The sequence below is a fragment of the Streptomyces sp. NPDC054834 genome, assembly GCF_053611185.1.
In genome coordinates this window covers 1-54634 of record NZ_JBSGZV010000042.1, presented here as the reverse complement: position 1 = coordinate 54634, position 54634 = coordinate 1, and the positions used below count along the sequence as shown (strand labels likewise).

59 protein-coding genes and 1 pseudogene (1 of these 60 cut by a window edge) are annotated in these 54634 nt (G+C 72.6%); 29 read left to right on the top strand and 31 right to left on the bottom strand.

Annotated features, from left to right (window positions below; genetic code table 11):
• On the top strand, positions 1–583 hold the 3' portion of the coding sequence (locus ACWGJM_RS37800; protein WP_453416284.1) for a fructosamine kinase family protein. The gene continues 284 nt to the left of window position 1, outside the view; the window shows 583 of its 867 coding nt (coding positions 285–867); its start codon lies off the left edge, out of view; it ends in the stop codon at positions 581–583.
• A gap of 30 nt (positions 584–613) precedes the next feature.
• Here the strand turns inward: ACWGJM_RS37800 and tap are convergent, their stop codons facing one another.
• On the bottom strand, positions 614–2953 hold the full coding sequence (gene tap, locus ACWGJM_RS37795) for a telomere-associated protein Tap (RefSeq protein WP_453416283.1): 2340 nt from the start codon (positions 2951–2953) through the stop codon (positions 614–616).
• A gap of 165 nt (positions 2954–3118) precedes the next feature.
• Between tap and tgmA the strand changes: the two genes are divergently transcribed.
• Entirely contained in the window at positions 3119–3310 is a 192-nt protein-coding gene (gene tgmA, locus ACWGJM_RS37790) for a putative ATP-grasp-modified RiPP (protein WP_453416282.1), read from the top strand.
• Between the two features lie 15 nt (positions 3311–3325).
• Entirely contained in the window at positions 3326–4309 is a 984-nt protein-coding gene (gene tgmB, locus ACWGJM_RS37785) for an ATP-grasp ribosomal peptide maturase (protein WP_453416281.1), read from the top strand.
• 69 nt (positions 4310–4378) lie between these two features.
• On the opposite strand, the gene ACWGJM_RS37780 is transcribed toward tgmB, so the two are convergent.
• Entirely contained in the window at positions 4379–4600 is a 222-nt protein-coding gene (locus ACWGJM_RS37780; RefSeq protein ID WP_390740016.1) for a hypothetical protein, read from the bottom strand.
• Between the two features lie 91 nt (positions 4601–4691).
• Positions 4692–4943, bottom strand: a complete 252-nt coding sequence (locus ACWGJM_RS37775) for a DUF5133 domain-containing protein (RefSeq protein WP_453416280.1) — start codon at positions 4941–4943, stop codon at positions 4692–4694.
• A gap of 234 nt (positions 4944–5177) precedes the next feature.
• Here ACWGJM_RS37775 and ACWGJM_RS37770 point away from each other — a divergent pair, with 234 nt between their 5' ends.
• Both ACWGJM_RS37770 and ACWGJM_RS37765 read left to right on the top strand, forming a co-directional pair.
• Positions 5178–5402, top strand: coding sequence for a hypothetical protein (locus ACWGJM_RS37770; RefSeq protein WP_453416279.1), 225 nt, complete (start codon positions 5178–5180; stop codon positions 5400–5402).
• Positions 5403–5468: 66 nt separating this feature from the next.
• The gene (locus tag ACWGJM_RS37765; RefSeq protein ID WP_453416278.1) at positions 5469–6356 is read left to right on the top strand and encodes a Gfo/Idh/MocA family protein; all 888 of its coding nucleotides are present in this window, start codon (positions 5469–5471) and stop codon (positions 6354–6356) included.
• A gap of 63 nt (positions 6357–6419) precedes the next feature.
• Here the strand turns inward: ACWGJM_RS37765 and ACWGJM_RS37760 are convergent, their stop codons facing one another.
• Entirely contained in the window at positions 6420–6698 is a 279-nt protein-coding gene (locus tag ACWGJM_RS37760; protein ID WP_453416277.1) for a GlsB/YeaQ/YmgE family stress response membrane protein, read from the bottom strand.
• Between the two features lie 161 nt (positions 6699–6859).
• On the opposite strand from ACWGJM_RS37760, the gene ACWGJM_RS37755 reads away from it, so the two are divergent.
• Together ACWGJM_RS37755 and ACWGJM_RS37750 are read left to right on the top strand one after the other, a co-directional pair.
• Positions 6860–8011 (top strand): PP2C family protein-serine/threonine phosphatase, encoded by a 1152-nt coding sequence (locus ACWGJM_RS37755; protein WP_453416276.1) that lies wholly within the window; start codon positions 6860–6862, stop codon positions 8009–8011.
• A 144-nt stretch (positions 8012–8155) separates the two neighbouring features.
• Positions 8156–8611 carry a hypothetical protein gene (locus tag ACWGJM_RS37750; RefSeq protein ID WP_453416311.1) on the top strand — a complete coding sequence of 152 codons (456 nt, stop codon included), beginning with the start codon at positions 8156–8158 and terminating at the stop codon, positions 8609–8611.
• 4 nt (positions 8612–8615) lie between these two features.
• Here the strand turns inward: ACWGJM_RS37750 and ACWGJM_RS37745 are convergent, their stop codons facing one another.
• The 7 genes from ACWGJM_RS37745 to ACWGJM_RS37715 all read right to left on the bottom strand — a co-directional run bounded on the left by ACWGJM_RS37745 (position 8616) and on the right by ACWGJM_RS37715 (position 15014).
• Entirely contained in the window at positions 8616–8792 is a 177-nt protein-coding gene (locus ACWGJM_RS37745; protein WP_453416275.1) for a hypothetical protein, read from the bottom strand.
• A gap of 184 nt (positions 8793–8976) precedes the next feature.
• Positions 8977–10044, bottom strand: coding sequence for a hydrogenase expression/formation protein HypE (hypE, locus tag ACWGJM_RS37740; protein WP_453416274.1), 1068 nt, complete (start codon positions 10042–10044; stop codon positions 8977–8979).
• Entirely contained in the window at positions 10037–11161 is a 1125-nt protein-coding gene (gene hypD / locus ACWGJM_RS37735) for a hydrogenase formation protein HypD (RefSeq protein ID WP_453416273.1), read from the bottom strand. The genes hypE and hypD overlap by 8 nt, the downstream gene beginning before the upstream one ends.
• The gene (locus tag ACWGJM_RS37730; RefSeq protein WP_453416272.1) at positions 11158–11439 is read right to left on the bottom strand and encodes a HypC/HybG/HupF family hydrogenase formation chaperone; all 282 of its coding nucleotides are present in this window, start codon (positions 11437–11439) and stop codon (positions 11158–11160) included. Before ACWGJM_RS37730 ends, hypD begins: the two co-directional genes overlap by 4 nt.
• A 33-nt stretch (positions 11440–11472) precedes the next feature.
• Positions 11473–13875 carry a carbamoyltransferase HypF gene (gene hypF, locus ACWGJM_RS37725; RefSeq protein WP_453416271.1) on the bottom strand — a complete coding sequence of 801 codons (2403 nt, stop codon included), beginning with the start codon at positions 13873–13875 and terminating at the stop codon, positions 11473–11475.
• A complete protein-coding gene (gene hypB / locus ACWGJM_RS37720; RefSeq protein ID WP_453416270.1) occupies positions 13872–14615 on the bottom strand; it encodes a hydrogenase nickel incorporation protein HypB in 744 nt (247 codons plus the stop codon). Before hypB ends, hypF begins: the two co-directional genes overlap by 4 nt.
• Positions 14616–14618: 3 nt before the next feature.
• The gene (locus tag ACWGJM_RS37715) at positions 14619–15014 is read right to left on the bottom strand and encodes a hydrogenase maturation nickel metallochaperone HypA/HybF (RefSeq protein ID WP_453416269.1); all 396 of its coding nucleotides are present in this window, start codon (positions 15012–15014) and stop codon (positions 14619–14621) included.
• Positions 15015–15268: 254 nt separating this feature from the next.
• Here ACWGJM_RS37715 and ACWGJM_RS37710 point away from each other — a divergent pair, with 254 nt between their 5' ends.
• Positions 15269–16510, top strand: coding sequence for a cytochrome P450 family protein (locus ACWGJM_RS37710; RefSeq protein ID WP_453416268.1), 1242 nt, complete (start codon positions 15269–15271; stop codon positions 16508–16510).
• A gap of 118 nt (positions 16511–16628) precedes the next feature.
• Here the strand turns inward: ACWGJM_RS37710 and ACWGJM_RS37705 are convergent, their stop codons facing one another.
• The gene (locus tag ACWGJM_RS37705; protein WP_453416267.1) at positions 16629–18170 is read right to left on the bottom strand and encodes a helix-turn-helix domain-containing protein; all 1542 of its coding nucleotides are present in this window, start codon (positions 18168–18170) and stop codon (positions 16629–16631) included.
• Positions 18171–18641: 471 nt separating this feature from the next.
• Between ACWGJM_RS37705 and ACWGJM_RS37700 the strand changes: the two genes are divergently transcribed.
• From ACWGJM_RS37700 to ACWGJM_RS37690, 3 genes are all read left to right on the top strand, one after another.
• A complete protein-coding gene (locus ACWGJM_RS37700; RefSeq protein ID WP_453416266.1) occupies positions 18642–19262 on the top strand; it encodes an L-threonylcarbamoyladenylate synthase in 621 nt (206 codons plus the stop codon).
• 375 nt (positions 19263–19637) lie between these two features.
• Positions 19638–20393, top strand: a complete 756-nt coding sequence (locus tag ACWGJM_RS37695) for a dienelactone hydrolase family protein (RefSeq protein ID WP_453416265.1) — start codon at positions 19638–19640, stop codon at positions 20391–20393.
• A gap of 172 nt (positions 20394–20565) precedes the next feature.
• Complete coding sequence (locus ACWGJM_RS37690; RefSeq protein WP_453416264.1) at positions 20566–21765, top strand: glycoside hydrolase family 64 protein; 1200 nt, start codon at positions 20566–20568, stop codon at positions 21763–21765.
• 59 nt (positions 21766–21824) lie between these two features.
• Here the strand turns inward: ACWGJM_RS37690 and ACWGJM_RS37685 are convergent, their stop codons facing one another.
• On the bottom strand, positions 21825–24224 hold the full coding sequence (locus tag ACWGJM_RS37685; protein WP_453416263.1) for a M4 family metallopeptidase: 2400 nt from the start codon (positions 24222–24224) through the stop codon (positions 21825–21827).
• 268 nt (positions 24225–24492) lie between these two features.
• Here ACWGJM_RS37685 and ACWGJM_RS37680 point away from each other — a divergent pair, with 268 nt between their 5' ends.
• Both ACWGJM_RS37680 and ACWGJM_RS37675 read left to right on the top strand, forming a co-directional pair.
• Positions 24493–25995, top strand: coding sequence for a metallophosphoesterase family protein (locus tag ACWGJM_RS37680; RefSeq protein ID WP_453416262.1), 1503 nt, complete (start codon positions 24493–24495; stop codon positions 25993–25995).
• A 76-nt stretch (positions 25996–26071) separates the two neighbouring features.
• Positions 26072–27097 carry an LLM class flavin-dependent oxidoreductase gene (locus ACWGJM_RS37675; protein ID WP_453416261.1) on the top strand — a complete coding sequence of 342 codons (1026 nt, stop codon included), beginning with the start codon at positions 26072–26074 and terminating at the stop codon, positions 27095–27097.
• Between the two features lies 1 nt (position 27098).
• On the opposite strand, the gene ACWGJM_RS37670 is transcribed toward ACWGJM_RS37675, so the two are convergent.
• Positions 27099–28079, bottom strand: coding sequence for a TauD/TfdA dioxygenase family protein (locus tag ACWGJM_RS37670; protein WP_453416260.1), 981 nt, complete (start codon positions 28077–28079; stop codon positions 27099–27101).
• A gap of 105 nt (positions 28080–28184) precedes the next feature.
• Here ACWGJM_RS37670 and ACWGJM_RS37665 point away from each other — a divergent pair, with 105 nt between their 5' ends.
• Positions 28185–29015, top strand: a complete 831-nt coding sequence (locus ACWGJM_RS37665) for an aldo/keto reductase (protein WP_453416259.1) — start codon at positions 28185–28187, stop codon at positions 29013–29015.
• 22 nt (positions 29016–29037) lie between these two features.
• Here the strand turns inward: ACWGJM_RS37665 and ACWGJM_RS37660 are convergent, their stop codons facing one another.
• Positions 29038–29928 (bottom strand): helix-turn-helix domain-containing protein, encoded by an 891-nt coding sequence (locus ACWGJM_RS37660; RefSeq protein ID WP_453416258.1) that lies wholly within the window; start codon positions 29926–29928, stop codon positions 29038–29040.
• A 140-nt stretch (positions 29929–30068) separates the two neighbouring features.
• On the opposite strand from ACWGJM_RS37660, the gene ACWGJM_RS37655 reads away from it, so the two are divergent.
• From ACWGJM_RS37655 to ACWGJM_RS37645, 3 genes are all read left to right on the top strand, one after another.
• Complete coding sequence (locus tag ACWGJM_RS37655; protein WP_453416257.1) at positions 30069–30683, top strand: DNA polymerase ligase N-terminal domain-containing protein; 615 nt, start codon at positions 30069–30071, stop codon at positions 30681–30683.
• Positions 30684–30689: 6 nt separating this feature from the next.
• Positions 30690–31709 (top strand): non-homologous end-joining DNA ligase, encoded by a 1020-nt coding sequence (gene ligD, locus ACWGJM_RS37650; protein WP_453416256.1) that lies wholly within the window; start codon positions 30690–30692, stop codon positions 31707–31709.
• Between the two features lie 87 nt (positions 31710–31796).
• Positions 31797–32231 carry a cupin domain-containing protein gene (locus ACWGJM_RS37645; RefSeq protein ID WP_453416255.1) on the top strand — a complete coding sequence of 145 codons (435 nt, stop codon included), beginning with the start codon at positions 31797–31799 and terminating at the stop codon, positions 32229–32231.
• Here ACWGJM_RS37645 and ACWGJM_RS37640 read toward each other — a convergent pair.
• The 3 genes and pseudogenes from ACWGJM_RS37640 to ACWGJM_RS37630 all read right to left on the bottom strand — a co-directional run.
• Positions 32232–32612 (bottom strand): annotated as a pseudogene (locus ACWGJM_RS37640) (ATP-binding protein); the annotation flags it as partial.
• Between the two features lie 134 nt (positions 32613–32746).
• Positions 32747–33214, bottom strand: a complete 468-nt coding sequence (locus tag ACWGJM_RS37635) for a peroxiredoxin (RefSeq protein WP_453416254.1) — start codon at positions 33212–33214, stop codon at positions 32747–32749.
• Positions 33211–33591, bottom strand: coding sequence for a DoxX family protein (locus tag ACWGJM_RS37630; RefSeq protein ID WP_453416253.1), 381 nt, complete (start codon positions 33589–33591; stop codon positions 33211–33213). Before ACWGJM_RS37630 ends, ACWGJM_RS37635 begins: the two co-directional genes overlap by 4 nt.
• Positions 33592–33643: 52 nt before the next feature.
• Here ACWGJM_RS37630 and ACWGJM_RS37625 point away from each other — a divergent pair, with 52 nt between their 5' ends.
• From ACWGJM_RS37625 to ACWGJM_RS37615, 3 genes are all read left to right on the top strand, one after another.
• Positions 33644–33868: an alpha/beta hydrolase fold domain-containing protein gene (locus ACWGJM_RS37625; protein WP_453416310.1), complete on the top strand. Its 225-nt coding sequence runs from the start codon at positions 33644–33646 to the stop codon at positions 33866–33868.
• A gap of 129 nt (positions 33869–33997) precedes the next feature.
• Positions 33998–34438, top strand: coding sequence for an SH3 domain-containing protein (locus ACWGJM_RS37620; RefSeq protein WP_453416252.1), 441 nt, complete (start codon positions 33998–34000; stop codon positions 34436–34438).
• 206 nt (positions 34439–34644) lie between these two features.
• Complete coding sequence (locus ACWGJM_RS37615; RefSeq protein WP_453416251.1) at positions 34645–35412, top strand: DUF2690 domain-containing protein; 768 nt, start codon at positions 34645–34647, stop codon at positions 35410–35412.
• A 52-nt stretch (positions 35413–35464) separates the two neighbouring features.
• Here ACWGJM_RS37615 and ACWGJM_RS37610 read toward each other — a convergent pair whose 3' ends face one another.
• From ACWGJM_RS37610 to ACWGJM_RS37585, 6 genes are all read right to left on the bottom strand, one after another.
• On the bottom strand, positions 35465–36790 hold the full coding sequence (locus ACWGJM_RS37610; RefSeq protein ID WP_453416250.1) for an MFS transporter: 1326 nt from the start codon (positions 36788–36790) through the stop codon (positions 35465–35467).
• A gap of 222 nt (positions 36791–37012) precedes the next feature.
• Entirely contained in the window at positions 37013–37963 is a 951-nt protein-coding gene (locus tag ACWGJM_RS37605) for a catechol 2,3-dioxygenase (RefSeq protein ID WP_453416249.1), read from the bottom strand.
• Complete coding sequence (locus ACWGJM_RS37600; protein ID WP_453416248.1) at positions 37944–39071, bottom strand: 4-oxalomesaconate tautomerase; 1128 nt, start codon at positions 39069–39071, stop codon at positions 37944–37946. The genes ACWGJM_RS37605 and ACWGJM_RS37600 overlap by 20 nt, the downstream gene beginning before the upstream one ends.
• Positions 39068–39778, bottom strand: a complete 711-nt coding sequence (locus tag ACWGJM_RS37595; RefSeq protein ID WP_453416247.1) for a 4-carboxy-4-hydroxy-2-oxoadipate aldolase/oxaloacetate decarboxylase — start codon at positions 39776–39778, stop codon at positions 39068–39070. The genes ACWGJM_RS37600 and ACWGJM_RS37595 overlap by 4 nt, the downstream gene beginning before the upstream one ends.
• Positions 39775–40527 (bottom strand): PIG-L deacetylase family protein, encoded by a 753-nt coding sequence (locus ACWGJM_RS37590; protein WP_453416246.1) that lies wholly within the window; start codon positions 40525–40527, stop codon positions 39775–39777. The genes ACWGJM_RS37595 and ACWGJM_RS37590 overlap by 4 nt, the downstream gene beginning before the upstream one ends.
• Positions 40528–40586: 59 nt before the next feature.
• Positions 40587–41237 carry a GntR family transcriptional regulator gene (locus tag ACWGJM_RS37585; protein ID WP_453416245.1) on the bottom strand — a complete coding sequence of 217 codons (651 nt, stop codon included), beginning with the start codon at positions 41235–41237 and terminating at the stop codon, positions 40587–40589.
• A gap of 406 nt (positions 41238–41643) precedes the next feature.
• On the opposite strand from ACWGJM_RS37585, the gene ACWGJM_RS37580 reads away from it, so the two are divergent.
• The 5 genes from ACWGJM_RS37580 (at position 41644) to hemC (ending at position 45543) form a co-directional block, all read left to right on the top strand.
• The gene (locus ACWGJM_RS37580) at positions 41644–42624 is read left to right on the top strand and encodes an ATP-dependent DNA ligase (protein ID WP_453416309.1); all 981 of its coding nucleotides are present in this window, start codon (positions 41644–41646) and stop codon (positions 42622–42624) included.
• A gap of 124 nt (positions 42625–42748) precedes the next feature.
• Positions 42749–43525 carry an NPP1 family protein gene (locus tag ACWGJM_RS37575; protein ID WP_453416244.1) on the top strand — a complete coding sequence of 259 codons (777 nt, stop codon included), beginning with the start codon at positions 42749–42751 and terminating at the stop codon, positions 43523–43525.
• A gap of 56 nt (positions 43526–43581) precedes the next feature.
• Positions 43582–44100, top strand: a complete 519-nt coding sequence (locus ACWGJM_RS37570) for a hypothetical protein (protein WP_453416243.1) — start codon at positions 43582–43584, stop codon at positions 44098–44100.
• On the top strand, positions 44097–44564 hold the full coding sequence (locus tag ACWGJM_RS37565; protein WP_453416242.1) for an N-acetyltransferase family protein: 468 nt from the start codon (positions 44097–44099) through the stop codon (positions 44562–44564). Before ACWGJM_RS37570 ends, ACWGJM_RS37565 begins: the two co-directional genes overlap by 4 nt.
• Positions 44565–44607: 43 nt before the next feature.
• A complete protein-coding gene (gene hemC / locus ACWGJM_RS37560) occupies positions 44608–45543 on the top strand; it encodes a hydroxymethylbilane synthase (RefSeq protein WP_453416241.1) in 936 nt (311 codons plus the stop codon).
• Positions 45544–45565: 22 nt separating this feature from the next.
• Here hemC and ACWGJM_RS37555 read toward each other — a convergent pair whose 3' ends face one another.
• The 4 genes from ACWGJM_RS37555 to ACWGJM_RS37540 form a co-directional block, all read right to left on the bottom strand.
• Positions 45566–46099, bottom strand: a complete 534-nt coding sequence (locus tag ACWGJM_RS37555; RefSeq protein WP_453416240.1) for a hypothetical protein — start codon at positions 46097–46099, stop codon at positions 45566–45568.
• Between the two features lie 189 nt (positions 46100–46288).
• Positions 46289–47134 (bottom strand): ABC transporter permease, encoded by an 846-nt coding sequence (locus ACWGJM_RS37550; protein WP_453416239.1) that lies wholly within the window; start codon positions 47132–47134, stop codon positions 46289–46291.
• Complete coding sequence (locus ACWGJM_RS37545) at positions 47094–47930, bottom strand: ABC transporter ATP-binding protein (protein ID WP_453416238.1); 837 nt, start codon at positions 47928–47930, stop codon at positions 47094–47096. The genes ACWGJM_RS37550 and ACWGJM_RS37545 overlap by 41 nt, the downstream gene beginning before the upstream one ends.
• Complete coding sequence (locus tag ACWGJM_RS37540) at positions 47927–48382, bottom strand: MarR family winged helix-turn-helix transcriptional regulator (RefSeq protein ID WP_453416237.1); 456 nt, start codon at positions 48380–48382, stop codon at positions 47927–47929. The genes ACWGJM_RS37545 and ACWGJM_RS37540 overlap by 4 nt, the downstream gene beginning before the upstream one ends.
• A gap of 165 nt (positions 48383–48547) precedes the next feature.
• Here ACWGJM_RS37540 and ACWGJM_RS37535 point away from each other — a divergent pair, with 165 nt between their 5' ends.
• The gene (locus ACWGJM_RS37535) at positions 48548–49345 is read left to right on the top strand and encodes an RNA polymerase sigma factor SigF (RefSeq protein ID WP_453416236.1); all 798 of its coding nucleotides are present in this window, start codon (positions 48548–48550) and stop codon (positions 49343–49345) included.
• Positions 49346–49358: 13 nt separating this feature from the next.
• Here ACWGJM_RS37535 and ACWGJM_RS37530 read toward each other — a convergent pair whose 3' ends face one another.
• A complete protein-coding gene (locus ACWGJM_RS37530; RefSeq protein ID WP_453416235.1) occupies positions 49359–49691 on the bottom strand; it encodes an ANTAR domain-containing protein in 333 nt (110 codons plus the stop codon).
• 199 nt (positions 49692–49890) lie between these two features.
• Between ACWGJM_RS37530 and ACWGJM_RS37525 the strand changes: the two genes are divergently transcribed.
• Positions 49891–50715 carry a VOC family protein gene (locus ACWGJM_RS37525; protein ID WP_453416234.1) on the top strand — a complete coding sequence of 275 codons (825 nt, stop codon included), beginning with the start codon at positions 49891–49893 and terminating at the stop codon, positions 50713–50715.
• A gap of 21 nt (positions 50716–50736) precedes the next feature.
• Here the strand turns inward: ACWGJM_RS37525 and glgX are convergent, their stop codons facing one another.
• Both glgX and ACWGJM_RS37515 read right to left on the bottom strand, forming a co-directional pair.
• On the bottom strand, positions 50737–52884 hold the full coding sequence (gene glgX / locus ACWGJM_RS37520) for a glycogen debranching protein GlgX (RefSeq protein WP_453416233.1): 2148 nt from the start codon (positions 52882–52884) through the stop codon (positions 50737–50739).
• Positions 52881–53384, bottom strand: a complete 504-nt coding sequence (locus tag ACWGJM_RS37515) for a pep a2 (protein WP_453416232.1) — start codon at positions 53382–53384, stop codon at positions 52881–52883. The genes glgX and ACWGJM_RS37515 overlap by 4 nt, the downstream gene beginning before the upstream one ends.
• Positions 53385–53685: 301 nt before the next feature.
• Between ACWGJM_RS37515 and ACWGJM_RS37510 the strand changes: the two genes are divergently transcribed.
• Complete coding sequence (locus ACWGJM_RS37510) at positions 53686–53985, top strand: DUF5133 domain-containing protein (RefSeq protein WP_453416231.1); 300 nt, start codon at positions 53686–53688, stop codon at positions 53983–53985.
• Between the two features lie 74 nt (positions 53986–54059).
• On the top strand, positions 54060–54634 hold a 575-nt coding region (locus ACWGJM_RS37505; protein WP_453416230.1), incomplete at its 3' end, for a maltotransferase domain-containing protein.

The following is a 54634-nucleotide window of genomic DNA, read 5'->3' as shown; positions in this document are numbered from 1 at the left end:
CGCGGCGCGTTTCGGCCATGCGCTGGCCGCCCTGCACTCCGCCGGCGCGCCCGCGTTCGGAGCACCGCCGCCCGACGGCCCGGAGGACGCCTACATCGGGCTCGCCCCGATGCGCAACAGCGCCGGCGCCGACTGGCCGCGCTGGTACGCCGAGCACCGCGTGCTGCCGTACCTGCGGCGTGCCGTCGACGACGGGACCCTGCGCTCCGCCGAGGCGGCCGTCGTCGAGCGGGTCTGCGAGCGGCTGCCCGGGCTGGCCGGGCCCGCCGAGCCGCCCGCCCGGCTGCACGGCGACCTGTGGAACGGCAATGTGCTGTGGGGCGCCGACGGGCACGGCCACCTCATCGACCCGGCCGCGCACGGCGGACACCGGGAGACCGACCTGGCCATGCTCCACCTCTTCGGCTGCCCCCACCTGGACCGGATCCTGGCCGGCTACCAGGAGGCGGCGCCCCTCGCCGACGGCTGGGCGGACCGCGTCGGCCTGCACCAGCTCTTCCCGCTGCTGGTGCACGCCGTGCTGTTCGGCCGCGGGTACGCGGAGCAGGCCCTCAGGGTGGCCCGGCGGGCCCTCGCCGGCTGACCGGGCCACGGGCGCCCCGCCGGTGTCCGCCTACTCCCCCTCGTCCGGCGCGCCGATCCGGCCTGACTTGATGTAGCGGGCCAGGTTGAGGTGGTCGCCGTGCTCCTCGCGCAGCCCCTCCGCCCACAGCACGCTCTGGGTCCCCTCGTGCTTGACCATGCCCGGGCTGACGCCGATGCGGAAGCCGCCGGGCAGGGGCTTGCCGTCCCGGTACGGCAGGACGTCGAGCGGGGTGGGGCCGTCGGAGGCGTACACCGCGCAGTCGGAGAGGACCGCCACGGGGTACCGGCCGGTCGCTCGGGCCACCGCGAGCATCTTGCGGTGCATGTTCGTCCGCGCCTTGGAGATGACGGCGGCGCGGATGTCGGGGCGCCAGGTGGGCCGGTCCAGCGCGGGCCAGCGCTCGCCCGGCCGCCAGCCGCTGCGGGCGCGCTCGCGCAGCTTGCCGATGCCGCCCTTGACCGTGGCCTTGACCGCCGCCAGTACCAGGGCCAGCTCCGGGTCCCGGTCCTTGTGGACCTCCATCGCGGCCAGGAACTCCTGGGGCGCCATGCCGGTGGTGACGCCGAGGTCGGCCATGGTGGCGATGTAGGCGTCGCGCAGCCTGGTGTACCAGGCGTCCAGGTACGGGCCGTGCTCGGGCCGGACGTAGGCCTCCAACGGGCCGACCTCGTGGCCGAGTTCGAGCGCGTACGCCACGGTCGGCGTCGCGTACCAGGCCGGGCCCTCGGGCGGCTCGCCGTCCGGGGTGAACGGGCTCGGCAGGCGTGGGTCGAGCCGGACATGGGACAGGTCGACCAGCCAGGAGCCCGGCAGCGACGGGTCGAAGGCGGGGTTGTGGAGGTGGACCGGCGCGCCGAGACCCACGACCGTGCGGTTGGCCGCCGCCGCGAACGCCATGTTGACGTCCATGCCGACGAGGTACGGCTTCATGCACTCCTCGTCGGTCAGCGGCCGGGCCCAGTCGTAGGCCTCCTCACGCAGCACCTCGGCGGGGGTGCGCTGGTGGAAGCGCGGAAGGTGGGCGAGGAGCGGGTGGCCGTCGGGGGCTTCGCACGGGGCGCAGTCCACGGCCTCGGTCAGGGCGCCCGGGTTGGGTGCGGACACCCACTGGCCGTCGTCCTGCTTGACCGCGCGGGTCGGGGGATGCAGCGCCGTCATCAGCTCCAGGCCGGTGACCGCGGTGGAGCCGCGCGGGGTCAGGACGCGTGCGGCGTACGCGCCGAGGACGCGGGCCAGGTCGGCGGGCGGCAGTTCGGCGGCCTCCCCCCAGTGCCGGGTGTCCAGCGCGTGCCAGGAAGGGACGCACAGCTGGACGCAGGCGCGCCGGCCGCCCTGTGCGGGGCGGTAGATCCGGGCCCACGGGCCGAGGCCGCGCCTGGTCAGCAGCCAGTCGGCCTTCTTCAGCTGCCGGACCGCCTTGTGGGACTCCGGGAGACGGCCGGCGAGGCGCTCCTCGTCGGTGAGCCGGGCGGGCAGCCCGTACCGCTCGCAGGCCGCCGCCGTCAGCACCACCAGCGGGTCGGCGTCCTTCCCCGACCGGTGCAGCCGTGCCTGCCCGAGCCGCGCCTCGCCGAGCGCCCACTCCACCAGCGCCGGGAGCGACCGCGCGGGCACGTCCAGCACCAGCCCGCCGACGCAGTACGCGGTCACCTCACCGTCGGCGGCGTCGACCACGGCGAGCGGGCCATGGGCGAAGCGGGGATCGACGGGCTCGGCCGGGGCGGGCTCGGCGGGGGTACGGGGCCGGGAGGGCGGTGTCTTCCCGGCGGCTGGGCGCCTGGGCGACGCGGGACGGGCCGGGACGGGCGCGGGGGACCACGCCGGGGACGTCCCGGCGGCTGACGCCGCGTCTCCGGCCGGTGCCGAGGCGGCGGCCGGTGCCGGGGACGCGGCGAGCGACGAGCCGGGGTGACCGGCCGAGGGCCGGGGGCCGGTGGAGCCCGGGGCCTGCCGTGCGGCGGGCGGCCAGGTGCCGGCCTCGGCGTCGTGCCCCGTGGGTGGCTGCCCCGCAGCGGGGGTTCCGTCGCCCGGGGCGGCGTCCGGGGCTTCGGCCCGGCGCCCGGTGGACGGCTGGGCGGCGAGATCGCGCGCGGCCGGCGGCTGTGGGGCCGGGTAGCGGTCGGCGAGGCCGGCGAGGAGCCGTCGGTAGGCCTCGAGGCGCTCTCCCCTGGGCTCGGCGCGGCCCGCCTCCCAGGCCTCGATGCTGGGCACGCGTACGCCGAGGGCCTGGGCCACGGCGGCCCGGGTCAGCCCGGCCGCCTCACGCAGCCGGGTCCGCTCCGCCGGGACGGGCAGCACGGTGCCGCCGTCGACGGCGGCGAGCAGCGAGTCGACCGCCGCGAACAGCTCATCGGGCTGGTCCGTCATTTCCACATCCGTCTTTCTACCTGGCGCCCTGCCGGATGCTATCTCAGCACTCGCGCAACAACGCTCCGCTGTTTTCCCAGCTTCTGGGCGTGATCACGGAGAGTAAGGAAACCAACCACCCGTTCGACTCGTATAAGGAGATGGAAGCCGAAACAGGGAGAGACCATGCAACCGTTCACGCTCAACTACGCGCGCCCCGCTGTGCAGTTGGACGTCACCACTCCGTACGCGTACGACTCCGGACTGCAGTTGAACGTCTTCCCCGACGGGCGGATCGCCGCAACCGACCTCGCGACACTCAGAGCACTGGGGACCACGACCTCCACCGCCGGCTCCAAGACGCACTTCGACGACTGAGCCGGGCCCCGCAAGATGACCGTGCTCATTCTGACCACCGAAGAGGACGTGACCGCCGACATGGTGGTCCTCCGGCTCAACGAGTCGGGTGTCCCGGTGGTCCGGTTCGACCCCGCCGACCTGACCCGTGGCGTCGCCCTGTCGGGCGAGTACGTGCACGGCGGCTGCCGCGGACACCTGTCCGTCGGGGGCCGGCTGGTCAGCATGAACGGCCTGCGCTCCATCTGGGTGCGCAGGCCGGGAGCAGCCGCCGCCCGTGCCGACCAGCCGTCGGACTGGCTGACGGAGGAGTCCTCCCAGGCGCTGTACGGCATGCTCCGCTCGACCGACGCCCGCTGGATGAACCATCCGGACGCCGCCCGCCGGGGCCGCCACAAGCCGTGGCAGCTCCGGGCCGCCCAGCGCAGCGGGCTAGCAGTGCCGGCCACCCTGATCACCACATTTCCGCAGGCCGCCCGGGAGTTCGCCGAGCGCTTCCCGGATCTGGTGGTCAAGCCGGTCTCCGGCGCACATCCGCAGGAGCCGCCGCGCGCGGTGCCCACCAGCCGGGTCGCCCCGGACACCGACTTCGCGGCCGTCGCCTTCGGCCCGACGCTGCTCCAGCGCCGGGTCGCCAAGCGGGCGGACATCCGTCTCACCGCCGTCGGGGAGCGGCTGTTGGCCGCCCGCAAGCCGGTGGCACCGGACGCGCACCCCGACGACGTGGACGTCCGTTTCGCCCCGTCGGCCGGCCCCTGGGCACCCGTGGATGTGCCCCCGCGGGTCGCGGAGGCCGTGCACAGATATCTGAAGGACGCCGAACTGGCTTACGGGGCTTTCGACTTCGCCGAGGACGCCGACGGGATCTGGTGGTTCCTGGAGTGCAACCAGTCGGGTCAGTTCGGCTTCGTGGAGATGGACACCGGACAGCCGATCGCCCGCAGCATCGCCGACTGGCTGGCGTGCGGCTCGGCCGAACCGTGCCCACCGGCGAACGGAACGAGGAGGTCCGCCCGCTGATCACGTCCGTACCGGCCCGTCCGTACCGGCCGCGGCGCCGCGGCCGGACCACACGCGGTGTCCGGTGCCTCAGGGCGATCCGGGACCCGGCAACTGCGGCATCCGTTCCCACGCCGGAGCCGGTGCCGCGGCCGGCGGCAGGCCGGCGCCGGGCGCGAGTCCCTGCGACCGCAGTGGCAGCATGACGACCTCCAGCTCCCTGCGCAGGCGGTCGGCCTCTCTGCGTACCCCCGCGGGTATGTCGCCGCGTTCCGCGACAAGCCGGTCGTAAATGGGAGAATCCTGGAACACCCGTCAACATGCCTTTCCGACAACGGCCCATGGACATGGGCACGGTTGACGAGTGTAAGGATCAGGACGGGTCCACGTACGGGTTCCCCCGTCACACGGCCAAGGAGAGCCCGCTGTCCCCTTCCGTGTCCGTTCCGGTCCACCGTCCCTTCGCCGGCAGCAGGGCGTCCGCCCGGGCGACCGCCTCACCGATGTCCGTCGTCGCCATCATCACGCACAGCGTGTAACTCACGTCCTCGAGTTCCCGTGTCACCGCCGGTGTGCTCTGCTCGGCCTGAGCGATCCGCAGCGATGCGTAGCGGGTCAGCAGCTTCCTGACGGCCTTCGGGTCCGGGACCAGCACGAGGTGCCCCTCTCTAGAGTTTTGTGCACCGTATGCCCGTAAGGCCGTGGATCATGCCCATCTCGCGCGCCACGCCGTGGAGATGACGCGATCGTGTCGCACGCGAGCCGGGGCGGGGATCTTCGTGCGGCCGCCGGGCCGACCTGGGATCGTCACCATTCCTTCACCCGCACCGCACGCATCCGTGACCCCGTTCCGAGCACTCGAAGTGCGTTGTCCGGACAAGGGGATGTCGTGGTCATCGTCGCCGTACTGCTGCTGCCGCTGCTGGCCGCCCTGCTGGTGGTCATGGACCGGGTGGAGGAGCACCTGTTCACCTCCACCCCGGCCGGGCCACGGCATGCCGGCCGACGGAGGCATCTGCGCCTGGTCCGGGGCGGCCGGCGGAGCGGGCCGGCGGAGCACGCGCGGACGGCGATCGCGGGCGGGCGGGCCACCGCGGAGCGGCCGGCCGCCTGACGCACCTCGTTCCCCGGTGGGTGCCCTGCCCTCCCCGACGAGCCCGGAGTGTGCGACGCTGGCGCGATGCGCATCGGACTGCTCGGCACCGGCCCCTGGGCCCGCATGGTGCACGCCCCGGCCCTGAGCGGACACGAGAAGGCGGAACTCGTGGGCGTGTGGGGGCGGCGCGCGGAGGCCGCCGCCGAGCTGGCGGAACGTCACGGCACGCGTGCCTACGACGACGTGGACGCCCTGTTCGCCGAGGTGGACGCCGTCGCCGTCGCCCTGCCGCCGGACGTCCAGGCCCCGCTCGCCGAGCGTGCGGCCCGCGCCGGATGCCATCTGCTGCTGGACAAGCCGCTGGCCGCGACGGTGCCGCAGGGCCGGGCGGTCGTCGACGCGGTACGGGATGCCGGGGTCGCCTCGGTGGTCTTCCTCACCACCCGGTTCCAGCCCGAGACCGAGGCGTGGATCACCGAACAGGCGGACCGGGGGGACTGGTTCACCGCTCGGGCGGACTGGCTCGGCGCGGTGTTCACGACGGACAGCCCGTTCTCGGCCTCACCGTGGCGCCGGGAGAAGGGCGGCCTGTGGGACGTCGGACCGCACGCCCTGTCCGTGCTGCTGCCCGTCCTGGGCGACGTAAGGCACGTGGCGGCCGCGGCGCACGGCCCCGGGGACACCGCCCATCTGATCCTGGAGCACGCCGGGGGTGCCTCCAGCACCTTGACCCTGAGCCTCACCGCCCCGCCCGGGGCGGCCGGAGCCACCGTCGAACTGCGGGGGGCGGACGGGGTGACCGCGCTTCCGGCGAGTTCCGAGGGCGCCCTCGCCGCCTTCGGCCGGGCCGTGGACGCGCTGATCGGCGCCGCACGCACGGGTCGGCCCCATGCGTGCGACGCCGTTTTCGGTCTGCGCCTGACCGAGATCCTCGCCGCGGCCCATGCCCTGCTGCCCGACCGGGCCCACTGAGCGCCGCCGCTGTCAGGGGCGGGTCCGCAGGGCCCGCGTCCTGAGCCCTGCCCCCGCCGTGGGTTACGCGTGCCGGTGTGAGTGCCGGTCGCCGCTGACGAGCCGGTACAGCACCAGCAGGATCAGCGAACCGACGATCGCGGCGATCCACGTCGACAGGTCGAAGAAGCCGTCGATGGAGTCGACTCCGAAGATCACCTTGCCCAGCCAGCCGCCGAGCAGGCCACCGACGATACCGATCAGCATGGTGATGATGATGCCCCCGGGGTCCTTGCCCGGCAGCAGCAACTTGGCGATGGCACCGGCCAGCAGACCGATCAGGATCCAGGCGATGATGCCCACTTGTCCTCCACAATCCGTCGGAAATCCGTGCTCCTTACGGATGTGCCGAGACGGTGTCGGCAAACCTGGAAATCGTGGAAACGTGAAACATGCGGGACTGCTTGGTACGGCGTTCAATGATTCGCCGGGCCCGGGCGGACGGCCGGGCGTAGCGTGGGCATGTGGGCAGGGTGGGCGTCCGGCCGTCGAGCCGGTATGCGGACCGCTCCGGCTGGCTGCGGGGAGCGCCGCCGCCGCGCTGGGTGCGGGTGCTGCCCGTGGCGCTGCTCGCGGGCGTGACGGCGGCCACGGTGGCCAGTCCGCACCCGCTCGACATCGGTTTCGTGCTGGGCGCCATCCCCCCGCTGGCCGTGCTGTCGTACGGGCCGCTGGCGACGGCCGTGCTGGGCGGCGCGGCCATCGGACTGCTGAACGTCCCGGCCGCGAATCTGGACCGTCCGGGCAACACCGACCTGCTCACCATCTGTTTCGTCTCCATGCTGAGCGTGTTCGTCTCCTACGTTCGCAGCCACCGCGACGCCCAGCTGGTCACCGAGCGGACGGTCGCCGAGGCCGTGCAGCGGTCCGTGGTGCCCCCGCTGCCGGAGCGGGTGGGGCCGGTGGGGTGCGCGGGCCTGTACCGGGCGGCGCAGCAGGGCACGTTGGTCGGCGGGGACTTCATCGACGTACGGAGGAGTCCGTACGGCGTGCGGGCGGTGATGGTGGACGTGCAGGGGCACGGGCTGGCGTCGGTCCCGAGCGTGGTGTCCCTGCTGGGGGCGTTCCGGGAGGCGGTGCTGGACGAGCCCGATCTGGAGTCCGTCGCCGCGCGCCTGGACCGCAGGCTCAGGGTGGACTCGGCGACCGTCCGGCACGCCGAGCTGTTCGCCACCGCGGTGTTCCTGGAGTTCTCCTGCGACGCCCGCTTGGTGCGCATGGTGGCCTGCGGTCATCCGGCGCCGCTGCTGCTGCACGCGGGGCGGGCCCGCGAGGTCGAGGTCGTGCCGGGGCCTCCGCTCGGGCTGGGGCTGACCGATCTGGACCCGCCGAAGGAGGCCACGGTGGAACTGCGGCCGGGCAACAGTCTGTTCCTGGCCTCGGACGGTGTCTGGGAGGCCAGGGACTCCGCCGGCGCGTTCTATCCACTGGGCGAACGACTCGGCGCGCTCGCCGAGGGCGATCCGGCCGGGCTGCCCGGCCGGGTGTGGGCGGACCTCGTACAGCACTGCGGCATCGTCCTGGACGACGCGACCATGCTGCTGCTGACGCCGGAGCCGGAGTCGGAGTCGGAGTCGGAGTCGGTGCCGCCGGAGATCGCCACTCCGTCCTCCTGAGTCCCTCCTGGCACGGTGGTCACAGAAACGCCATGCCGCGCCACCCCTTCCGCCACATAGAAATATCTACCAGCATGCATACGCCGACTTGGGGCGCAGTCGCCCCGTAGTGCCAGATATCAGCCGGAGCAGCGCATGAACACGATGTGGACGCAGGGCGTGGAGTGGCTCGCCGCCGCCGCGCCGGACCCCCGGGCCTGCAAACGGGAGTGGGATCACGGCGACGGGATTTCGCTGCTGGAGGCCGGCCGCTTCTGGGACCTGCTCAGCGTGCCCGAGCGGCTGGGTCTGCTCACCCTCGATCTGCTCTGGCAGCCCGCGCTGCCCGTTCCCGGGCCCACCCTGGTGGACTCCGTGGCCCACCGGGTCGGCTTCTTCCTGCCGCCCGATCCGTCCGGCCGGTGGATCGGCTCCGGGCTGCGGTACACAACCAAGGGCGCCTGGGTGGCGGTGCCCCCGCCGTACCGGCCCACCCGGTCCCTGGAGTGGCTGATCCCGCCCGACGGCACCGGCGCGCTGCACTCCCCCGCCACCCTGGAGCTGGCGCTGCGCCAGGCCAACGGCACCCTCGCCGTCCTGGCGCCGGCGCACGACGGCTGACCCGTCAGCGGTGCCCCGCCTCCGGCCGGGTCCGGGGCGCCCGCACGGTCGGCGAGGGCCCCGGCGCCTCGGATCCGGCGGGGACGGTACGGCCCTCGGCGCGCCACTCCGAGACCAACTGGGCATAGATCGGCTCGCGCGTGGGCAGCGCGCCGACCGCCGCGGCGGGCCGCAGGGGCACGGGCTCCGGGCACCGTGAGCGCCGGAGCGCGAAGGGAAGTCGGTCCATGCCGGTGCCAACGCGCACCGCGCGCCGGTGGTACGCGGGCACCCCGGGCGCTCACCGGCCCGGGTGAGCCCATCGCCCGAACGGGGGCATGCGCCGGTCCGACAAGCACACGATGCACGGGGCCCGGTACGGCGCGTCAGCAGATCCGGGGCAGCTGCTCCCCGATCGGCATGTCGACCACCCGGGTGCCGCCCAGCCCGGTGCGGGCCACCACCATTCCGGGGTGGTCGGCCACCGCCTCGCCGATGATCCGGGCCTCGGCGCCCAGCGGATGGGCCCGCATGGCGGCCAGGACGGCGTCGGCGTGCTCGCGCGGCACGAACGCCACCAGTTTGCCCTCGTTGGCGACGTAGAAGGGGTCGAGGCCCAGCACCGCGCAGGCGTTGGCGACGGCGGGCGGGACCGGGACCTCGCGTTCGGTGAGGACGACGCCCGCGCCGGAGGCGGCCGCGATCTCGTTGAGGGAGGCCGCGAGACCGCCGCGGGTGGGGTCGCGCAGCACGTGCAGGTCCGGGGTGACGGCGAGCATGGCCTCGACCAGAGAGCCCAGCGGCGCGCAGTCGCTGACGATCTCCACCCCGAACTCCAGGCCCTCGCGTACGCTCATGATGGCCACGCCGTGCACCCCGACCGGGCCGCTGACGATCACCACGTCACCGGGCACGACCCGCTGCGGGCGCAGGTCGACCCCGGCGGGTACGAGACCGATGCCGGCGGTGTTGACGTAGATCCCGTCGCCGTGGCCGGCCTCGACCACCTTGGTGTCGCCGGTGGCCACCTCGACGCCCGCCGCCCGCGCGGCCGCGCCGAGCGCCCCGGCCACCCGGGAGACGGTCTCCAGCTCCACGCCCTCCTCCAGGATGAACCCGCAGGACAGGTAGGCGGCCCGGGCGCCGCTCATGGCGAGGTCGTTGACGGTGCCGTTGACGGCGAGGTCGCCGATGCTGCCGCCGGGGAAGAACAGCGGCCGTACGACGAAGGAGTCGGTGGAGAACGCCAGCCGGGCCCCGCCCAGGGACACGGTGGCGGCGTCGCCCAGCTGGGCCAGGGTGGCGCCGCCGAAGGCCGGGGCGAAGACGTGCTCGACCAGTTCGGCGGAGAGGGTGCCGCCCCCGCCGTGGCCCATGACGATCCGGGGCTGGTCGCGCAGCGGGGCCGGGCAGGTCCAGCCGGTCAGGTCCAGGGTGTCGGTGGTGTCAGGCAACGGGGCTCGCCTCCCGGGCGGCGGGGGTGGTCTCCAGGCGCCGGTAGAGGTAGTACGCGGCGCAGGCGCCCTCGCTGGAGACCATGGTGGCCCCGAGCGGGGTGCGTGGGGTGCAGCGGGTGCCGAACGCCTCGCACTCGTACGGCTTGATGAGGCCCTGGAGGACCTCGCCGCTGCGGCAGTCGGCGGGTTCGCGGGTCTGGATGTCCTCGACGGAGAAGCGGGACTCGGCGTCGTACTCCCGGTATTTGGCGGACAGCCGCCAGCCGCTGCCGGGGATCACGCCGATGCCTCGCCAGGCCCGGTCGGTGACCTCGAAGACGTCCTGGAGCATGGCGCGGGCGGCCGGGTTGCCCCCGGCCTGGACGGCCCGGGCGTAGGCGTTGTCGACGCGGTGCTCGCCGCGTTCCAGCTGGGCCACGGTGCGGCGGACGCCTTCGAGGATGTCCAGGGGTTCGAAGCCGGTCACCACGATCGGGACGCGGTGCCGCTCGGCCAGCCCCGGGTACTCGTCGACGCCCATGACCGTGCACACGTGCCCGGCGGCCAGGAAGCCCTGCACCCGGCAGTCCGGGGAGCTCATGATGGCCTCGATGGCGGGCGGGACGCGGACGTGCGAGACCAGCAGGCTGAAGTTGCGGATGCCCAGCCTGCGGGCCTGGTGGACGGTCATCGCGTTCGGGGGCGCGGTCGTCTCGAAGCCGATGCCGAAGAACACCACCTGACGGTCCGGGTGCTCCCGCGCGATCCGCAGGGCGTCCAGCGGCGAGTAGACCACCCGGACGTCCCCGCCCTCCCCGCGCACCTGGAACAGGTCGCGTCCGGTGCCCGGCACGCGCAGCATGTCGCCGAAGGAGCAGAAGATCACCCCGGGGCGGGAGGCGATCTCCAGGGCCTTGTCGATGACCTCCAACGGGGTCACGCACACCGGGCAGCCCGGGCCGTGGATCAGCTCGACCTGCTCGGGGAGGAGCTGGTCGATGCCGTGGCGGATGATGGAGTGCGTCTGCCCGCCGCAGACCTCCATGAGGGCCCAGGGCCGGGTCACCGTGGCGTGGATCTCGTCCAGCAGCCGGCGGGCCAGCTTCGGGTCCTGGAACTCGTCGATGTACTTCACTTGTGCGCCTCCTCGCCCGCGGCCGCTTTCCAGGGGTCTCCGAACTCCTCCTCGAGCATGCCGAGTTCGGCGAAGAGTTCGAGCGTCTGCCGCGCCGACTCCTCGTCGAGGCGCTGGAGCGCGAATCCGACGTGCACGATGGCGTACTCACCGACCTGGAGGTCGGGCAGGTACTCCAGGCACACGTCCTTCACGACGCCTCCGAAGTCGACGGCGGCCATCCGGGTGCCGTCGCGTTCCTGGATGTCCAGCACTCTGCCGGGTACGGCAAGGCACATGGGCCTCTCCTCGCTGTGGGGTCAGCTTTGCGGTCAGCTGGGGGGTCGGTCGGGAGTTCCGGGGACGGCGCGGGCGGCCACCACGAGCTGGCCGAGGGCCAGGCCGCCGTCGCCCGGCGGGACCAGGTGGTGGCGCAGCACCGTGAAGCCGTCACCGTCCAGGGCTTCGGCGCAGGCCGACGAGAGCACGGAGTTGAGGAACACGCCCCCGGTGAGGGCGACCGTGTCCACCCCGTGCCGCTCCCGCGCGCGTACGCAGAGCCGGTGGACCAGGTCGGCTGTGCCCCGGTGGAAACGGGCCGCGACCGTCGCCGTCGGCACGCCGGCCCTCAGGTCGTCCACGATCGCCGCGAGGACGGGTGCCGGATCGGCCCGCAGGGGACCGTCACCGGGGCGTTCCGGCAGGGCGAAGGCGTAGGCGTCGCCGTCCCCGCGGGCGGCGCCCAGTGCGGCGGCCTCCAGTTCGACGGCCGCCTGTGCTTCGTATCCCGCCCTGTGGCAGACCCCTGCGAGGGACGACACGGCGTCGAAGAGCCGTCCCATGCTGGAGGTGGGCACGCAGTTGAGGTTCCGCTCCAGCTGCCGCGCGAGTACGGCCATCTCGTCGCGCGGGCAGGTGGCCACGCAGGGCAGGTCCGCGGACCAGTCGAGCCCGGCCGCGCGCAGATGGGCCAGGGCCATGCGGTAGGGGCGGTGCACCGCGGCGTCGCCGCCGGGCAGGGGCACGTAGGCGAGGTGGGCGAAGCGGGTGTAGCCGTCGTAGTCCGCGAGCAGGAACTCCCCGCCCCACACCGCCCCGTCGTCACCGTAACCCGTGCCGTCGAAGGCGACGCCGAGCACCGGGCGGGTGCCGTCCAGGCCGTTCTCGGCCATCGCGGCGGCGATGTGGGCGTGGTGGTGCTGGACGCGGACGACGGTCCGGCCCGCCGCGTTCCGCTCGGCCCATCCGGCGGAGCGGTAGCCGGGGTGCCCGTCGGCCGCCAGCAGCTCGGGCCGGACCGGGGTGATGGACTCCAGCTGGGTCACGGCCCGGGCGAAGGCCCGTTGGGTGGCGAGGTCGTCCATGTCACCGATGTGCGCCGACAGCCAGGCGCGGCGGCCCTCGCCCAGGCAGAAGGTGTTCTTGAGGTCGCCGCCGACGGCGAGCGCCGGGCGGACGGGGACCGGCAGGTCCAGCGGCATGGGCGCGTAGCCGCGGGCCCGGCGCACGACGAGGGGCCTTCCGTCGCACACGCGGACCACGGAGTCGTCGCACGGCACGTGGATCGGCCGGTCGTGGGTGAGCCAGGCGTCCGCCAGGTGCGCCAGCCGCTGAAGCGCCTCCGCGTCATCGGTGACGATCGGCTCGCCGGAGACGTTGCCGCTGGTCATGACCAGCAGCCGGGGCCCCTCGGCGTCCCCCGGCAGGCCGAGCAGGAGGTGGTGCAGGGGGGTGTACGGCAGCATGACGCCGAGGTCGGGACTGCCGGGGGCGACGGCCGGGGCCGGGCGGAGGGTCGCGGCGTCCGCGCCGGTACCGCGGCGGCGCAGCAGCACGATGGGCCGGGCGGGGCCGCTGAGCAGGGCGTGTTCCTCGGGGCCGAGCCGGACGAGGTGCTCGATGTCGGCGGCGCTCCTGGCCATGAGGGCGAACGGCTTGTCCCCGCGGGCCTTGCGGCGGCGGAGCCGGGCGACCGCGTCCGGGTCGGTGGCGTCGCAGGCCAGGTGGTAGCCGCCGAGTCCCTTCACAGCGACGATCGCGCCGCCGGCCAGCAGCGCCCGGGCGGCGGCGACCAGGTCCGCCGTGCCGCTCTCCTGGAGTGCCCCACCGGGCTCCGCCGCGGCGGCGAGCAGGCGCAGGCGCGGGCCGCAGGCCGGACAGGCGACCGGCTGGGCGTGGAAGCGCCGGTCGGTGGGGTCGGTGTACTCGCGGGCGCAGTCGGGGCACATCGGGAACCCGGCCATCGTGGTGGACGCCCGGTCGTAGGGCAGGCCGGTGACGATCGTGAACCGCGGTCCGCAGTGGGTGCAGTTCACGAACGGATGGCGATGGCGTCGGTCGGCGGGATCCGCCAGTTCCCGCAGGCACGCGGCGCAGGTCGCGGTGTCCGGCGGGACCAGGGTCCGGGCCCGGCCGGCGGCGCGGGAGGCCAGGATGGTGAAGGCGGCGGAGCCGGTGGCGGGCACCTCCTGGAGGTCGACCGCGTCGACGCGGGCCAACGGCGGCGCGTCCCGCGCGATGCGGGCGCAGAACCGGGCGACGGCCTCCGGCGCGCCCTCGACCTCCGCGACGACGCCCTCGGGCGTGTTGGTCACGTGCCCGGTCAGCTCTAGGGAGGTGGCGAGGGAGTGCACGTACGGCCGGAAGCCGACGCCCTGCACGACGCCCCGCACGGTGATCCGGCGGCGCAGCGCGGTGCGGTGGTCGGTCCCGGCCGGCGGGGGCAGGATGCTCACGAGCCGGACGGGACGGTGACGGTGACGTCGGCGGGGGCGGCGTGTTCGTGCCGGGGACGGCCCATCACGGGGCTGTGCAGCAGCGCACCGTCCGCCGCCGCCAGCGCCCGGTCGAGCAGAGCGCCGGCCCCCTCCGCGCGGCGCACCGAGGTGAGCAGCACCTCGACCCCGGGGTTGACCCGCTCGACGTTGGCACGGAACTCCGCCTCGTCGAAGCCGACGGCCTCGGCGATGTCGGTCTTGGTGACGACCACCAGATGGGCGAGCCCGAACGCCGTGGGGTACTTCAGCGGCTTGTCCTCGCCCTCCGTCACCGAGGCGAGGACGACCCGCAGGGTCTCCCCGAGGTCGTAGGAGGCCGGGCAGACGAGGTTGCCGACGTTCTCCACGAACAGCAGCCGGGTGGGATCGGGAAGCCAGCCCTGGAGGTGCCGGGCGAGCATCGCCGCCTCCAGATGACACAGCCCGTCGGTGAGGATCTGCTTGACCGGTACGCCCGAACGGGCCAGTCGGGCCGCGTCGTTCTCGGTGGCGAGGTCGGCGGTCAGCGCCGCGACCGGCACGGACCTCTCCCGTGCCAGGGTGAGTTCGTGTTCGAGCAGCGCGGTCTTGCCACTGCCCGGGCTGGAGAGCAGATTGACGACGGTGGTGCCCAGGGCCGCGAGTTCCTCGCGCAGGGTGCGCGCGGCCTCGTCGTTGCGGGCGAGCACGGCCTGTTGCAGATCGACCACACGGCACATGGTTCAGCGCTCCTCGAGGATCGGTTCGCGGGTGGCCCCGGGCGTCGGGCCGGTCTCCCAGCGCACGTCGGCGATGCGCAGCTCACGGCCGGACAGCAGCTCGGTGGTCCCGCCGTCGCATCGCGGGCAGCTCAGCAGGGGTGGCATCCCGACGGCCCACTCGTGCGCGCACGGCCCGCAGCGGGCCCGGCCCGGCACCGTGCCGACGACGAGTTCGGCGCCCTCCAGGACGGTGCCGGCGCAGGCCAGTTCGAAGGAGAAGGACAGGGCGTCGGGGACGACACCGGCGAGTTCGCCCACCTCGAGCCGCACCGATCGCACCGCGGTGACGTCACCGGCCCGTTCCGCCGCCGCCTCCACCTCTCCGATCACCGCGAGCGCGATGGACATCTCGTGCATCTGCCTCCGTCCTGGCGCGGACCGTCCGTACACGGGTCACGGAGTCCCATTAGAGGCAGGGCGCCGTCGGGCCCCGGCCCGGCGCGCCGTCGCCGGCCGGTCAGGTACGCCGTTTGCCGCAGCGCGGACGGCCCGCACGGATACGGACAGAAAGGGGAGCGTTTCGAAGCCAACTCTCACTCAGCCGGTCGAGAGCGGTCGGCGACGGTGTGTACTGCGATGAGTGAACGACCGGACCAGTCAGGAGAGTTTTCGTGACCGTGACCGATCCCAGCGACCGCTTCGCCATCGACCCGTTCGGCGCCGACATCCCCGGTGAGAGCGCCCGGCTGCGCAGGCTCGGCCCGGTCGTGCCCGTCGAGTTGCCAGGCGGCATCCCCGCCTGGGCGCCCACCGGCTACGAGGTCCTCAAGGAACTCATCCTCGATCCGCGGGTCAGCAAGGACGCGCGGCGGCACTGGCGGCTGTGGCCGGAGATCGGCGAGCACCCCTCGTGGGGCTGGGTGCTGGGCTGGGTGGGCGTGGTCAACATGCTCTCCGCCTACGGCCCCGACCACCGGCGGCTGCGCAGGCTGGTGGCGCCGAGCTTCACGCACCGCCGCACGGAGGCGATGCGCCCGCGCGTGGCGGCCATCGCCGCCGAACTGCTCGACGCCCTGGAGACCGCCGGGGCCGACGGCCGGGTCGTCGATCTGCGAGCGGGGCTCGCGCTTCCGCTGCCCCTGCGGTTCATCTGCGAACTTTTCGGCGTGCCCGAGGAGATGCGGGAGGACACGGCGCGACTGGTCGGGGACCTCATTGACACCTCCGACCAGAGTCCGGAGCGCGCCGCGTTCACGCAGCAGCGGATCGGTACGGTGCTGGGCGGGCTGATCGCCCACAAGTGCGAGCACCCGGGCGACGACATGACCACCGAGCTGATCCGGGTCCGGGACGAGGACGGCGACCGGCTCAGCGACGAGGAGCTGCTGTACACGCTGCTGCTGGTGCTCGGCGCGGGCTTCGAGACCACGGTCAATCTCATCGGCAACGCGGCGGTGGCCCTGCTGCGGGACCCGGAGCAGCTGGCGGCGGTGCGTTCCGGCGCGATCGGCTGGGACGGCGTGATCGACGAGACGATGCGGGTGCACCCGTCGATCGCCACGCTGCCGCTGCGCTTCGCGGTGGAGGACCTGAAGGTCGGGGACGTCACGATCCCGGCCGGGGACGCGATCATCACCACGTACGCCGCCGCCGGGCAGGATCCCGCGCACTACGGGCCGCGCGCGGACCGGTTCGACGCGGCGCGCGCGGCGGACGACCATCTGTCGTTCGGCATCGGGGTGCACCGCTGCATCGGCGCGCCGCTCGCCCGGGTGGAGGCCCTGGCCGCGCTGCCCGTGCTGTTCGACCGCTTCCCGGGCCTGCGGCTGGCCGCCGAGGACGGCGATCTACGGCAGGTGCCGTCGTTCATCGCGTTCGGCTGGCAGGAGGTGCCGGTCATCCTGCGGGGATGAAACCCCTGATGGGGCCCGACCGGTCCCCCGTGCCGGTCGCGCCCCCGGGACTGCCGAAGGTACGTGTGAGCTGGGCCGTTGGGTATCGCGCCGATGCCCGATGGGTCCCGCGGAGGGCTCACCCGTGCACAGGTGCGTCCGAAGGGCCCTGATTCGCCCGGCCCAGCACGGGGGCGGCCAGGTCTCCGGCGGCCAGATGGGCGAGGACGACCTCGTAGAGGTCGGTGCCCGCGGTGAGGAGCCGGTGTTCGAGGACGGGTTCGGCGCCGCGGACGTGCTCGCGCACGGTCTGCGCGTGCACACCGAGGGCCTGGGCCGCGCGTTCGGCGTTGCCGCCGGCGGCGATCCAGGCGCGCAGCGTACCGCGCAGGTCCCGGCCGTCCTGGTCCAGGCGGCCCAGGAGGTCGTGCGCCCAGGTGCCCAGCGCGGGCCCGGCGAGCAGGCCGTCGAGCCGCACGGCGGACGCCCCGGAGGCCGCGCCGTCGGCGGGCGCGAGCGCGTGGGCGGCCTGCGTGTTCAGCGCGAGGTGGGCGACGGCGCGGACGGTGAGGTCGGTGAAGTCGGTGCCCAGCAGGGCCTCGACGCGGTCCATGCGGGCCCGCACGGTGTTGCGGCTGACGCCGAGCACCTTGGCCGCGTTCACGGCCGTGAACTGGAGGCCCAGCCGGGTGGTGGCGAGCAGTTCGGCCCGGGTGTGGTGGGCCAGGGTGTCGAGGGGGCGCAGCACGTCGGCGGACCAGGCGTGCAGCGCCGCCGGGTCCATCAGCCGCTCGGGACGGGTGCGTTCGGCGTAGACCGCCGTGTGGTCGGGGCTGAAGCGGGCCACGGCGAGGGCACTGATCGCCTGGCCGTAGGCGCCCGCGGTCTGCGCGAGGCTCTGCCGGAGGCTGCCGCCGAGGTAGGTCGCGGGGCGTTCGCGGACGAGGGTGCGCAGCCCGTTGTGGGCCGTGGGCGTGGGGCTGACGACGATGACGTGCCCGTCCATCGCCGGGCAGCGGACGACGAGGGCCTGGCCGTCGGTCAGGTCCAGGCACTCGTCGGCGAGCCGGTCCCGTTCCTCGGGGAGGCTCTCGACGACGTACACGTGCGCGGTGTCGGTGTCGAGCAGGCCCGGCCAGAGTCCGGCGGCGACCCGGCGGGCGGCGACGGTGTCCTCCACCATCAGCAGTTGCAGGATGGCCAGCCGCAGGTCGGCGGTCGCCCGCCGCAGCCGCTGTCCGGCCGCCGTCGACGCCCGCTCTCTGAGCAGCAGTTCGACGACTCCGGCGGTGTGCGTGACGATCTCGGCGGCATCCCGGTCGAAGGGGAACCTGCGGACCACGGCCAGGACTCCCGTCGACGCGTTCTGCGGCCGGGGCTGCCCGGGGTGGCGGATGGCGACCAGGCGGACGTGCCGGCCCCCGTCCTGAAGTGCGGCGGCGGAGATCCGGCCGGTGACGACGTCCGCGACGAGCGTGTCGTCGAGCGTGATCGGCTCGCCGGCGAGCAGGGAGCCGTCGCCGCCTCGCAGACAGACGGTCGCGTCCACGGTGCGGGCGAGCCAGGCGACGAGCCGACGGGGATCGCGGGCCGTGGGGCGCAGTTGGTCGAGGAGCTCTTCGGCCCATGTGCCGCGGTACGGCATCGGTGTCCCCGGCCCCTCGTCCGCTCGGCCAGCCACCTCGGACCTCTCCCCTCGCCTCTCGCGACAACCCCGGCATACGGAGGGGAAAGGTACCTCACGCGCGGGCCGGGACCCGCGGAGCTCCGTTCCGCTCCGGCGGTGCCGGAGGATACGGCTCCGCCGGCGGACACGGGGGGAGAGCCGCCGGCGGAGACGCCTTGCCCGGGGCCGGGGGAAGTCCACCGGGCGCTTCGGTCCTCGGGTGCCCGGGAACGCACCCCCTACACCTCGCACCGGAGCGACGCCCGCGGCCACGGCGTCCCCGACCGCGTCGGGCTTCCCGGCCAGGGCCGACGGGACGCCCGCGCCGCTCGGTCCGCCGCGCCGGGCAGCCCCGGCCCGGGGCCGGTCGGGCTCCGGCCGTCCGCACTCGGTGAGCCGGGAGACCGGCGCGCCGACCTTGCGGGGCTCAGGCAGTCCGCGGGGTGCGTGCGTGGCGGCGGCGGGCGGTCGGCATAAGCTCGGTGAATGGCGAAGTACTTCGACGTGCACCCCGAGAACCCGCAACCGCGCAGCATCGCCCAGGTGGCCGACGCGATCCGCTCGGGGGCGCTGATCGCATACCCCACCGACTCCTGCTACGCGCTGGGCTGCCAGCTGGGCAGTCGTGACGGCATCGACCGGATCCGGTCCATCCGCCGGCTGGACGACCGCCACCACTTCACGCTGATGTGCCGGGACTTCGCGCAGCTCGGCCAGTTCGTGCGGGTGGACAACGACGTGTTCCGGGCGGTGAAGGCGTCGACCCCCGGCAGCTACACCTTCATCCTCCCGGCGACCAGGGAGGTGCCGCGCAAGCTGCTGCATCCCAAGAAGAAGACCGTCGGCGTGCGCATCCCCGACCACGTGGTCACTCAGGCCCTGCTGGCCGAACTCGGCGAGCCGCTGCTGTCGAGCACCCTGCTCCTGCCGGACGAGGAGGAGCCGATGACCCAGGGCTGGGAGATCAAGGACCGCCTCGACCACATGGTGGACGCGGTGGTCGACTCCGGCGACTGCGGCACCGAGCCGACCACGGTCGTCGACTTCTCGGGCGGGGAGGCGGAGATCGTGCGACGGGGAGCGGGCGACACATCGCGCTTCGAGTGACCCCCGGCGGGGCCGCGACGGGCCCGGCGGACCCTGCCCGGGAAGGCGGGGCGCGACACCCGCACCCGCGCAGGGGGCGTGCTCGGCCGCGTTGCCGCCAGGCGGCTCCCCCAGGCACGGTTTCGTCCGCGGCCGGTCCCGTATCGCGTCGGCACCCGTCTCCTCGCGCGGAGCCGCGTTCTCGCCTGCCCGCGCGGGAATGACCACCGCCGGCTCAGCTGCGCCGAGGGGCGCCCCCGCCTCCCCGCGCCCCCCGCAGGCCCCGGCGGGGTCGCGCACGGGTGTGGGGATCTTGCATGGCAGCATGGCCTTGCACGCCGCGCCGGGGAGGCAGGCAGCCCCGGCGATCATTCTCCGCAGGGAGGCACTCTCGCCATGACCGCCGTACAGGGCACCGCCGTGGACATCCCGACCGAGGACGGCACCGCCGACGCCTACCTCTCCCATCCCGGCGACGGCCGCCCCCACCCGGCCGTCCTGCTCTACCAGGACGCCTTCGGACTGCGCCCGCACCTGAGGGCCATGGCCGACCGGCTCGCCGGGGCCGGCTACACGGTCCTGGTGCCCAACGTGTTCTACCGGCACGGGCGCGCCCCGGTGGTGGAACTGCCGGAGTTCATCGACCCCGCCGCACGCCCGCAGATGTGGGAGCAGCTCGCCCCGCTCGTCGAGTCGCTGACGCCCGAACTCGCCGGGCGGGACGCCGGCGCCTATCTGGACTGGCTGGCCGGCAGCCCGCTGGCCGCCGACGGTCCGGTCGCGCTGACCGGGTACTGCATGGGCGCCCGGCTGGTGCTGTTCGTCGCGGGTGCCCACCCGGACCGGGTCGCGGCCGCGGCCGGGTTCCATGGCGGACGGCTCGCCACCGACGACCCGGGCAGTCCCCACCTGGCCGCCGCACGCATCACCGCCGAGGTGTACTTCGGCCACGCGGACCAGGACCCGTCGCTGCCCGAGGAGCAGATAAAGCGGTTCGAGCAGGCTCTCACCGAGGCGGGCGTCCGGCACCGCTGCGAGGTGTACGCGGGCGCCCACCACGGCTACACGCAGGCCGACACGACGGCGTACGACCGGGAGGCCGACGAGCGGCACTGGGCGGCGCTGCTCGATCTGCTGGACCGCACCTTCTGATCCTCCGGCATCTTCTGATCCGTCGGCGCGGCGCCGGGCAACCTGGCGCCGCGCCGGTCGCATGTCGTTCAACTTATTGACATGCGCGCGTCCCGGCCCGACATTGAGAGCGCTCTCAAAAATGGTCCGGACCAATGTCCGTGCCACCCCGAACCCCACACGGAGGTGGAGAGTGCTCGGCAGATTCCTGCGCAAGGCGCTGCCCCTGGCCGGCGCGTCGGCCCTGGTCGGCGCGGTACTCACGCTGGGGACACCACAACCGGCGGGCGCCGCGGTACCCGCCACGATCCCCCTGAAGCTGACCAACAACTCCGGCCGCGGCGAGCCGGTGTACGTGTACGACCTCGGAACGCTGCTCTCGACGGGCCAGCAGGGCTGGGCCGACGCGAACGGTACGTTCCATCCCTGGCCCGCGGGCGGCACTCCGCCGACGCCCGCGCCGGACGCGTCGATCGCCGGGCCGGCCGCCGGACAGTCGAAGACCATCCAGATCCCGAAGTTCTCCGGCCGGATCTACTTCTCCTACGGCCAGAAGCTGGACTTCAGGCTGACCACCGGCGGACTGGTGCAGCCGGCCGTACAGAACCCGAGCGACCCCAACCGGAACATCCTCTTCAACTGGTCGGAGTACACCCTCAACGACTCGGGGCTGTGGCTCAACAGCACCCAGGTCGACATGTTCTCCGCACCGTACGCGGTCGGCGTCCAGCGCGCCGACGGAAGCGTGACCAGCACCGGGCACCTCAAGGCGGGCGGCTACACCGGGTTCTTCAACGCGCTGCGCGGCCAGCCGGGCGGCTGGGCCAACCTGATCCAGACACGGTCCGACGGGACCGTGCTGCGGGCCCTGTCACCGCTGTACGGCGTGGAGACCGGGGCCCTCCCGGCGAACGTCATGGACGACTACGTGAACCGCGTCTGGCAGAAGTACACGACGGCCACGCTGACGGTCACCCCGTTCAGCGACCAGCCGAGCACCAAGTACTACGGCCGGGTCTCCGGGAACGTCATGAACTTCACCAACTCCTCCGGCGCGGTCGTCACCAGCTTCCAGAAGCCGGACGCCGCCAGCATCTTCGGCTGCCACAAGCTGCTGGACGCGCCCAACGACAATGTGCGCGGGCCCATCTCCCGCACGCTGTGCGCCGGTTTCAACCGTTCGACGCTGCTGGTCAACCCCAACCAGCCGGACACCTCGTCGGCGAACTTCTACCAGGACACGGTGACCAACCACTACGCGCGCAAGATCCACGCGCAGATGGCCGACGGCAAGGCGTACGCCTTCGCCTTCGACGACGTCGGCAACCAGGAGTCACTGGTCCACGACGGGAGCCCGCAGCAGGCCTACCTGACGCTGGATCCGCTGAGCTGAGACGCGTGTGTCCCGCACGCGGACGGCTTCCGCGTGCGGGACACAGGGGTCGGTGCGGGTCAGCTGGTCGTCAGTGCGGTGTCGTCCACGACGAAGCTGGTCTGGAGCGAGGAGTCCTCGGCACCGGTGAACTTCAGGGAGACCGTCGAGCCCGCGAAGGAGGACAGGTCGAAGGTCTTCTGGCTGTACCCGGAGGCCTTGTTGAGGTTGGAGTACGTGGCCAGGGTGGTCGAACCGGCGGTGACCGTCAGCTTGTCGTAGGCCGTGCTGCTGGTGGTCTCCGCGGTGTCGATGTGCAGGTAGAAGGTGAGCGACGCCTTGCAGCCGCTGGGGATCGTCACCGACTGGGACAGCGTGTCGGTGTGGGTCGAGCCGTAGCCGTCCAGCCAGGCGTAGTAGGAGCCGCCGTGGGCCGTCTGACCGCTCTCATTGGTGATGACGCCGCTGGACGCGGTCCACGTGGTGCTGCCCGACTCGAAGCCCTGGTTGCCCAGGAGCTGGGCCGAGGTGCAGCTGCCACCGCCACCGCTGGAGCTGACCGTCCAGGTGAAGGACGCCGTGCCGGTCGCGCCGGTGGAGTCGGTGACCGTGACCGTGGTGCTGTAGGTGCCCGCCGTGGTGGGCGTGCCGGTGATCGCGCCGGTCGAGCTGTTGATCGACAAGCCGGTGGGCAGTCCGGTCGCGGCGTACGTCAGGGAGCCGCTGTTGGTGCTGCTCGCCGATATCTGGAGGCTCACCGCGGTGCCGACCGTGGAGGACTGGCTGCCCGGGTTGGTCACCGTGACGCCGGTGCTGGGCGGGGTGATGTGGCTGCCGACGTTGATGCCGGCGAAGGCGTTGCCCACCCCGGCGTACTGGGTGGAGCTGGTGCCGTACAGCGCGGCTGCCGCGTTGAGGGCGGCGGTGCGGGCGCCCGCGTAGTTGGTGCTCGACGTCATGTACGTCGTCAGCGCCTTGTACCAGATCCGGAGGGCCGCGTCCCGGCCGATGCCGGTGACGGCGACGCCGTCGGAGGTGGTGCTGGTGTACGTGACGCCGTTGATGGTCTTGGTGCCGCTGCCCTCGGCCAGCAGGTAGAACATGTGGTTCGCCGGGCCCGAGGAGTAGTGCACGTCCAGGTTGCCGACTCCGGAGTACCAGCTGTCGGCGGACCCGCCGTCCTTGCTCGGCTTGTCCATGTACCGCAGCGGTGTGCCGTCGCCGTTGATGTCGATCTTCTCGCCGATGAGGTAGTCACCGACGTCGGAGGAGTTGTTCGCGTAGAACTCCACACCGGTGCCGAAGATGTCGGAGGTCGCCTCGTTCAGACCGCCCGACTCACCGCTGTAGTCGAGACCCGCGGTGTTGGAGGTGACACCGTGGCTCATCTCGTGGCCGGCCACGTCCAGCGAGGTCAGGGCGTGCGTGCCGCCGGAGCCGTCGCCGTAGGTCATGCAGAAGCAGTCGTCGTCCCAGAAGGCGTTGACGTAGCTGCTGCTGTAGTGGACGCGGGAGTAGGCCGCGACGCCGTCGTTCTTGATGCCGCTGCGGCCGAACGTGTTCTTGTAGAAGTCCCAGGTCTCCTGGGCGCCGTAGGCGGCGTCGGCGCCGGCGGTCTGGGTGTTGGAGCCGGATCCGGTGCCCCAGACGTCGTCGGAGTCGGTCATCAGGGTGCCGGTGCCCGACGTGCCGTTGTTGAGGCTGTACGTCTTGTGGCCGCCGCGCGTGGTGTCGTACAGCTGGTACGTCGAACCGGACAGCGTGGTGTTCAGCGTGACCGTGCCGCTGTACTGGGTGTTGCCGGTGCCGGTCTCGACCGCCTGGTAGCGGTGGAGTTCCCTGCCGGTGGTGGCGTCGGTGATGACGTGCAGCTTGCTGGGCGTGCCGTCGTCCTGGAAGCCGCCGATCACGGTCTCCCAGGCGAGCTTCGGGGTGCCGGTGCCGGCCCAGATCACCTTGCGGGCGCTGTCGGCGGTGGGCTTCTTCGCGTCGAGGGCCTTGGCGGTCTTCAGCGCCTTCGCCTGGGCGGCCGACCTGGTGAAGGCCGCGGCGGTGGAGGCGACCTTGATCGTGTGCTTGTTGTTGAAGGTGGTGCTCACCGTGCCGGCGGCCAGGGAGGCCGGCGGGGTGTGCACGACGAGGTCGCCGCCGAGGACGGGGAGACCGTCGTAGGTGCGCTCGTAACGGGTGTGCACGGTGCCGTCGTTGTCCTTGACGACGTCCTTGACGACCAGCTTCTCCTTGGCGCCGAGGCCGAGGGTGCGGGCGGTCGCGGAGGTCTTCTGCATGGCGGACTTGATCAGCGCGGTGTGCTGGGCCGGGGTCAGCTTGGCCTCGAGCCCGCCGGTGCGCAGGGGGCCGGGGTGGGGGGTGGCGGGCTTGGCGGCGGCGGGGACCGCCTGGAAACCGACGGCCAGGAAGGCCGCGGTGGAGACCAGGGCGGCTGCGGCCGTGGCCCGGGTGTGGGGAAGGCGTCTCACTCGTACTCCTCCTGCTGCGGCCGCCGGGTCGCGGCCGGTGACAGACCGGACAGACGGGTGTGCTGCCCGGGAAGAGCTGAGCTGTGCGGGGCCGTGACACGTGGAGAGAGTGGGGAGTATCTGTGTGCTGAGGGAGAATGACACTTTTGACTGGCACATGTCATCACCACCCGGGGTAATCAAGGGTTTTCCCTACCCCGGAGTCAGCCGGCCGCCGGGCCGTGCCCCGCCAACCGTCCCGCGACGGGCCGTTGTTACGGTTCACGGCGTGTCTGACTCCTCACGCGATACCGCGGAAGGCGCCGGCTGGGGCGCCGCCGAAGCCGGCGACTACCGGCGGCTGATGCCGGACCACGTCGAGAAGCTGTCGTGGCTCGACCCCAGAATGCTGTGGGCCGCGCGCAACGGCGTAGTGGCTTCCTGGTTCGGCGACCCCACAGGCCGTACCCGCGGCCGCTGGGTGGCACAGCGGGCCGCCGCGGGGGTCCCGGCGGACAAGGTGATCCGGCGCGACGACGGGGACCGGTTCTCCTTCATGGTCATCGGTGACACCGGGGAGGGCGACGACTCCCAGTACGCCGTCGTACCAGGCTTCCTGAAGATCAGTCAGGACACCGACTTCGCCGTCATCGCCAGCGATGTGATCTACCCGGTCGGCAGCACCGACGACTACGGCACCAAGTTCTTCCGCCCCTACCAGGACTACCGGGCGCCGATCTACGCGATACCCGGCAACCACGACTGGTACGAGGACCTCGGCGCGTTCATGCGCGTCTTCTGCGACGACGCCCCGCCCCTCGCCCCCGAGCCGGCGCCCCGCCCCCTCGGCCGCGCCTGGTGGCGCTCCCTGCTGTGGCACAAGCCGCGCCCGGCGGACGAGCAACGTCTCGCCGCCGCGCGGACGTTGCGGTCGGCACCGGAGCAGCGGGCGGTCCAGCCGGGGCCGTACTGGGCGATCGACGCGGGACCGGTGCGGATCATCGGCATCGACACCGGGCTGCTGGGCACCATCGACGCCGAGCAGGGCGCGTGGCTGCGCGAGGTGTCGCAGGGGCCGCGACCCAAGATCCTCGTCACCGGCTCGCCCCTGTACGTGGACGGCGAGCGCCATCCCTGCGCCATCGAGGACGGCGGCACCGTCGACGACATCGTCCGCGACCCCGCGCACCACTACGTGGCGGCGATCGGCGGCGACATCCACAACTACCAGCGGTACCCGGTCGACGTGGACGGCCGCACCATCCAGTACGTGGTCTCGGGCGGCGGCGGAGCCTTCATGCACGCCACGCACACCATTCCCCGGGTCTCCGTCGGGGGCGTCACCGAGCGGGACTTCCGCTGCTATCCGCTGCGCGGCGACTCCCTGGCCTTCTACAGCAGGCTGTACGGGCACCGCCTGCGGCTGCGCCGCTTCTTCGACCTCACCGAGGCCGAGGCGACCGCCGTCGTCGCCGAGCGGCTGGGCATCCCGCCGACCCGCGTCCCGGGCACACCGGTGCGCCTCACCCGCCGCGTACGGCTCGTCGCGAGTCTGCTGGGCGCCGGACGCCGGCCCGAGCGGAAATCCCGGTTCCGGCTGCCGGTGCGGAAGATCTACACCCAGCTGTTCTCGCCGGGCTCGGCCACCTACAGCCCGCCGTTCTTCAAGTCGTTCCTGCGTCTGGACGTCACCCCGGAGGCGGTCCGGCTGCGCTGCTTCGCCGCGACCGGCAACCGCGCGCAGGAAGCCGCGCCACCGGTCGAGGACGAGGTGGTCATCCCGCTGAATTGATCACACGCCCGCAACACTCCCCTGCGACAATCGGCACAGAACTTCGGAACTGACGTACGACCGCCGGAGGAAGCCCATGCCGTCCGCCGCACGCCCGCTGCGCAAGCTGGGCTTCCTCACGATCGGCCTGTTCGACGCGGCCGATCCGCACCGGGGCCACGAGTCCACGCTGGAGATCATCGAGCTGGGCGAGCGGCTGGGCTTCGACAGCGCCTGGGTACGCCACCGCCACCTCCAGTACGGCATCTCCTCCCCCGTCGCCGTCCTGGCCGCGGCCTCGCAGCGCACCCGCCGCATCGAGCTCGGCACCGCGGTCACCCCGCTGGGCTGGGAGAACCCGCTGCGCCTCGCGGAGGACCTGGCGACCGTCGACATCCTCTCCGGCGGCCGCCTCAACCCGGGGATCAGCGTGGGCCCGCCCATGCACTACGACCAGGTGAAGGAGGCCCTGTACCCGGACACCGCCGGCGTCGAGGACTTCTCCTACGAGCGGGTGCGGCGGTTGCTGGACTTCGTGCGGGGCAAGCCTGCCACCGACTTCAGCGGGGTCGAGGGTTTCGAAGTGTTCTCCGATATCGTGCAGCCGCACTCCCCCGGGCTCGGCCGCCGTATGTGGTACGGCGGCGGGAGCCTCGGGTCGGCGCGCTGGGCCGGCGAGCACGGCATGAACTTCCTGACGAGCAGCGTCGTCAAGGCGGAGGCCCCGGACGGCCCCGCGGACTTCGCGGAGATCCAGCTGTCCCACATCCGTGAGTTCCGCGCCCACCATCCCGACGGCGAGGCGGCCCGCGTCTCCCAGGGCCTCGTCGTGATCCCCACCGACTCCGCGACGCCCGAGCAGCGCGCCAGGTACGAGGAGTACGCCGCCAGGCGCCTGCCCCGGACCGGCGCCCCGCAGGGCCCGGCGCGGCTGCTGTTCGCGCCGGACCTGGTCGGCACCTCGGCCGAGATCGCCGAACGGCTGCACGCGCATGCCGCGTTCCGGGAGGTGGACGAGGTGGCGTTCGCGCTGCCGTTCACCTTCGAGCACGAGGACTACGTGCAGATCCTCACCGACATGGCCGAGCGGCTCGGCCCGGCGCTGGGACGGCCCGCCGCCTGACTCACCAGCGGCCCGCCTCGGTACCGGTGACCGGCTCGGACGGTGTGCCGTCCACGCCCACCGGCACCTCGCCCGCGAGCATCACCCGGTGCATGATCCGCGGGTAGCCGAGGTGGGCGCTGTCGCCGGGGGCGAGGTGGATGGTGGCCCGGTTGTCCCAGAAGGCGACACTGCCTGGCTCCCAGCGGAACCGGACGGTGTACTCGGGCCGCACCGCCTGTTCCAGCAGCATCTCCAGCAGGGCGGCGCTCTCCGGCCGGGAGACGTCCGTGATCTGCTCGAGGTAGTAGCCGTTGACGAACAGCACCCGCTCCCCCGTCTCCGGGTGGACGCGGACCAGCGGGTGCACGGAGGCGACCTGGCGGTCCAGGAGGTGCCGGAGGTACGCGTCGTCGCCGGGGCGCGGCTGGTAGCCGACACCGAGCCGGTGCTCGGCCCGCAGTCCGTCGACGAAGGCCCGTACGGGCGCGGACAGTCCGGCGTACGCGGCGGCCAGGTTCGACCAGGTGGTGTCGCCGCCGTACGGCGGGACGGTCTCGGCGCGCAGGATCGTCGCGGCGGGCGGGTCGATCCGGGCGCCGTGGTCGCAGTGCCAGCCGCGCAGCAGAGTGTGCCGGCGCCGCTCGAGCCACTCGTCGTGGTCCATGCCGAAGCGTCCGCCCAGTTCCAGCCGGTCGGCGGTGGTCTCCACCTCGGGGAAACCGGCCGGCGAGGCACTCCCGCGCCGCCCGAGGACGACCGGCTCGCCGAACCGGCGGGCGAAGGCGACATGGCCGGCGTGGTCCAGCCGCTGCCCGCGGAAGAACACCACCTTCCAGCGCAGCACGGCCTGCCTGATCAGGGCGACCACGCCGGCGTCGAGGTCACCGGCCAGGTCCACGCCGGTGACCTCGGCGCCGATGTGCCCCGCGACCGGCCTGACCTCGACCCCCGCGGCCTGAGCCGTCTCCGCCCGGTCCGCCGTGCCCCTGTCCGTCGTCATGCGCGCTCCGATGGTCGTCCCTGAAGTCGTCCCGGGCCCCGGTTGATCACAACCCGCCCCGTCCCTGACGCTGGAGGGACGGCACAGTCGACGGAAGGCCCCACCGTGACCAGTATTCCGGCACACACCCTCAACGACGGCACGGCGCTCCCCAGCATCGGCCTGGGCACCTGGCCGATGGACGACACGCAGGCCGAGCAGGCCGTACGCGACGCCCTCCGGGCAGATTACCGACTTGTCGACACCGCGACGAACTACCGCAACGAGACGGGGGTCGGCCGGGGCATCGCGAGCAGCGGTGTCCCCCGGGAGGAGATCGTCGTGACGACGAAACTGCCCGGCCGCCACCACGGCTACGAGGAGACCCTCGCCTCCTTCGAGGAGTCCCGGCGCCGCCTGGGCCTGGACTACGTCGATCTCTACCTGATCCACTGGCCGCTCCCCCGCGTCGGCAAGTACGTCGACTCCTGGAAGGCGATGATCAAGCTACGGGAGGACGGTCTCGTCCGGTCGATCGGCGTCTCCAACTTCACGCCGGAGCACATCGGGCGGATCGAGAAGGAGACCGGGGTCCTGCCCGCCGTCAACCAGATCGAGCTGCACCCGCTCTTCCCGCAGGAGGAGCTGCGCGCCTTCCACGCCGACAAGGGCATCGTCACCGAGAGTTGGAGCCCGCTGGGCCAGGGCAGTCGCATCCTGGACGACCCGACCGTCGTCACGGTCGCCGAGGCGCTCGGCGTGACGCCCGCGCAGGTGGTCCTGCGCTGGCACGTCCAGCTCGGTGCCGTGCCGATCCCGAAGTCGGCCGACCCCGCCCGGCAGCGGCAGAACCTCGACGTCTTCGGGTTCGAACTGGGCCCCGCCCAGATGACGGTCATCGCCGACCAGGCCCGCCGGCGCCTGGGCGGCGACCCCGAACATCACGAGGAGTTCTGAGCCGGACCCCTTACTGCTCCTCCTACTGCTCCTCGATCCGCTCCGGCGCGGCGACGCCGTCCCCCCGGGTCGCGGTGAGGCTGCCGAGGATGTCCAGCAGTTCGGCGCTGCGGCTGCCGGGCTCGGCGTGGAAGACGACGAGGGTGAGATCTCCGGCGCTGTCCACGCCCAGCTTGTCCGAGTGCAGGTCCAGGTCGCCGACCTGGGGGTGACTGAGGTGGCTGACCCGGGCCCGCCGGGGGCGCACGTCGTGGCGGGCCCACAGCGTGCGGAAGCGCTCGCTGCGCACCGACAGCTCCCCCACCAGGTCCAGCAGCCGCGGGTCGTCGACGTCCGCCCCGGCGCGGGCGCGCAGGGTGGCCACGCCCTCCTCGGTGAGGTCCTCCCAGTCCCGGCGCAGCTCCCGCTCCGCGGGGTCGAGGAACACGGCCCGCAGCAGGTTGACGCCCAGGGCGTAGTTCGGGGTCAGGGCCGTGGCCAGCGTGTTCACCGCGAGTACGTCGGTGTAGCGGTTCTGGACGTAGGCGGGATTGCGGGGCCAGCCGTCGATGAGCCCGCGGATGCTCGCCGGGACGGTTTCCCGCGGGCGCGCCCTGCCCGCCGCCCGTCCGCCGCCGCGGCCGTCGGCCGGACGCACCTGAGCCAGGCCGAACAGGTGCTCGGCGGTCTCGTCGTCCAGCCGCAGTACCCGGGCGAGCGCCCGCAGGACCTGGACGGAGGGATTGCGGTCACGGCCCTGCTCCAGCCGCAGGTAGTAGTCCGCGCTGATCCCCGCGAGCAGCGCGACCTCCTCGCGGCGCAGCCCCGGCACGCGGCGCAGGCCGCCGCCGGGCAGACCGGCGTCCTCCGGCCGGACCAGCGCCCGGCGGGCGCGCAGGAACTCGCCGAGGGCGTTGCCGGCGTTCGCTTCCATGCCCTCCACCGTACGGGGCGGCCCCGGCCGGGTGACTGTCCCTGTCACTCCCAGGAAGGCCGAGGGGTCGTTGAGCGCGCCCGCGCCGGGGTACCCGGGCCGACGAGATGTCGTACCGGCTCGTGGAAGGGAGTCGTGGCGTGGGTGCGGACGACCGTCTGCGGGAGTACCGCGGCAAGCGGGACTTCGAACGGACCCGGGAACCGTCGGGAAGGACGGCGTCATCCGGGGAGGGGCCCCGGTTCGTCGTCCAGATCCACGACGCGCGCCGGATGCACTTCGACTTCCGGTTGCAGGTCGGTGACGTGCTGAAGTCCTGGTCGATTCCCAAGGGGCCGTCCACCGACCCGCACGACAAGCGGCTGGCGGTGCCCACCGAGGACCACCCGCTGGAGTACGAGGACTTCGAGGGCGTGATCCCGAAGGGCGAGTACGGCGGCGGCACCGTGATCGTCTGGGACCAGGGGACGTACGAGCCGCTCAGCCACGACCGCCGGGGCCGGCCCGTCGACTTCGCGGAGTCACTGGAGCGCGGGCACGCGACCTTCCGGCTGCACGGCGCCAAGCTGCACGGCGAGTACGCCCTGACCCGGTTCCGCTCCGGCGAGGGCGACGGCGAGGAGCAGTCCTGGCTGCTGGTGAAGAAGGGCCCGGCCCGGACCGCGGGACACGGCACCCCGGACCCCCGCCGGGCCCGCTCGGTACGCACCGGCCGCACACTCGCGCAGGTCGCGGCGGACGACGGCGAGGCGTGACCCGCCATGTCCGGCCTGCTCGACACGGTCCCCCACGCGCAGCGCGCCCTGCTGCGCCCCGCTCCCTCGGGCGCGGAACTCGCCGCGCACCCGATGCTCGCCACGCTCAGCGACCGGCGCGAGTTCGGCGCGGGATGGGTGTTCGAGCGGAAGCTGGACGGAGTGCGGCTGCTGGCGGTCCGGAAGGGTGAGGAGGTGCGGCTGCTGTCCCGGACCGGGCAGCGGCTGGACGCCACCTTTCCGGAGATCGCCGAGGCCCTCGCCGCGCAGGAGTGCGACGACTTCACCGTCGACGGGGAGGTGGTCGCCTTCACGGGCGGCCGGACGGACTTCTCCCGGCTCCAGCGGCGCCTGGGGCTGACCCGTCGACGGGACATCGAGGCGGCCGGGGTGGCCGTGACGTACTACGTGTTCGATCTGCTCTCCTTGAGCGGCGCGGACACTCGCTCGCTGCCCCTGCGCACCCGCAAGTCCCTGCTGCGCCGGGCACTCCATCCTCGCTCCCCGCTGCGTCTGACGCCCCATCGCAACGTGGGCGGCGCCGAGTTGCTGGCCGACGCCTGCGGGCGCGGCTGGGAGGGGCTGATCGCCAAACGGGCCGACGGGCCGTACCAGCCCCGCCGGTCGACGGACTGGCTGAAGCTCAAGTGCGAGCAGGGTCAGGAGTTCGTGGTCGGCGGCTTCACCGAACCCGCGGGGAGCCGCGTCGGGTTGGGCGCCCTGCTGCTCGGCTACCACGACCACGACGGCGACCGGGTGTTGCGTTACGCGGGCAAGGTCGGCACCGGCTTCGACCGGCGGACGCTGCTGGCGCTGCGCGAGCGCCTGGACGGGCTGCGCCGGGACACCTCGCCGTTCACCGGGCCGGTGCGGGAGGCGCGCGCCCGCTGGGTGGCGCCGGAGCTGGTCGCGCAGATCGCCTTCACCGAGTGGACGCGTGACGGCATGCTGCGGCATCCGCGTTTCCTCGGGCTGCGCGAGGACAAGAAGCCGGAGGCCGTCGTGCGGGAGCGTGCGGCCGCCTGAATCCGGATCACCGGGTTCCGCCCCCAACCGCCCTGCTGTGCCTCTATGTTCGCGGCGGTATCCGCTCGCGTCCCCGGAGGCTCCCGCATGCGCTTCGCACTCCGTACCGCCGTCACCGGCGCGGTGTCCGCCGCCGCCCTTCTCCTCTGCGGCCCCGCCGGGGCCACCCCGGCGGGGCCGGGGGTGACCGCCCGGATCATCAGCCAGACCACCGTGGACGGCACCGACTACACCCTGCGGGAGATAACGATCCCGCCCGGCCAGAGCACCGGCTGGCACTATCACGACGGCCCGCTGTACGGCTTCGTCAAGCAGGGCACCCTCAGCCACTTCGGCTCGGACTGCGCCTCGGACGGGGTGTACCGGACGGGCAGCACGATCCAGGAACCGTCCGGCGCGGACCATGTGCACATCGGCCGCAACCTGGGTGACACGACGCTCGTGCTCGACGTGCTCTATGTGCTGCCGCACGGCGCCCCCTTCTCCGAGGACGCGGCGAACCCGGGCTGTCCGTTCCAGTGATCAGTCCGCTTCCGGTGACCGCTCCGGCAGCGGCTGTTCGGCCCGGATCGTCTTGCCGCCGGTCGTCTGGCGGCTGCCCCAGCGCTGGGTGAGCCGGGTGAGCGGGGCGACCAGCAGCAGTCCGCGGCCGCCCTCGTCGTAGGCGTGCGCGCGGCGCATGTGCGGTGAGGTGGAACTGCCGCCGGACACCTCGCTGATGAGGGCGCGGTCGCGGATCAGGCGCAGCTGGATGGGCGGTACGCCGTAGCGGATCGCGTTGGTGACCAGTTCGCTGACGACGAGTTCGGTGACGAAGGCCGCCTCGTCCAGTCCCCAGGCGGCCGGCTGTTCGGTGGCCGCCTGCCGGGCGGCGGCCACCTCGGCCGGGTCCGGCGGGGCGTTCCGGGATCACGTCGAACCTCGCTCCACCCGGTCACCACGCCCAGGGTGTCAAGGGTCGCCGCAGCCGCGACATGCCCCATACGCCCCAGGGTGATCCCTTTGCCCTACCGCATCAAGCGCGCATGCGCCGTGCCTCACCCCCGGTGTGCGCGCAGGGCTGTCAGGGCCCGGTCGGCGTGCGTGTTCATGCGCAGTTCGCTGCGCACGACCTCCAGGACCGTGCGGTCTTCGGCTATCACGAAGGTGACCCGTTTGGTGGGTGCCATCGAGAAACCGCGCTTGACGCCGAATCGCTCGCGGACCGCGCCGTCGGTGTCGGACAGCAGGGGCATGCCGAGGGTGTGCCGTCCGGCGAACTCCTGCTGGCGTTCGACCGGGTCGCCGCTGACGCCCACGGCCCGCGCGCCGACCGCGGCGAACTCGGCGGCGAGGTCACGGAAGTGGCAGGCCTCGGCGGTGCAGCCCTTGGTCAGGGCCGCGGGGTAGAAGAAGAGCACCACGGGACCGTCGGCGAGCAGCTCCGACAGCCGTCGCGGCGTACCCGTCTCGTCCGGCAGTTCGAAGTCCTCGGCCTTGTCGCCGATGCCGACGCCCTCGCTCATGCCCGGCCCTCCGCTCCGCGCGCGATGCCGCGGGCCCACAGCACCAGGGGCACCTGGAGCGGCAGCCGGGCGAGGGCGGCGGTCCTGAGCGGCGCGGGCCGGTGGCGCCAGTTGACGGCCATCTGCACGTTGGCGGGGAACACGCCGACGAAGAAGGCCGCGGCGGCCTTCGCCGCCGCGGGCCGCGTGCGAGGCAGTGCCACGCCCGCCGCGAGCGCCAGTTCCACGGCCCCGCTCGCGTACGTCCACGTCCTGGGCGACCCCGGCAGGGCCCGGGGGATCGTCGCGTCGAACTGGCGTGGCGAGGCGAAATGGGCGACGCCCCCGGCGGCCAGCAGACCGGCGAGCAGCAGGGGCGAGCGTTCGGACCGGGGCACGGTTCCTCCTCGTGATGACCTGGCCTCGGATATTACTCCCCGGTAGACGGGCATCGCCCCGGCGCTGGTGATCACGGCCGAGTACGACCTCCTCCAGGCGGAGGGCGCGCGCTATGCCGAGCGGTTGCGGGCGGCGGGCGCGCCGGCCGCGTTCCACGACGTGGCCGGGGCCGACCACGGGTACGACGGCCAGGACGACGACAAGGCCCGGGAGGTCTACGCCCTCATCGCCGGTCACATACGGCAGGCGGTGGGCGCCGAGGACCGGATGGGCTGAGGGCCCGCGTCCCGGGGACGTCCCCGGTGTCCCGCGGGAAGCGGGGACGGCATTGCGACGGGCCGTCACGGAAACGCTGGCTGTCGTGATCACGCTTCGTGGTCACGAGAACGACAGCCGGAGGTTTCCATGATCCGACGGACCGTGCGGAGCGGCCTGCTGGCCGCGGTCGCGGTACTCGCGTTCCTGCCCACGGCGGCCAGTGCCGCCCCGGCGGGCGCTACCGCCCCGCAGCCCGTGCCCGCCGCCATCGCGCAGCACACCCTCCCCTCCCTGCTCCCCGCCCGGCAGCTCCCGGTGCGGCACCACACCACCCACCGTGTCCACCGCGCCCGTCACCACGTGGCGGGACGCGTGGCCACACGCCACCTCGTGCTGAACGTCCGCTCCGGGCCGGGCACCGGCTACCGCGTGGTCGGCCACCGGCACCACCACCGGCTCGTCTCCCTGACCTGCAAGTGCTACGGCTCGGGGGTGTTCGGCGACCACCTCTGGTACCGGCTCGCCCATCGCAAGGGGTACGTCTCCGCCCGCTACGTACGGGCCGGCGCGGCCGTGCCGTGGTGCTGACGGCTCCGGACCGCCGTACATCCTGACCGCCGAGGCCTGTTCGGGAACCGCCCCCTTCTCGAACAGGCCTTTGGCATGTCCCCCTTGCCCTCCCTTGCCTCACCGTCCTCATACCTTGCCGGGCTTTGCGTCGCCGTGTCCTCGGGAAGCCATCCCGACATCAGGGGTGAAACGCCCATAGCGGATATGAAGTCGAGGGACGCACCATGCGGCATCCCCAAGGACCGACCACACCGGACGAGCCACTGGTGGTCAGACTGCGTGAACTGAAGGACCGTACGGGGCTGAGCCTGGCCGCGCTGGCCGCCCGGACGCCGTACAGCAAGTCCGCCTGGCACCGCTATCTGACCGGCGGCAAACGACCGCCCCGCTCGGCCGTGGAGGCGCTCACCCGGCTCGCGGGCGTCGACTCCGGCCCCGTACTGGCCCTGTGGGAGGCCGCCGACGAGCCTTCCACCGCGCCGCCTCCCACGGGAAGCCGCCGGCCACGCCCCCGGTGGCGGCGGTCGCCCCTGCCGGCGCTGGCGCTGCTCGGAGTGACCGCCGCGGCCGCCGCCGTCCTCGTCCTCTTCGGCCGGCACGGTACGTCCGGTACGCGTACGCAGGCGGTGATGGCGGCGCCCCGCTGTCACGGGCGTTCCTGCCAGGGCGAGTTGCCCGACGCGTCGGCCTGCGCGCGGGACGCGCAGACGCGGAGCCGGGTCACCGGCAGTGCCTACGACGTCCGGTTGCGCTACTCACCGACCTGCGGCACGGCCTGGTCGGAGGTACGGGTGCGCTCCCCGCGCGCCCGGGAGATCTCCGTGCGCGCGGGCCAGGACGTGCTCTCGGCGGCCTACCCGGCCGGGGACACGGCCGGGTACACCAGCCCCATGATCCCCGTGCCGTCACCCCGGGGCGTGGAGGCATGCGCGGAGGTGGACGAGGAGCTGGCCTGCACGGGACTGGACGTGGAGCCTGACGCCCGGGGATGAGCTCGGCGCCGCACCCCGGTGGTGGGCGCGGCGCCGAGCGCATACGGCGGGGTCAGCCGGTGGTGAGCAGTTCCTCCCGGGTGCCGGTGTGCTCCGGCTGCCGGGCCGAGCGCAGGGCGGCGATGCCTATGAACACCATCGAGGAGACACCGGCCAGGGCGAAGGAGGTGAAGCCCCAGTCGCCCTTGTTCGCGGCGAGCAGCTGGCCGCCGAGCCACGGGCCGAAGACGGCGCCGAAGCGGCCCATGCCGGAGGTCCAGCCGACTGCGGTGGCGCGGTTGTCCGGGGTGGAGCGGACGGAGACCGTCGCGTAGATCATCGCCTGGGCGCTGTTGAGGAACACGCCGGTGAGGAAGACGACCAGGTAGGTCACGCCCAGCGGCATGTGGACACTGAGCAGGAAGACACCTGCCGCGGTGAGGGCGAACCAGATCGCCGAGACGCGCGGCGCGCCGAAGTTGTCCGAGGCGCGGCCCGCGACCAGCATGCCCACGATGCCGCCGAGGTTGAACAGGACCACGAAGGTGAGCGCGGAGCCGAGGTTGTAGCCCTCGCTGCGCATCAGGGTGGGCAGCCAGGTGGCGACGCCGTAGACGAGGAGCAGTCCGCCGAAGGAGGCCAGCCAGTACAGCAGGGTCTGGAGCCACTCGCCGCCCCGGAACAGGGCGAGCAACGCGTCCCAGCGGTCGGCGGCCGACTTCTTCCCGATGGCGCCGGGCAGCTCGGTCTCGTAGCGCTCGGCCAGTGCGCGGGCCTCCTCGGTACGTCCCTTCGCGACCAGGAAGCTCAGCGACTCCGGCAGGGCCTTGGCGAGCACGGGGGCGAAGAGCAGCGGCAGGACGCAGACCCAGAAGGCGGCACGCCAGCCGGCCGGCTCCACCAGCCACTTGGCCACGTAGGCGGAGAGGATGCCGCCGGCGTGGTGGGCGGTCATCAGCGCGCCGATGGTGAGGGCGCCGCGGCCGCCCCTGGCGTAGTCGGTGACCATGCTGATCGCCGTCGGCAGCAGGCCGCCGAGGCCCACGCCGGCCAGCGTCCGGCCGAGGCCGAAGACCGCGACCGAGCCGGAGAGCGCGCAGATGCCGGAAGCCAGCGAGAAGAGCGTGACGCAGGCGATCATCAGCTTCTTGCGGCCGATCCGGTCGGCGACCGTGCCCGCCGTCAGGGCGCCCACCAGCATGCCGAACGTGGCGTAGCTGCCGAGGTCGCCGGCCTGGTCCGGGGTGATCCCGAGGGCCTTGCTCGCCAGCATGTGGGGCAGCACCGAGCCGTAGACGAACATGTCGAGGCCGTCGAAGAGGACGGCCAGCCAGCACAGACCGACGACCAGCGCGGCCAGTCTGCTGCCGCGAGCGGACAGCGCGGGGGAGGAGGACATCTTTGTTTTCCTCTCGTCCAGGAGCGTTGCCTGGAGGGGATCTCTGAGGCGGGCCGAGGCGGCTCACGCGTGCGGCCGACCCGTGGTGCGGAAGACGCTAAGGATCCGGACACCAAGTGTCAACGCTTTTGTTAACAATCTCAGTGACAAGCCGGACACCTGCCGGGTATGCGCGAGGGGTGGGCGACGCACCGGCGACACCCACCCCCCTGAGGCCGGAAATCAGCCCACCGGCGGCGTGCCATGGGTATGGAAGGACTCGATGGTCTTCAGCCCCCACGCCTGCCCCTTGGCCCGCTCGCCCTCGGTCCAGGTGATCAGCGGCCAGTCCGGCGCCAGCACCAGGCGGGTGAGCGGGTTGCACAGCTCGATACGGTTGCCGCCCGGCTCGTAGACGTACAGGAAGAACGTCTGCTGGATGGCGTGCTTGTGCGGCCCGGTCTCGATGAACACCCCGCTGTCGATGGCCAGGTCGGCGGCGCGCAGCACGTCCTCGCGGGTGTCGGTGGCGAAGGCGATGTGGTGCAGCCGGCCGGTCGAGCCCGTCCAGTCGGAGGTGTAGACGACGTCGTACGACTTGTTGGTGAAGGTCAGCCAGCGTGCGGCGATCTTCCCCGTGTCGAGCCGGATCTGTTCGGTGGGCCGGGCGCCCAGCACGTGTTCCTGGAACTCGGCGTTGGCGAGCACGTCCGCGGCCAGGAAGTTGACGTGGTCCAGGCGGCGCACGCCCACGCCCTGGTTGGGCTTGGCCTGCGGCTGGTTCTTCAGCGCGGGCCTCAGCTCCTCGGGGGCCCGGTAGTGCTCGCTCTCCCAGTAGAGGGCGTGTTCGTGGCCGTCCGGGTCGGTGGTCACGTACAGCTTGCCGAGGCCCGGCTCGTCCTCGGCCCAGTGGCCGGAGGCACCCGACTGCTCGACCGCCTCGACCCGGCGCCGGAGGGCTTCCTCGCTGGAGGTGCGCAGGGCGAGCCGGCCGAGGCCGGGCCGCGCGCGGGCGGTGAGCACCAGGCTGTGGTGCTCGTAGTCGTCGAAGGTGCGCAGGTAGACGGTGTCGCCGTCCTGCCCGTTCACCGTCAGGCCGAGGAAGTCGGTGAAGAAGGCGACGCTGGCGTCCAGGTCCGGGGTGAACAGCTGGGCGTGGCCGACATGGGCGATGTCACCGAGAGGCGGAGCCATCGTTGCCTCCTAGGGGGCGTACGGGGGTGGGGGCGGCCGCGGCGGCCCGGGGGAAGACGGTGCCGTCGAAGATCTTTCGGGCGGTACGGACGACGGCGGTGCGGCGGGCCGCCGGAGGGGAGCCGTGGCAGCCGGGGTCGACGGCGGTGTCGATGTCCAGGAAGCCGGTGGGATGCTCGATGCGGATCCGGTCGCCCCGCTCGGGGAGTTCCGCGATGCCCTCCCCCACTCTCCCGGGCAGCCGCAGGCCCGCGGCCACGCTCGCGGCGCCCAGGACGCCGATGGAGGTGTGGCAGCGCACGGGGATGAAGGTGCGGGTGGTGACCGCGCCGCCGTGCCGGGGCGGGGCGAGCAGGGTGAGCTTGGGGACGGTGGCGCTCTCGACGTCGCCGAGACCCATCAGCTTGCCGGCCGCCAGCCGGATCTCGCGCAGGCGGTCGGCGAGGGCGAGGTCCTCCTCCAGGTCCTTGGGCTCCTCGTACCCGGTGACCGCGAGCGCGGAGGCGGGGATCAGCACGGTCGGCATCCCGTTGTCCACGCAGGTCACCTCCGTCCCCGCCACGGTGTCGCGGACGTTGCCGGTGGGGAGCAGCGGGCTGTCCCCGGCCGGGAACTCGATCACCACCGGCGCGGCCGTCCCGGGCACCCCGGAGATCCCGGTGTCGCCGGTGTAGTCGACGACCCCGTCCGGGGTGGGGAAGGTGGCGAGCGCCCGTTCCCCGGTGTTGAGCATCCGGATCCGTACGGACGTCTCGCCGTCACCGGGGGCCACGAGCCCCCGTTCGACGGCGAACGGGCCGACGCCGGCGAGGATGTTGCCGCAGTTCTGACGGTCGGTCACCTCAGGCTGTCCGACGGCCACTTGGAGGAAGAGGTAGTCGACGTCCGCCTCGGGGTCGTCCGACGTGGAGACCACGGCCACCTTGCTGGTCAGCGGGTGGGCCCCGCCCAGGCCGTCGATCTGGCGCGGGTCGGGGCTGCCCATGACGCGCAGCAGCAGGTCGTCGCGGTCGGCGGGGTCCGCGGGGAGGTCCTCGGCCAGAAAGTAGGCGCCCTTGGAGGTGCCGCCGCGCATCAGCACGCAGCGCACCTCCGAGGGGCCGGTCATGCCCCGGCTCCGTCCCGCGCGTACTCCTCGTAGGACTGGTACGTGACGCCCAGCTCCGCGAGCTTCTCCCGCAACCCGTAGCGGTCCAGGCCGAGTTGGCCGTCGAGGAAGGCGGCGCGGGACGCTGCCTCCTTGTCCTCGCGGGCCCCGGAGGCCTCGGCGGCCCGGCGGGCCTGTTCGCGGGGTACGACCACCACGCCGTCGTCGTCGGCGAGGATCACGTCGCCGGGGCGGATCACCTGGCCGTCGATGGCGACCGGCACGTTGACAGAACCGCCGGTGGCCTTCACGGTGCCCTGCGCGGACACGGCGCGGGACCAGGCGGCGAAGCCCATGTTCCGCAGCTCCTGCGTGTCACGGATGCCGGCGTTGATGACGACGCCGCGCACGCCCCGCTTGTGCAGCGCGGTGGCGAACAGCTCCCCGAACATGCCGTCGGTGGACGGCGAGGTGGTGGTGACCACCAGGATGTCGCCCTCGCCGCACTGCTCCACGGCGGCGTGGATCATGAGGTTGTCGCCGGGCCAGCCGATCACGGTGACCGCGGTGCCCGCGACGCGTACGCCCTGCTGGACGGGACGGATCCCGGGCCCGAGCAGACCGGTACGGCCCATGGCCTCGCTGACGGTGGCCACGCCGAACCCGGCCAGCGCCTCGACGTCCTCGGCGTCCGCCTTCGGCGGGCCCGTGACGATCACGCCGCTCACGCCAGCTCCTTCGCGATCTGCGGGTAGGGGCGCATGTACGCCTCGGCCATCGTCTTGTGGGCCAGGCCCAGGTTGGGGCCGGCGTTCCGCTTGAGCTGGACGCCCCGGCGGACGGCGAGGTCGGTGTAGTAGTCCCACAGGTGCCGCTGGGCGCCGAGGCACTCCATCGCCTTGCGCTTGGTGTCCCACACCTCGGTGATGTCGAGCAGCACCTCGGGCTTGAAGCCGCTCATCTCGGGCTGGTGCGGCTCGAAGTAGAAGACCGGCGGGGCGCCGATGATCTCGCCCTCGCCCGGGTAGCCGATGGCCTGGGCGAGGACGCGAGCCTCCAGCGCCATGCGGTTGGCGGCCGGGTGGTCGCCGTTGTACGGGTCCTCGACGGGGTGGGTGAGGACGACGTCGGGCTGTATCTCGCGGTAGACGGCGACGAGTTGGTCGGTGAGTTCCGGGGTGGCGACCAGCGGGTAGTCGCCGGCGTCGAAGAAGCGGACCTCGGCACCGAGGGCGGCGGCGGCCTGCTCCGCCTCCTCCCGGCGTATCGCCTTGATCTCCTCCAGCTTCCGGCCCTCGCGCCACGCCTTGGCGGACTCGCCGCGCTCACCGAAGGTGAGGCACGCGATGGTGACCTTCTCACCCCGGGAGGCGGCCAGGGCGATCGCTCCGCCCGCCCGCCACACGAAGTCCCCCGCGTGGGCGGTGACGACAAGAGTGGACCGCGGTGGAGTGGCGGGCGCGTTGGCCTGGGTCATGCTCGGTTCTCCTTGACTGGACAGGTGGACGCCCGCCCCCGCGTCCGGCGCGTGGTGCGTCAGTCGCGCAGCGCCTCGATCACGCTGGTGAGGTGGGCGCGGACGGCCGCTTCGGCCGCCTGCGGGTCCCTGGCCGTGATCGCTTCGATCATCGCCAGATGCTCGTTCAGGGATTGCTGCGGGCGCCCCGGCCGGAGTGCCAGCTGGAAGCGGTGGCGCACCAGTTGGGCGTTCAGCCGCTCCAGCAGGTCCAGGGCCGTCCGCTGGCCGGAGAACTCCCGGACCTTGGCGTGCAGTTCCTGGTTGAGCTCGGAGTAGGTCATCGGCTCGCCGTCGGCCACGGCCTTGGTCATGGCCGTACCGAGCTCCGTCAGCTCGGCGAGCTGGTCGTCGTCGGCCGCCACCGCCGCCTTGGCCGCGCACAGCCCCTCGAGGGCCATGCGGCACTCCGTGATGGCGACCGCTTCCTCCACGGTCACCACCCGCACCCGCGAGCCGCGGTTGCGGATCCGTTCGACCAGCCCCTGGGCCTCCAGATCGATCAGCGCCGCCCGGATGCTGGCCCGCGTCACACCGAACTGCTCGGCGAGCTCGTTCTCCACCAGCCGCTGCGCCGGCGCCATCTCGCCGTGCAGGATCGCCTGCCGCAGCTGCGCGAGCGCATGCTGTTTGGCCTGCTCTCCGGTGGTGGGACCGGCTTCCTTCGGCATGTGCCCTCCCTGAATGAGTGCCTGTCGAACCTAAATCTAGCCAAACAAGATTGTCAACAATTTTGTCTGCCGTATTGCGGGCGATGACCGGAGCGGCTGCACCCTTCCCCTCACTCCGCCCGGTACAGCTCGGCGAGCAGCGGATCACCGCCTGCTGGGCGGGCAGTACGTCTCCTCGGTGGCCGGGCGGGAGTCCGGGGCCGCAGATCCGGGGTGGCGGTACCGAGCCGGGCGCCCGGCAGGCCGCTCCGGCGACCGCCTACCGGACGGGACCGGTACGGGCCTGTCCGCCGTCCGTCACCGGCGCCCGGCCTGCTTCACCGGCGGCACCGGCCGTTCAGGGGAACCGGCCGGGAAAGGCGCGTGAGCCGGCCGGGCGCGGTCGACACCTTCAGCCGTGACCGCCGTGACGCTGCCGCTGATCCCGCCGATGCTCGCCACACCCGGCTCGCTGCCGCCCGCCGCGCAGGACGCCCGGTGGGCCTACGAGACCAAGCAGGACGGCCAGCGCGTGGTGGTCTACCTGCCCGGCGACGGCAGCCTGCTGCTGCGCAACCGCTCCGGCGAGGACATCACCGCCGCCTATCCCGAACTCCAGCCGCTCGGTCGCGCCCTCGGCACCACCCCCGCCGTCCTGGACGGCGAGGTCCTCGTCCTCGACGAACACGGGCGCGCCGACTTCCAGTTGCTCCAGAGCCGCATGGGCCTCGCCCACGCACCGGCCCGGGCGGCCCGCCGCGCGGCACAGGTGCCCGCCCACCTGGTGCTGTTCGACGTGATGCACCTTCAGGGAACCCCTCTGCTCCCCCTCCCCTACGTCCGGCGCCGGGTACGGCTGGAGGACCTCGGCCTCGAGGGGCCGTCCTGGTCGACCCCGGCCGCCGCCGTCGGCCACGGTGCGGAGGCACTGCGGGCGACCCGGGAGCACGGGCTCGAGGGCCTGGTGTGCAAGCGGCTGGACTCGGTGTACGAGCCCGGCGTGCGCTCCCGCGCCTGGATCAAGATCCGGAACATGCGCAGCGAGGACGTCATCGTCGGCGGCTGGCTGCCCGGGAAGGGGCGGCTGACCGGGCTGCCGGGTGCTGTGCTGGTCGGCCAGCGCGCCGCCGGCCGGCTGCGGTACGTCGGCGGGGTGGGCACCGGCTGGAGCGAGGCCGAGCGGGCCGAACTGGCCCTGCTGCTGCGGACCGCCGAGACCGGCGTGTGCCCCTTCGACCCCGTGCCGCCGGTCTCCGGCGCGCACTGGGTGCTGCCCAGGCTGGTCGGCGAGGTCAGCTACAGCACCCGTACCCGGGCGGGCATGCTGCGCCAGCCGTCCTGGCTGCGACTGCGCCCGGACCTCGCGCCGGAGGAGTCGGCGGCGGACCTGCCCGACGACACGGTCTGACACCGTCCGACGCGACGTCACTGTTGGGCACGACTTCATCACCGGTACGCCCGTGCCCCCTTGGCAACGCAAGGCCGGGCGTGGATGCTGAACTGCCTTGCCCCCCACCCCCGTTGGAGGACCAGTGTCGTCCCGCACGTTCCGCATCGGGCGCCGGAGATGGCTCGCCGGACTGGCCGGTGCCGCCGCCCTCGTCGTCGCCTTCCCCGCCGCCGCCTTCGCCGCCCCGCCCCAGGCGCTGCCCGTCAACGCCGAGGCCGCGGAGCTGACGTACCAGCCCGCCTTCGACTACGACACCGACGGCTGCTATCCGACGCCCGCCATCGGCCCGGACGGCACGGTCAACGGCGGTCTGAAGCCGACGGGCGCGCTCAACGGCAACTGTCACGACGCCTCCGACCTGGACAACACCAACGGCTACTCGCGCTACAAGTGCGACAACGGCTGGTGCGCCTACATGTACGGCCTGTACTTCGAGAAGGACCAGGCCCTGCCGGGCAGCAGCATCGGCGGTCACCGGCACGACTGGGAGCACGTCGTGGTGTGGGTGCGGGACGGCCAGGTCCAGTACGTGTCGACCTCGAACCACGGCTCGTTCACCGTGCACGCGGCCTCCGAGGTCCGCTTCGAGGGTACGCACCCGAAGGTCGTGTACCACAAGGACGGCATCAGCACCCACTGCTTCCGGCTGGCGGGCGGCAACGACGAACCGCCGGAGAACCACAAGCACACCTGGCAGTACCCGCCGCTGGTCGGCTGGAACGGCTACCCGGCTGGACTGCGCGACAAGTTGAGCGCCTACGACTTCGGCAGCGCCCACTTCGGGCTGAAGGACGACAGCTTCGCCTCGCACCTGGCCAAGGCCAAGCCGTCCGGCATCACGTTCGATCCGGCCGGCTGAGATCGTCGGGGAGCTCCGGTGTGGACGCCCTCCGGCCGGAGCTCCATGATGTCTTGATGGATCTTCACACGGAACTGCCCCCGGCGGTGGACGCCGATGCCCTGCTCGGCCTCGCCGAGGACCACCACGCCCGCACCGTGTGGTACGTGGGTCCCCGGGAGGCCGCCGGTCACTTGGTGAAGGTGTACGCGTTGCAGGCGCGGGGCCGCAAGGTCACCGAGCAGGACGCGGAGGCGGCACTGGAGGTCGCCGCGGCCCATCTGGCGCTCGGCCGGGCGCGGGGGTCGCTCGGGCTCGCGGTCCTGATCGTGCACGCGGGCGGAGACGGGGACTACGTGCTGGTGCACAGCTGGATCGAGGGGTACATGTCCGATCTGGCCGTCTTCACGGGGCCCGAGGAGCGGCCCGACCTGCTGCGGCCGGGGCGGGCGGGGCTCGCTCCCTGCGTGTGGGAGGCGGCCGTGCTCGCGCACGAACGGGAGGCGTTCTCCCGGCACGTCCTCGACGGCACCGGCCCGCTGCCGGAACGTCTCGCCGCGTGGAGCCGGGACGCGCTGGCGGGAGAGGTCTGTTGACCGGCACCGCCCGGGTGCGGCACGCCGAGCGCGCCGATCTGCCGCGGGTCGCCGAACTGGCCGCCCGGCACGCGGAGTACGAGCGTGCCGCGCCGCCGTCACCGGACCTCACGGCACGGCTCGCCGCGCTGCTCTTCGACACCGCCCCGCCGCGTCTGAGCTGCCTGGTCGCCGAGGCGCCGGACGGGCAGCTCGTCGGGTACGCGGCCTGCGCGCCCGAACTGTCCACCTGGGAGGGGCGCGAGTACCTGCACATGGACTGCCTGTTCCTGGCACCCGGCCACCGGGGCCACGGGCTCGGTCCGTTGCTGATGGACGCGGTCGTCGCCGAGGCCCGGCGGCTGGGCATCGCCGAGGTGCAGTGGCAGACGCCGGTGTGGAACGAGGGTGCCGTGCGGTTCTACGACCGGCTCGGCGCTGAGGCGAAGGAAAAGTTCCGCTACAGCCTGACGGTCACACGGTGAAGGGTGGCACCCAGGGGCCCCGCGCACCCACTATCGTGTCCCCATGGCTGTCCCGGAACTCATCCGTATCGTCTCCCGCGACTCGCCGATGGCGCTCGCCCAGGTGGAGCGGGTCCGCGCCGAACTGGCCGCCCTGCACCCGGAGGTGCGCACCGAGGTCGTACCGGTGAAGACGACCGGGGACAAGTGGCTCGGCGACCTGTCGAAGGTCGAGGGCAAGGGGGCGTTCACCAAGGAGGTGGACGCCGCCCTGCTGGCCGGTGCGGCGGACCTCGCGGTGCACTGTGTCAAGGACGTGCCCGCCGACCGGCCGCTGCCCGCCGGGACAGTGTTCGCCGCGTTCCTCAAGCGGGACGACATCCGTGACGCGCTCGTCCACCCGGACGGACTCACCCTCGGCGAACTTCCGCCGGGCACCCGCATCGGCACCTCCTCCGTGCGCCGGATCGCCCAGCTGGCCACCTCCCATCCACACCTGGAGTGCGTGCCGTTCCGCGGCAACGACAACCGCCGCCTGGAGAAGCTCGCGGCCGGTGAGGCCGACGCGCTGCTGCTGGCGGTCGCCGGTCTGGAGCGGATCGGGCGGCGGGACGTGGTCAGCGAGGTGTTGTCGCCGGAGACGATGATGCCGCCGATCGGGGCGGGCATCCTCGCCCTTCAGTGCCGCGAGGGCGACACCGAACTGATCGACGCGGTCAGCGGACTGGGCGACCCGGACACCCACCGGGAGGCCACCGCTGAGCGCATGTTCCTGCATGTGCTCCAGGGGCACTGCAACAGCCCGATCGCCGGGTACGCGCGCGTCGACCACGGCGGCGAACTGTCCCTGCGGGCGTGTGTGTTCACCCCGGACGGCAAGACCCGGCTGAACGCCCACGAGTGGGCGGGCCGCCTCGACCCGGCCACCCTCGGCACATCGGTCGCGGTGTCCCTGCTGCGGCAGGGCGCCCGGGAGATCATCGACGGCATCCCGCATTGAGAGCCGGAACCGGGCGCGGCCGTCAGGCGGTGGCGGTGCCCGGCTCTCCCTGGTCCCGCAGGAAGGCGCTGACCTGGTGGGCCAGGCTGCCCGGTCCGACGCCCGTGGCGGCGCCGGCGCCGACCTGGCCCTCGTGCACGCCGATGCCGCCCGCCCACAGCCGGCGCTCGGTCCACTCCTCGTCGACCCGCAGCTGGATCTGGACGTCCACCTGGGCCAGGGCGGCCTCGGGACCGGCCGCGTACAGCACGGCGGTGGCGCGGCGCAGCGGGTAGACGTCGAAGCCCTCGATGAACTGGGAGTTGCGCCAGTCGATGAAGGCGCCCTCGCCGTCGGGGCCGAGGCGGACGTCGATCTGGCCGTCCTCCAGGTGCACGAGGAAGTGCTGGTCACCCCGGTTCTCGACGGTCACCCGGAGACGGAAGTACGTCAGCCCGGCGGCGGCGTCGTCCCGTCCGCGCGGTGGCTCCGCCGCCTCCAGACGGTGGACGCGGACCCGCAGACCGGCATGCTCCTCGTACTCCTGCCAGTCCCCGACCACGTTCGGCTCGTACACAGTGCCCCTCTCGACCTCAAGGCCTGCTTCCTATCTGTGGGCTCAGCGCACTGTCAAATGAGCAGAATGCGCTGTGGCCAGGGGATTCGCCCGCTTTGATCGACGATCAAGCGTTGCGCAGCAGGAATCCCGTCACCGGGCCCGCCGACAGGGTGAGGGTGCGTGCCGCACATCACGTCCTCGGCAAGATCAGCGGGCCAGTCGGCCGAGCAGTGAGGAGGCGGCGGTGATGCCGAGCGCGGCGGCCACCGCGAGAACGCCGAAATCGGCGGCGAGATGCGCGGGCGTGCCGAGCAGGAGGCCGCGCAGGGCGTCGACCTGGTAGCTGAGCGGGTTGACCTTGCTGACCGCCTGGAGCCAGCCGGGCATCACGGAGATCGGGTACAGGGCGTTGGAGCCGAAGAACAGCGGCATCGTGATCGCCTGCCCGAAGCCCATCAGCCGGTCGCGGCTGAGCACGATGCCCGCGATGGTCATCGAAAGGCAGGAGAAGAAGACGGAGCCGAGGACGACGGCCGCCGCGACGCCGAGCAGCTTCAGCGGGTTCCAGGTCAGGGCCACGCCGAGCACCGCCGCGATGACGATGACGACGACGGCCTGGATCAGCGACTTCACACCCGCCGCGAAGGCCTTGCCGGTGATCAGCGCCGACCGCGGGGTCGGGGTGACCAGGAGCTTGTCGAGGATGCCGGCGTCCCGCTCCCAGATGATCTGGATGCCGTAGAAGATGGCGATGAACATCGCGGACTGGGCGATGATGCCGGGCGCCAGATAGTCGATGTAGGGGATGCCGCCGGTGGGTATCGCCCGGATCCGGGTGAAGGTCTGGCCGAAGATCAGCAGCCACAGGGCGGGCTGGACCGCCCGGGTGTACAGCTCTGTGCGGTCGTGGCGCAGCTTCTGCAGTTCCACGGCGCACATCGCCACGACCCGGGCGGGCAGCAGCCGCCAGCCCGCCCGCGGCACGGGTGGGCTGAGCAGCAGGGCCGTGCCCTCATCCGACGCGGTTCGCGGTGCGGCGGGTGCTTCGGACATCGCGGAAACCTCCTTGCGACTGCTCGTCGAGACCACTGCCGGCGACGTCCCGGAAGACGTCCTCCAGGGTGGGCAGGGTGGCCGTCCCCCGGCGTTCGGCGAGGCCGCGGCGCAGTTCGGCCGGGGTGCCCAGGGCCCGGACGCGGCCGCGGTGCATCAGGCCCACCCGGTCGCAGTACTGGTCGGCCTCGTCCATGTAGTGGGTGGTGACCAGGACCGTCATGCCGGTGGCGGCGCGGACGGCGTTGATGTGCTCCCAGACGCCGGTGCGGGCGATCGGGTCCAGACCGATGGTGGGCTCGTCCAGGATCAGCAGGCGCGGGGCGCTGACCAGGGCCTGGGCGAGTTCCAGGCGGCGGACCATGCCGCCGGAGTAGGTGCCCGCGAGCCGGTCGGCGGCCTCGGCGAGGCCTACGGCGGTCAGCGCCTGGCCGACCCGGGCGGCACGCTCACGGCGGGGTACGTCGAAGACCCGCGCGAACAGGCCGACGTTCTCGCGTCCGGTGAGCCCGCTGTCGGCGGACAGCTGCTGCGGAACGTAGCCGAGCAGCCGGCGTACGGCCATACGGTCCCTCGCGGTGTCGTGGCCGAAGACCCGGACCATGCCGGGCGGGACCGGCAGGAGGGTGGTGATGCAGCGGATGGCGGTGGTCTTGCCGGCGCCGTTGGGGCCGAGCAGCCCGAAGACCTCGCCCTCGCGCACCGCCAGGTCGAGGCCGTCGACCGCGTTGGTGTCCCCGAAGGCGTAGGCGAGCCGGGCACAGGTGACGGCTTCGGCGCTGGTGTCCCGCGTCATGATTCCTCGGCCTCCTCGTGCAGGGTGACGGCCAGCTTGCGCAGGGCCGGAAGCGCGGCGCGCAGCGCCTCCCGGTCGGCTTCGCCGAGCCGGGCCACGTGCCGGCCGACCAGGGCCGCCCGCCGCCGCTGCCAGTCGCTCAGCCGGTCGCGGGCCGCCTCGGTCAGTTGCAGACGGGCGGCGCGCCGGTCGGCCGGATCGGTCTGCCGGAGCAGGTATCCGTCCCGGACCAGCTGATTGGCCAGGGTCGACACCGAGTTGCCGGCCAGGTACAGCTCCTTGGCGGCGTCCGAGATGCCGATGCCCGGGCGGGCCTCGACCAGGCGCAGCAGTTCCACTTCGGCGCCGCGCAGCCGCGGCACGGTGAGTCCGCCGCGCAATCGGCGGCGGATGAGCCGCTGCACCCCGACCAGGGCGTCGGCCAGTTCATCCGGAAAGGTCTCCGATTCCACATGGCGAGATTACCTCTGTCACAGAGGTAATCTCACCCAAGCGGAGGTCAAGAGCGAGGAGAAGGGAGATAATCGGTGTGTGTCACTCTATAAGGTGATTTGCTTTGAGACATCCGACTGCGGAAGTGTCTTCCCACCCGGCATCCGCTGAGGGAGGTGCGCGCGATGCGTGGCACCAACAGGACGAAACCCCACCCGCACGACGACGCCCCGGACACCGCCGAGGCCTTCGAGCGGCTCGCGGTACTGCCCGACGGCCCGGAGCGGCAGGCGCTGCGGGACGAACTGGTCCGGCTCTGGCTGCCCATGGCCGAGCGGATCGCCGTGCGCTTCCGGGGCCGCGGCGAGTCACTGGAGGACCTGTACCAGGTGGCGGCACTGGGCCTGGTGAAGGCGGTCGACCACTTCGACCCGGCGCGCGGCCGTGCCTTCGAGGCGTACGCCGTACCGACCGTCACCGGCGAGATCAAGCGCCACTTCCGAGACCACATGTGGACCCTGCACGTGCCGCGCCGGGTGCAGGACCTGCGCAACCGCGTGCGGAGCACCGTGAAGGACCTGGCGCAGACGACCCCGGGCCGCGCGCCCACCGTCGCCGAGATCGCCGAGCGCGCTCACCTGTCCGAGGACGAGGTGCTGACCGGTCTGGAGGCCCTGGAGTGCTTCACGGCGCTGTCGCTGGACGCCGAGATGCCCGGCACGGACGGTTACGCGCTGGGAGACGCCCTGGGCGGGCCCGAGCCCGGCTACGACCTGGTCGTCGACCGTGCGGCGGTCAGACCCTGTCTTCAGGCGCTGCCCGAACGCGAGCGCGTGATCCTCTACCTGCGGTTCTTCCGCGGCATGACGCAGAGCCGGATCGCACAGCAGCTCGGCATCTCACAGATGCACGTCTCCCGGCTGCTCAGCAGCTGCTTCACGAACCTGCGAGAGGAGTTGCTGGCCGAGACAGACCTGGTCTGATCCGTCTGATCCGTCACTCGGGCGGCGCGCCGGGGATCTGGGTCGGGCCGTGCCGGTCGAGAGCGTCCTCCAGTGCGGCACCGACGTCGGCCGGCATGTCGCCCGTCCGGCCCCAGATGAGCACGAGCTCGGCTACGTTGCGCAGCTTGATGTTGGTGTGCTGGGAGACCTCCTTCAGCACCACCCACCCCTGGTCGGGCGTGACCCTCCCCAGCCCGACCATCACCCCGATCGCCTGGTCCACGACGGCGTGCGAGGTGACGGCCTCCTTCAGCTGCTGGACCTCTTCCTGCAACGCGAGGACGCGGTCCGGGTCGGCCTCGTCCTGGCGGCCGTTCGTGGTCATGGTCGCCTCCCTGTCGGCGCAGGACTTCACCTCGCGGCCCTCAGCCCATCAATACACCGTCGTGCCGGGCCCCGCCATGCGCCACCCAGCCGTTTGGGAGCGCACGGACGGGGTACTCCGCAGGCGTCCGTACCATTTCCGGATGGACACTGGTGGGAGACCGGTGGCTGCCGGTCGCCGAGACCAGGACGCGACTGCCATGAATCACGACACCACCCTCCCCGGCGGTACTACGGACCCGCGGAACCTCACGCACGTCGTCTCCACGCACTCCGTGTTCGGCACGCCCTGCTGGGTGAGTCTGACCAGCCGCGACCTGCGGGCCACACAGGAGTTCTACGGAGCCGTCCTGGGCTGGCAATGGCGCGAGGTCCGGATGGGCGACCACTTCCGCATCGCGCTGGCGGGCGGCGTACCGGTCGCGGGGATCGCGGCGGTCGCCACCATGTGGCAGATGGCGGTGGCGTGGACGCCGTACTTCGCGGTCCCGGACGCGGACGTGGCCGCGGCGCGGGCCCGGGAACGCGGCGGTACGGTGGCCGTCGGCCCGCTGTCCTTCCCGCCCGGCCGGGCGGCGCTCCTCGCCGACCGGGACGGTGCCACCTTCGGCATCTGGGAAGGCAAGCTCGTCTCCAACTGGGAGGCCTGGCGGCAGGCGGCACCGACCTTCATCCGGTTGCACACCCGCAACGCCTTCGACTCGGCCATCTTCTACGGCGAGATCCTCGACTGGGCCGCTTCGGACCGTCCCGGCTGCTGCCAGGTCGAGTACGAAGGCGGCGAGGTCGTGCTGCGCAGCCGGGGCAACGTGGTGGCGCGCATCGACTCCGGTGCGGCGGAGGCGGCGCCCGACCCCACGGTCCGGCCGCACTGGCAGGTCCACTTCGCCGTGGACGACGTGGCGGCCTGCGCCCGGGCGGCGGAGAAGCACGGCGGGAGCGTGCTGCGGGAGGATGTGGACGAGGCGATCCTGCGCGACCCCGACGGCGCGCAGTTCACGGTCACGGCCCGATCCGACCGGTGACTGGCCTCCGGGGCCGCACGGCTACGCGGGTGCGCTGCGGGACGGGCGGGACAGCAGTACGAGGCTGCGCGGCTCCAGCCGCAGGCGGGTGCCCGCCTTGCGTTCCCGTTCGTCGGGGACGCCCTCGGGGTCGGCGGTGTCGATCAGCGTGGCCCAGCGCTCCCCGTAGGTCTGGTCGGGCAGGCGGAAGTACACGGGCTCCCAGTAGCCGTTGAGGAGCAGCAGGAACGAGTCGTCGACCACCGGGCGCCCGTACGCGTCCCGTTCGGCGATGGCGTCCCCGTTGAGAAAGACGCCGACCGAGTGCGCGTCGGCGCGCTGCCAGTCACGGTCGGTCATCTCGCGCGCGTCGGAGCGCAGCCAGACCAGATCGGGCAGCGGCTGCTCGGAGTTGGTGGCCGTCTCGCCGCGGAAGAAGCGGCGGCGGCGCAGTACGGGATGCGCGGTGCGCAGCGCGATGACGTGCCGCGTGAAGTCCGTGAGCGTGCGCTGCTCCTTCGTCAGCCGCCAGTCGATCCAGGACACCTCGTCGTCCTGGCAGTAGGCGTTGTTGTTGCCGCGCTGGGTGCGGCCCAGTTCGTCGCCGTGGCAGAGCATCGGGATGCCCTGCGACAGCAGCAGCGTGGCCAGCAGATTGCGCTGCTGGCGGGCGCGCAGCTCCCGTACGGCGGGGTCGTCCGTCTCGCCCTCCACCCCGCAGTTCCAGGACCGGTTGACGCTCTCGCCGTCCTGGTTGTCCTCGCCGTTGGCCTCGTTGTGCTTGTCGTTGTACGACACGAGGTCGCGCAGGGTGAAACCGTCGTGCGCGGTGACGAAGTTGACGCTGGCGCGCGGCCGGCGCCGGCTGTGCCCGTACAGGTCTGCGGAACCGGTCAGCCGGGAGGCGAACTCGCCGAGGGAGCCGGGCTCGGCCCGCCAGAAGTCCCGTACGGCGTCCCGGTAGGGGCCGTTCCACTCCGACCACAGCGGCGGGAAGTTGCCCACCTGGTAGCCGCCCTCGCCGAGATCCCACGGCTCGGCGATCAGCTTGACGCGGCTGATCACCGGGTCCTGCTGGATGAGGTCGAAGAACGCCGACAGCCGGTCCACCTCGTGGAACTGCCGGGCCAGGGTGGCCGCGAGGTCGAAGCGGAAGCCGTCGACGTGCATCTCGGTGACCCAGTACCGCAGCGAGTCCATGATCAGCTGGAGCACGTAGGGGTGCCGCATCAGCAGGCTGTTGCCGGTGCCGGTGGTGTCGTAGTAGTGCGCCCAGTCGCCGTCGACGAGACGGTAGTACGAGGCGTTGTCGATGCCCCGGAAGGAGAGGGTGGGGCCCAGCTCGCTGCCCTCGGCGGTGTGGTTGTAGACCACGTCGAGGATCACCTCGAGCCCGGCCTCGTGCAGCGCCTTCACCATCGCCTTGAACTCGTCGACCTGCTGGCCCCGGGTGCCGACGGCGGCGTAGGCGTTGTGCGGCGCGAAGAACCCGATGGTGTTGTAGCCCCAGTAGTTGGACAGGCCGCGGTCCTGGAGCACGCCGTCGTGCACGAACTGGTGCACCGGCATCAGCTCGATGGCGGTCACGCCGAGTCCGGTCAGGTGCTCGACGACCGCGGGGTGGGCGAGGCCGGCGTAGGTGCCGCGCAGCCGCTCCGGGACGCGGGGGTGGGTGCGGGTCAGTCCCCGTACGTGCGCCTCGTAGATCACGGAGTCGGCGTACGGCCGCCGGGGCGGGCGGTCGTCGCCCCAGTCGAAGTACGGGTCTATGACCACGCCGAGCATGGAGTGCCCGGCACTGTCGGCCGGGGAGGGACCGCTCGGCGCTCGTTCGTACAGCGAGGCGTGGTTGTCGATCTGCCCGTCGACGGCCCGCGCGTACGGGTCGAGGAGCAGCTTGGCCGGGTTGCACCGGTGGCCGAGGTCGGGGTCCCAGGGTCCGTGGACCCGGTAGCCGTAGCGCTGCCCCGGCCCGACCCCGGGCAGGTAGCCGTGCCAGACGAAGCCGTCGACCTCGTTGAACGGAACGGGGGTCTCGGTGCCGGAGTCGTCGAGAAGGATCAGGTCGACCCGCTCGGCCACCTCGCTGAACAGGGCGAAGTTGGTGCCCTGCCCGTCGAAGGACGCGCCCAGCGGGTAGGGGTGCCCGCTCCACACGGGCGCCCCTTTCCGGGATCGCCGCGCGGTCATCGGACCCCTTCCAGGACACCGTCCGTCGCGGCGGAGAGGGCGGTCACCGGCAGTTCGCGGGGAACGTCGAGCCCCTCGATGAGGTTGGGCGAAGGGGCCGTCGGGACCAGCGGGACGCGCTGGCCGGCGCGGGCGCGCCGGGAGAACCAGATGATCTTGCTTCCGGTGTCCGTGGCGCAGCAGCCCCAGCCGTCGCTCATCGCGGCGATACGGACCAGGCAGGTGCGCAGGTCCTGGTCGGGGCGGAGGTCGCGGTCGTCGCCGCCGACGGCGGTGATGAGGTGCTGGCCGTTCCACCACATCTCGATCGAGATGTGCTTGTCGGTCGCGTGCTCGTCGATCGCCCGCAACAGCAGTTCGGTGCCGCTGCGGACCGGATCCACGAGGTTCTCGAGGTCCCAGTAGCGGAGGTGGGCGGCCAGGATGCGGCTGACCTGTCCGACCCGTTCGGGGCTGACTTCCACGTCGAGGTGGTAGTAGCAGGGCACTGCGGTCTTCATCGTCGCTTACTCCTCACCGGCGAAGCTCTCGCTCGTGCTCGCCCCGCCCGGCCCGGTGCCGGACACGGAGTGTGAGCGCTGATCGCTTCTGAGTCAGATCCACAGTGCGCGCGCTACGCCATTCGTGCAACACGAGAGCGCCAATGAGGTAGTTGAAGAGCCAACAAGACGCTGCGTGGCTGTGCGTGCACCATAAGTGAAAGCCTCGATCGCCGTAACGGATCCGTGCCTCTCCGTGCCCGGATGCCACCCGACCGTCGGGAAGCGTGCCCAGTCGAGAGCGTCGGAAGGTGAAGGGGCCATGCTGCTACCCGCGAAGGCCGAAGTGGCCCGGCTGTTGCGGCGGTACCGGGCGTGGGAACGGCTGACGCTCGCCTCACCCTCCGACCGTGCCGTACGGGCCGCCTTCGAGGACTCGGGTTACACCCTGTGCGTACTGATGGGAAAGCGGTGCGCCCGGGAGGCCGCGGACGCCGCCGAGCGCTATCTGCGCACCACCCTCGCCGTCTACCTCCAGGAGCAGGCCGGGCGGCCCCTCGTACAGGGCCGGGCGAGACGGGCTCCCCCGCCTGACCGGCGGCCGACGGCGGGAACGTACTGACCTGATCTTCCAGCACCCATCGGATTCACAACCGGCCCCCGGGCCCGGCTTCGCGCACGGCGGAGGTGACACCCATGAGCTCGACCGAGACCATCGGCCGCATCCCGGTCCGGGACGTCCAACCTGCCGTGGAGTGCGGCAGGCGCCCGGCGAAGGCGGTCGTCGGCGAGACCTTCCAGGTCACCGCTTCCGTCTTCCGCGAGGGGCATGACGCCGTCGGTGCGAATGTGGTGCTGTGCGATCCCGAGGGCCGCCCGGGCCCCTGGACGCCGATGCGCGAACTCGCCCCGGGCACCGACCGGTGGGGCGCCGAGGTCACCCCGGAGGCCACGGGCCGCTGGACGTACGCGGTGGAGGCCTGGAGCGATCCGGTAGCCACCTGGCGGCACCACGCGCGGGTCAAGGTCCCGGTCGGGATCGACACCGGCCTGGTGCTCGAGGAGGGCGCCGAACTGCATGCCCGGGCCGCGGCCGGGGTGCCCGCGGGCCGGGAGCGCAGGGTGGTCCTGGCGGCCGCGCGGGCCCTGGGCGACGACTCCCTGTCCCCGGAGTCCCGTCTGGCGGCGGCGTTGGCGCCGGAGGTGGCCGAGGTCCTCGCCCGGTATCCGCTGCGGGAACTGGTCACCGCCTCCGAGACCCTGCCCCTGCT

Coding starts and splice junctions, on each gene's coding strand:
- ACWGJM_RS37600 (WP_453416248.1), bottom strand. CDS start 39,071: ATGACCGGCCCCTCGGAGGTGCGCTGCGTGCTGATGCGCGGCGGCACC.
- ACWGJM_RS37635 (WP_453416254.1), bottom strand. CDS start 33,214: ATGAGCGAGGGCGTCGGCATCGGCGACAAGGCCGAGGACTTCGAACTG.
- ACWGJM_RS37670 (WP_453416260.1), bottom strand. CDS start 28,079: ATGACGACGGACAGGGGCACGGCGGACCGGGCGGAGACGGCTCAGGCC.
- ACWGJM_RS37715 (WP_453416269.1), bottom strand. CDS start 15,014: ATGCACGAGATGTCCATCGCGCTCGCGGTGATCGGAGAGGTGGAGGCG.
- tap (WP_453416283.1), bottom strand. CDS start 2,953: ATGACGGACCAGCCCGATGAGCTGTTCGCGGCGGTCGACTCGCTGCTC.
- ACWGJM_RS37585 (WP_453416245.1), bottom strand. CDS start 41,237: ATGCCGAAGGAAGCCGGTCCCACCACCGGAGAGCAGGCCAAACAGCAT.
- ACWGJM_RS37645 (WP_453416255.1), top strand. CDS start 31,797: ATGCGCTTCGCACTCCGTACCGCCGTCACCGGCGCGGTGTCCGCCGCC.
- ACWGJM_RS37550 (WP_453416239.1), bottom strand. CDS start 47,134: ATGTCCGAAGCACCCGCCGCACCGCGAACCGCGTCGGATGAGGGCACG.
- ACWGJM_RS37610 (WP_453416250.1), bottom strand. CDS start 36,790: ATGTCCTCCTCCCCCGCGCTGTCCGCTCGCGGCAGCAGACTGGCCGCG.
- ACWGJM_RS37675 (WP_453416261.1), top strand. CDS start 26,072: ATGCCGTCCGCCGCACGCCCGCTGCGCAAGCTGGGCTTCCTCACGATC.
- ACWGJM_RS37535 (WP_453416236.1), top strand. CDS start 48,548: ATGCGTGGCACCAACAGGACGAAACCCCACCCGCACGACGACGCCCCG.
- ACWGJM_RS37750 (WP_453416311.1), top strand. CDS start 8,156: ATGTGGACGCAGGGCGTGGAGTGGCTCGCCGCCGCCGCGCCGGACCCC.
- ligD (WP_453416256.1), top strand. CDS start 30,690: ATGTCCGGCCTGCTCGACACGGTCCCCCACGCGCAGCGCGCCCTGCTG.
- tgmB (WP_453416281.1), top strand. CDS start 3,326: ATGACCGTGCTCATTCTGACCACCGAAGAGGACGTGACCGCCGACATG.
- hypB (WP_453416270.1), bottom strand. CDS start 14,615: ATGTGCCGTGTGGTCGATCTGCAACAGGCCGTGCTCGCCCGCAACGAC.
- ACWGJM_RS37530 (WP_453416235.1), bottom strand. CDS start 49,691: ATGACCACGAACGGCCGCCAGGACGAGGCCGACCCGGACCGCGTCCTC.
- ACWGJM_RS37730 (WP_453416272.1), bottom strand. CDS start 11,439: ATGTGCCTTGCCGTACCCGGCAGAGTGCTGGACATCCAGGAACGCGAC.
- ACWGJM_RS37605 (WP_453416249.1), bottom strand. CDS start 37,963: ATGGCTCCGCCTCTCGGTGACATCGCCCATGTCGGCCACGCCCAGCTG.
- ACWGJM_RS37660 (WP_453416258.1), bottom strand. CDS start 29,928: ATGGAAGCGAACGCCGGCAACGCCCTCGGCGAGTTCCTGCGCGCCCGC.
- ACWGJM_RS37620 (WP_453416252.1), top strand. CDS start 33,998: ATGATCCGACGGACCGTGCGGAGCGGCCTGCTGGCCGCGGTCGCGGTA.
- ACWGJM_RS37765 (WP_453416278.1), top strand. CDS start 5,469: ATGCGCATCGGACTGCTCGGCACCGGCCCCTGGGCCCGCATGGTGCAC.
- ACWGJM_RS37510 (WP_453416231.1), top strand. CDS start 53,686: ATGCTGCTACCCGCGAAGGCCGAAGTGGCCCGGCTGTTGCGGCGGTAC.
- ACWGJM_RS37615 (WP_453416251.1), top strand. CDS start 34,645: ATGCGGCATCCCCAAGGACCGACCACACCGGACGAGCCACTGGTGGTC.
- tgmA (WP_453416282.1), top strand. CDS start 3,119: ATGCAACCGTTCACGCTCAACTACGCGCGCCCCGCTGTGCAGTTGGAC.
- ACWGJM_RS37570 (WP_453416243.1), top strand. CDS start 43,582: ATGGATCTTCACACGGAACTGCCCCCGGCGGTGGACGCCGATGCCCTG.
- ACWGJM_RS37700 (WP_453416266.1), top strand. CDS start 18,642: ATGGCGAAGTACTTCGACGTGCACCCCGAGAACCCGCAACCGCGCAGC.
- ACWGJM_RS37515 (WP_453416232.1), bottom strand. CDS start 53,384: ATGAAGACCGCAGTGCCCTGCTACTACCACCTCGACGTGGAAGTCAGC.
- ACWGJM_RS37695 (WP_453416265.1), top strand. CDS start 19,638: ATGACCGCCGTACAGGGCACCGCCGTGGACATCCCGACCGAGGACGGC.
- ACWGJM_RS37545 (WP_453416238.1), bottom strand. CDS start 47,930: ATGACGCGGGACACCAGCGCCGAAGCCGTCACCTGTGCCCGGCTCGCC.
- glgX (WP_453416233.1), bottom strand. CDS start 52,884: ATGACCGCGCGGCGATCCCGGAAAGGGGCGCCCGTGTGGAGCGGGCAC.
- hemC (WP_453416241.1), top strand. CDS start 44,608: ATGGCTGTCCCGGAACTCATCCGTATCGTCTCCCGCGACTCGCCGATG.
- ACWGJM_RS37590 (WP_453416246.1), bottom strand. CDS start 40,527: ATGACCCAGGCCAACGCGCCCGCCACTCCACCGCGGTCCACTCTTGTC.
- ACWGJM_RS37525 (WP_453416234.1), top strand. CDS start 49,891: ATGAATCACGACACCACCCTCCCCGGCGGTACTACGGACCCGCGGAAC.